Raw genomic sequence first — 47,151 nt, 5'->3', positions numbered from 1 at the left:
AAGATCCTTGTTCTGCATCCCGTTTCCGGTCTGCACCCCAGAACGTTTCGTCCCGGGTGAGCCGCCCATTCTACATCGCTTTTCTAGACCGTCAACACCCGTAGCTAACAAATTTTTCAGCGTGGAGTGTTGCGGAAACCTTCGCGAAAGGGCGCTTCGTCGAAGGGGCGAGAATCATAGCGCCGAGCCGCGCGTCTGGGAAGGGGGCGCATGCACTTTTCTCGCGGAAGCGCAGTTGGCCGCAGCGCTACACTGCCCATCGCGTCTTTCCGCCCGCGACGAGTGCCTGCGATGAAACGATGGATTGCCCCGATGCTCTTCCTGCTGGCCGGCTGTTCCGGCAACGCTCCCGCGCAACTCGCAAAGCCGGCGGTCGAGTTGCATGGGCAGCGTTTCTCGGTGGAGCTCGCCACCGACGACGCCAGTCGACAACACGGCCTGATGATGCGCACCACGCTGGCGCCCGACCACGGCATGCTGTTCGTGTTTTCCCACATCGGGCCGCAGGCGTTCTGGATGAAGAACACGCTGATCCCGCTGGACATCCTGTATTTCGATGCGGAACGCCGACTGGTCTCGATGCAGCTGGACGTGCCGCCATGCAAGGCCGATCCCTGCCCGACCTATCCCAGCGCCGCGCCGGCGATCTACGTGCTGGAGCTGTCTGCCGGTACGGCGCAGCGCATCGGGGCGAAACTGGGCGACGCGTTGAAGATCGACGGCGACATCGGACCGGTGCGCTGAGCGGCTGCACGCGGCGCGTCGAGCATGCCGACACGATAGGGAATCAGGTCTTCGGGACGCAGGTTTTCCAGTGCGTCCCAGTCGTCTTCGAACGGAATGAACTGTTGCATGGGATGTTCCCCGTATGGCGCGCCGCGTGACCGGGCGCAGGAACATCAGAGCAGGCGGCCCGGTCAACGCACTGACGGGATCGGGCCGTTTGCGGGCAGGAATCGGCGCTCAGTCGAGCTCGATCATCTCGAAGTCGTCCTTGGTGGTGCCGCAATCCGGGCAGGTCCAGGTGTCGGGCACGTCTTCCCAGCGAGTACCGGCGGGAATTCCTTCGTCGGGCACGCCCACGGCTTCGTCGTAGATGTAGCCGCAGACGACGCACATCCATTTGCGCAAGGCGGTTTCGGTGGAACTCTGGCTCATGATCGGGCTTCTTCGGATCTCTGGGGAATGGAGCATTCTCGCAACTCGCCCGACAATACGAAAGCGCGACGACGTCGCCGCCCTTTCCACCACGCTCGCGAGGCCATGATTTGAAGATGCCCACACCCCAACCGGGCCGCGGCCTGTACGCCATCACCGATGGGCCGCGCGCCGATCTTCTGGAGGTCGTCACACAGGCACTGGCCGGCGGCACCAGGCTGCTGCAATACCGCGACCTGAGCGCGGATACGGTGCGGCGCCACGCCGAAGCGACGGCGCTCGTACAGTTGTGTCACGCCCATGGCGTGCCGCTGATCATCGACCACGACATCGCGCTGGCCCTGGCCGTTGGCGCCGACGGCGTGCATCTGGGCCGCGACGATGACGATCCGCGAGCCGTGCGTGCGGTGCTGGGCGAGAATGCGATCGTCGGCGTGTCGTGCTACGGCTCGTTGCCGCGTGCGCAGGCCGCGGTGCGCGCCGGTGCCAGCTACGTGTCGTTCGGCGCGTTCTTTCCCTCGCCCACCAAGCCGCTGGCGGCGCGCGTCCCGATCGACTTGCTGAGGCAAAGCGCCGCGCTCGGCGTACCGCGGGTGGCGATCGGCGGGATCACGCCGGACAATGGCGCTACGCTGATCGAAGCCGGCGTCGAATACCTGGCGGCGATCACCGCCGTCTTCGCCGCTGCCGACGTGCGCGCCGCCGCGCAACGTTTCGCCGACCTGTATTCATCCGATCGAGAATCCGCACGATGACCAACCACGAACTCTTCCAGCGCGCCCTGAAGCTGATGCCCGGCGGCGTGAACTCGCCGGTGCGCGCGTTCAAGTCGGTCGGCGGCGAGCCGTTCTTCACCGCGCGGGCGGACGCTGCCTACCTGTGGGACGTCGAAGGCACGCGCTACATCGACTACGTCGGCTCGTGGGGGCCGATGATCGTCGGCCACAATCACCCCGCCGTGCGCGAGGCGGTCGAACGCGCGGTGAAGCATGGCCTGTCGTTCGGCACGCCCTGTCCGGCCGAAGTGACCATGGCCGAAACGATCACCCGGCTGATTCCCTCGGTCGAGATGGTGCGAATGGTCAACTCCGGCACCGAGGCCACGATGTCGGCGATCCGCCTCGCCCGCGGCGCCACCGGCCGCGCGAAGCTCGTGAAATTCGAGGGCTGCTACCACGGCCATGGCGACAGCTTCCTGGTCAAGGCCGGCTCCGGTGCGCTGACCTTCGGCGTACCGACCTCGCCGGGCGTGCCGAAGGCGAACGCCGACCTCACCCTGACCCTGCCGTACAACGACTTGGATGCCGCGAAAGCCTTGTTCGCCGAACAGGGCCACGAGATCGCCGGCCTGATCATCGAGCCGGTCGCCGGCAACATGAACTGCATCCCGCCGATGGACGGCTATCTGCAGGGCCTGCGCGAACTGTGCACGCAGCACGGCGTGCTGCTGATCTTCGACGAGGTGATGACCGGTTTCCGCGTAGCGCTCGGCGGCGCGCAGGCGTACTACGGCGTGACGCCGGACCTCACCACGTTCGGCAAGATCATCGGCGGCGGCATGCCGGTGGGCGCTTACGGCGGCCGCCGCGAGCTGATGGAACAGATCGCCCCGAGCGGGCCGATCTACCAGGCCGGTACGCTGAGCGGCAATCCGGTGGCGATGGCTGCGGGTCTGGCGATGCTGGAGCTGATCCAGGCGCCCGGCTTCCACGACAAGCTGGCCGCCCGCACGCGCCTGCTCACCGACGGCCTGCAGTCGGTGGCCGATGGCGAAGGCATCGCGTTCAGCACCAACCGCGTCGGCGGCATGTTCGGCTTGTTCTTCAGCGCCGAAAAGGTGCGGAGCTACGCGCAGGCGACGGCAGCGGACGTGGCGCTGTTCAACCGCTTCTTCCACGGCATGCTGAAGCGCGGCGTGTACCTGGCGCCATCGGCCTTCGAAGCCGGCTTCATGTCCGGCGCGCACACCGAGCAGGACATCGCCGACACGCTGGAAGCTGCGCGCGGCGCCCTGCGCGACGCGAGGGGCTGATTCACCAGCTGCCAGTATTCGGCATCGACGCCCACGGCTCGCGCGGCGGCAGATAGCCTTCCTGCAGCAGCTCGATCGAGATCAGGTCGGGCGAGCGCACGAAGGCCATGTGCCCGTCACGCGGCGGGCGATGGATGGTGCAGCCCAGCGCCTGCAGGCGCGCGCAGGTGGCGTAGATGTCCTCGACACGAAACGCCAGATGGCCGAAGTTGCGCGCCGAACCGTAGTCCTCCTGCGAGCCCCAGTTCCAAGTCAGCTCGATCTCGGCCTCAGGGCTGCCCGGCGCCGACAGGAACACCAGCGTGTACTTGCCTTCGGGCACCTCCGTGCGACGTACCTCGCGCAAGCCGAGGCCCTCGCAATAGAAACGCAGCGAGGCGTCGAGATCGCGCACGCGCACCATGCTGTGCAGGTATTTCATGGAATGCTCCTGATCGGCCGGCTGTGGCGAGAATCTCGGCTCAACCTGCCACAAAATCGTTCAAGGCCGCGTGCAGGCGCGTGAGGCCTTCGGCCAGTTCTTCATCGCTGATGGTCAACGGCGGCACGAAGCGCAGCACGTCGGGCCCAGCCTGCAACAACAGCAGGCCATGCGCCGCGGCGCAGTCGAGAATCGTTCCCGCCTCGCCCTTGTAGGCATCGGCCAGCACCGCGCCGATCATCAGGCCGCGACCACGCACCTCGGCGAATACCGGCAACTCGCGATTGATCCGGGCCAGTCCGGCGCGCAGGTCGTTCGCCTGCCGCTCCACGTTCATCAGTACCGCTGGCGAGGCCAGCTTGGCCAGCGCGACGCGGGCCACCGCAGCGGCCATCGGGTTGCCGCCGAAGGTGGTGCCGTGCGCACCGTACTGCATCACCTCGGCCACCTTCGGGCCGGCCAGCATCGCACCGATCGGAAAACCGCAGCCGAGCGCCTTGGCCAGGGTCACGATGTCCGGCGTGACGTCGTCGTGCGCGTGTGCGAACAGCGTTCCGGTGCGGCCCATGCCGCACTGGATTTCGTCCAGCACCAGCAGCGCGTCATGCTGATCGCACAGTTCGCGGACGCGCTTGAGGAACCCCGGCGCGGCCGGCAGCACGCCGCCTTCGCCCTGTACCGGTTCCAGCATCACGGCGGCGATGTCGCCCGCGGCGAACGCCGCCTCCAGTGCGGCGACATTGTTGAAATCCGCGTAGCCGAAACCCGCCGGCAACGGCTCGTAGCCCGCCTGGTACTTCGGCTGCGCGGTGGCGGTGACCGTGGCCAGCGTGCGGCCGTGGAACGATCCCCTGAACGTGAGGATGTTGCGCTGCTCCGGCGGGCGCCCCTTCGATGCCGCCCACTTGCGCACCAGCTTGATCGCCGCCTCGTTCGCCTCGGCGCCGGAGTTGCACAGGAACACGCGTTCGGCAAAACCCGAAGCGCGCACCAGCTCCTCGGCCAGCCGCAGCGGCGGCTCGGTGTAGAACACGTTGCTGCTGTGCCAGAGCTTGTGCGCCTGCGCGACCAGCGCGGCGAGCAGATCCGGATCCTGGTGGCCGAGCGCGTTCACCGCGATACCGGCGCCGAAGTCCACATAGTCGCGCCCTTCGGTATCCCACACCCGCGCGCCCTTGCCATGGTCGAGCACCAGCTCGCGCGGCTTGTATACCGGCAGCCAGTAGCGCTTGCCGAGTTCGATCAGAGCGGAGGGTTGTTCGTGCATGGGGGTTCTCGAGGTGGCGGCGCGGGCCGCTGGATGGACGACGGGTGTTGCGTGGCGCGCATCGTAGAGCCGTGCCGCGACCACGCACAATCACGCCTGCTGTTGTAACACCTGCCAATGGGCTGTATCGCCCGCGTTACAGCCCGTCGCAACGCAGTTGCGGCGCGCATCGCCACGCGTACGCCGCTACCCGACGCGGGTGACCGCTGTATACGCGACGACACGACAACGCCATGGCACGAACCGACCCGATCGCTGCAAACCGCACTGTGGCGGGCTTTGTCGCGGATGGCACGCGGATTGCTCATCCGACATGGGAACCCATGCAGAGGAAGCATCCATGTATCCGTGCCATCGTCGTCGGCTCATCGACCGCACCCTGCTGATGCTGGCCGCGCTGCTGCTGCCGGCCAGCGTGCTGGCCGCCGACGCCTACCAGGCCGCAAAAGCCAGGCCCGGGGATATCGTGCTTCTGCGCAACGTCTCCGCGTGCCCGGCGCCGCCGGGCATGGCGTTGATGGTCGACCCGTCGCCCCGGCACGAGATGGCTCGCGCGCTCGGCACCGAAGAACTCAGCGACATCGATTATGCCAACCTGCGCGCCTCCGCCAACGATGGCGCGCAGTAGTCACGCAAGAGCCGCGCAAGCGGCGAACGAGGGCGGTAACCCGGCGACCCTGTAGCCGGGCACCAAAGGAACCCCCCCGACCCGTCCCCTGCGGGCCGGGGGGACTTCCTTCGCCAGGGAACGAATACACGAAAATCGACGATGCGGGCCGCTTTTGCCATGCTTCTGCTTGTGGGCCTGTGCGCCGCCGCAGGCGGAAAAACACGGCCGTCGATGTGAGCTGGCGGCGCACTGCCGAACGACGCCCATTGCAGCGGCCGAGTGACGAGCACTCAGGAAGCCGTACCGCAACACGGTGCGCCAGCACACCGACTACAGCTGCGGCGCCGCCGCACTGGCCACGATCCGCGCTACACCTACCGCCTGGACGTCGACGAGACCCATGTCGTCGGCGATCAAGGCGATGGATCCGGTGATCGTGTTCGCGAACCCGGGCTGCACCCATTCGCTCCCGCGCAACCTCGGCGTGACCTGCGCGATGCGCCGGCACACCACGCTGATGACGATGCCGGGCATCGGCTTGACGCCGGATGCACCGGACTACGGCGTCACCTTCAAGATTCCCTACATGTTCTGAGTCACCGGCGGCCTGGGGGCGTTCACGCCTGCGGCGGGTCGTCCAGCGCGAAAGGGAAGGCCATTGCCCCGCAGCCCATCCAGTTCCAGCCGGTGCTTCTTGCACAGGCGATACACGGTGACCCGCGACACGTTGAGTCGCCGCGCGCATTCGCTGATGTTGTAGCGGCTTTCGCGCAGGCAGTTCAGCACCGCCTCGCGCTCGGCCGAAACACGCGTCAGGCCGAGGCTGGAACGGGGCGTGGCAGAGGGCTGCGCATCCTGCAGGTCGAGGTCGCTCGCGCTGATCAGCGTGCCTTCGGCAACCACCGCGGCACGTTGTACGCGATTGATCAACTCGCGTACGTTGCCGGGCCAGCTGAATCCGCGCATGGCCTGCCGCGCACTGCTGCTGAATGTGCGGGCGCGGCCGGGGTGGCGCAGACGGAACGCATCCAGGAAATTCTGCGCGAGCAATTCGACGTCGCCACCGCGTTCGCGCAGCGCGGGCATGCGCAGGCGCAGCACGTTGAGCCGGTAGTACAGATCCTCGCGGAAGCGGCCCTGCGCCACGGCCAGCTCCAGGTCCACATGGGTGGCAGCCAGCACGCGCACGTCCAACCGGATCAGCTGACTCGAACCCACGCGCTCCAGCGTGCCCTCCTGCAGCAGGCGCAGCAAGCTGGTCTGGGCGTCGAACGGCAGGTCGCCGATCTCGTCGAGGAACACCGTGCCGCCGGAAGCGGCCTCGAAATGCCCGATGCGCCGCGCATTCGCGCCGGTGAAAGCGCCACGCTCGTGACCGAACAGCTCGGACTGCACCAGGTTCGGCGGCAACGCACCGCAATTGATGGCGACGAACGGCCGCTCGCGACGCGCCGACAGGCCGTGCAGCGCGCGCGCCGCCACTTCCTTGCCGCTGCCGGTCTCGCCGGTGATCAACACCGGCAATTCCACCGGCGCATATTTGCGCAAGCTGGCCACCGCGGCGCACATCGCCGGACTTTGCGCGCCCACGATGCCCGGGATATCCGTCTTTTCCGTGGCCGGCGTCCAGTCGTTGCCGAACTTCATCAAGACATCGGTCAGGCGTTTCATGTCGACCGGTGCGGTGAAGAAGTCCACGCTGGCCCGCAGGATGCGTTCCACCTCCGGCGTATCGGCGGCGGTCTCCTGGGAAACCAGGGCCAGCCAGGGCAGCCATGGGTGATCGGCCATCAACTGGTCCATCGCCTGTACCGTATCCGCATCGCTGTGACGCAGATCGGCCATGGCCACCACGATATCGCCGCGCCGCATGCCCACGCCGCCCTGCAATTGCGCATCGCCGATCCGGGTACGCCAGCCCTCTCGTGCCAGACAGGCGCATTCCTCATCCGTCGGTTGGCCAAACCAGACCACGCAACGCCTGGATATCTGATTGCCCGTCATGGCACTGACCCCCCTGTCCCCAAGGTCGCAGTTGCGGTTCGGGATGATGCGCCTGGGCAGGCGATCGATCCCGCTGACTTTTGCAGCCGCATCCTGCGCCCTTTTGCTGCAAAAGTGCGATGTACTTCACACAATTTACTCCCAAGTAAGCGAGCAATATGTGAAGAAACAAGGCCTTCCGGGTGATCCACCGGCAAGGAACCGACGCCTGTGAGCGTAGGTGGGCCACCCTGGCCGAGGTCGGGGCCCATCCCATCGCGAGGGGCCCGGTTTTCAGCCCAGGAACAGGTCCGGCAGCAACGGCGCGCCCGGCTGCACGGCATAGCCATCGAAATCGGTGACCCCCGCTTCGCGCAGGATCGCTTCGTCGATCGCGAAATGGCCGGTGTAGTCACGTGCCGGGCGGGTCAGGATGGCGTGGGCGGCGTCGGCCACGATCTCCGGCTTGCGGCAATGCCCGGCCTTCACACCATCGATCATGCCGATCGCCGCGGTGGCGATCACCGTGCGCGGCCATAGCGCATTCACCGCGATGCCCAGCGGCGCGAACTCCGGGCTCATGCCCAGCACGCACAGGCTCATGCCGTACTTGGCGATGGTGTAGGCGGTGTGCGGCGCGAACCATTTCGGATCGAGGTTGAGCGGCGGCGACAGCATCAGCACGTGCGGATTGGCCGCCTGCTGCAGGTACGGCAGGCAGCTGCGGGTGACCAGGAAAGTGCCGCGGGTATTGACCTGCTGCATCAGGTCGTAGCGCTTCATCGGCGTCTCGGCGGTGCCGGCCAGCCAGATGGCGCTGGCGTTGTTGACGACGATGTCGATGCCGCCGAAATGCTCGGCCGCCTGCGCGGCGGCGGCCACGACCTGAGCCTCCTCGCGGATGTCCACCTGCAGTGCCAGCGCCTTGCCGCCGGCCGCCTCGACCGCCGCCGCCGCGGTGTGAATGGTGCCGGGCAGTTTCGGATTCGGCACGCCGCTCTTGGCCGCGATCACGATGTTCGCGCCGTCGCGGGCCGCGCGCAGCGCAATCGCCAGGCCGATGCCGCGCGAGGCGCCGCTGATGAACAAGGTCTTGCCGGCGAGGTCGGCCATGCGCGTCACCCTATCGAAAAAGGTCAGTGTAAGGCTTGCCGGTTCACGGCTTCTGGAAACGCGGCAGGATGTCGCGCAACTCGGCCAGCCGCTGCACCGGATCGCTCAGTTCGAGCATGCGCTGCTGCTCGCCAGTATCCAGCGGCAACAGCTCGGCCAGCCGGAAGCCCAGCCAGCTGGCGTCGTCGTAGGCGCTGCGCGGTGCATGCCGCCAGTGCGGCGCCATCGTCTCGATCAGCCTCTCGAGGATGGTCTGCAGCAACGCAAACTCCACCGGCACCTGCAGCTCCGGCTCGTCCGGCCAGACCTCCACGTCGCCACGCAGCAGGCCATCGGAACGCACCCGGCTACGTGCGACGCGGAAACGCGCGCCGCCTTCGGCGACGATGCCGAGCAGGCCGTCGTCGTCGCGATGGAAATCGCTGATCCGCGCGATCGTGCCGATCGCCGCCGGCACCGCCGGCTCGCCCACTTCCTGTCCCTGCAGGATCAGGCACACGCCGAAGCCGGTGCCATGACGCGTGCATTCCCGCACCAGGTCGAGATAGCGCGGCTCGAAGATGCGCAACTGCAACTGGCCGCCGGGAAACAGCACGGAGGCCAGCGGAAACAGGGGCATCTCGACGAGCGGCGACTGGGACTGGGCAACCATGCGGCGAGTGTAACCAGAGCAGATGCCGCGGTCAGCCGCGACCCGGCTCAGGCCTGGCGCAGGCTTTCCACGAAGCGGCGCGGCGCCGCTTCGAAACCGCCGTTGGACATGAAGATCACCTGGTCGCCGGGCCGTGCCTGCGCACGCAGGGCGGCGATCAGCGCGTCGACCGTCGGCGCCGTCGTGCCGCGCCCGCCCAGCGCCGCGGTGACGCGGCCGGCATCCCACGACAGCTCGGGGCGATGCAGGAACACCACCGCATCGGCGTCGGCCAGCGACGGCGCCAGCGCCGCGGCGTGCGCACCCTGGCGCATCGAATTGGAACGCGGCTCCAGCGCCACCAGGATGCGCGCGTCGCCGACCTTCGCGCGCAGCCCAGCCAGGGTGGTGGCGATCGCGGTGGGGTGATGGGCGAAGTCGTCGTAGACGCGTACGCCGTTCACTTCGCCGACCAGCTCCATCCGCCGCTTCACGCTCTCGAAGCTGGCGAACGCCGGCAGCAGTGCACGCGGATCGGCACCGGCCGCCGCGGCCGCGGCGAGCGCGGCGAGCGCGTTCATCACACTGTGATGGCCCAGCAGCGACCAGCGCACCTCGCCGAGCCGCTCGCCGGCATGATGCACGGCGAACGCCGAGCCGTCCGCCTCGACCAGCGTGGCCTGCCAGTCGCCGCGGCCGATACCGAAGGTTTCCACCGGCGTCCAGCAGCCCATCGCCAGCACCTCGGCGAGCCGCTCGTCGTGCGCGTTGACGATCAGCCGGCCATTGCCCGGCACGGTGCGCACCAGGTGATGGAACTGGCGCTGGATCGCGGCCACGTCGGGGAAGATGTCCGCGTGGTCGTATTCGAGGTTGTTGAGGATCGCGATGCGCGGGCGGTAGTGCACGAACTTCGAGCGCTTGTCGAAGAACGCGGTGTCGTACTCGTCCGCTTCAATGACAAAAGGCTTGCCCTGCCCGAGCCGCGCTGACACACCGAAATTGCCCGGCACGCCGCCGACCAGAAAGCCCGGCGCCATGCCAGTGCTTTCCAGCAGATGCGCCAGCAGACTGGTTGTGGTGGTCTTGCCGTGAGTGCCGGCCACCGCCAGCACGTCGCGCTCGGCCAGCACCGTCTCGCCCAGCCACTGCGGGCCGGAGATGTAGCGCAGGCGCGCATCGAGCATGTACTCGACCGCCGGGTTGCCACGGGTCATCGCGTTGCCGACCACCACCAGATCGGGCTGGACGTGATCAGGCCCGGGCTGCAGGTGCTCGGCGGTGTAGCCGCTCATCAGGCCGATGCCGAGCGCCTCCAGCTGGGTGCTCATCGGCGGATAGACGTTCGCGTCGGAACCTTCGACCGTGTGGCCCAGCTCGCGCGCGAGCGCGGCGACCCCGCCCATGAAGGTGCCGCAGATACCGAGGATGTGCAGACGCATGGTGAGCGGTTCCTTGGAGCCCGCTCTACAGGGAGCGGGACGTGTGCTCAGCCGTTCGCCGCGGCGGCTTCGTTCTGCAGCGCGCGCTCGATCCGCGCGGTGACCTCGGCCAGTTCGCCGACGCCGTCCACCGCCTGCAGCTTGCCGCGGCTGGCGTAGAAGTCCGCCACTGGCGCGGTCTGCTCGGCATAGATGCCCAGGCGCTTGCGCACGGTGTCCGGGTTGTCGTCGGCACGGCCTTCCGCCTTGAAGCGGATCTCGCAGCGCCCGATGATCGCCTCGTTCGGCACGTCCAGCTTCACCACCGCATCCAGCGGCTGGCCAAGCTTGGCCAGCAGGTGGTCGAGCGCACCGGCCTGGGCCAGGTTGCGCGGATAACCGTCGAGGATGAAGCCGGCTTTCGCGTCGGCTTGGGCGAGGCGTTCTTCCAGCATGCCGAGCAGGATGTCGTCGGAAACCAGCTGGCCGGCGTCCATCACCGCCTTGGCCTTGAGCCCCATCGCGGTGCCGGCGGCGACGGCGGCGCGCAGCATGTCGCCGGTCGAGATATGCGGAACACCCAGCGCCGCCTTCAGCCGGGCCGCCTGCGTACCTTTGCCCGAGCCGGGCGCACCAAGTAGGACGAGTCGCATAATGCTCCACAAGTTCGGCGGGCCGCCGCACACTGCGACAGCCCGCCCGACGCACAGAATTGTCCGTCAAATTAGCCGCTGCACCGGGTGCCGTCAAACAGAGACCTTCGTCGCATCCAGCCAAGTGTTTGTTGCAGAAAAAGATTTGCCGACAACCATCGCCACCCTTCCACCGCCTGATCGAGGATCCCATGAGCCCGAGCCGCCGTTCGCCCGCCGTCACCGGCAACCTGCTGTACGCCCAGTCCGGCGGCGTCACCGCCGTGATCAACGCCACCGCCGCCGGCGTGATCGAGACCGCGCGTGCGAAAGGCATGAAGGTGTACGCCGCGCGCAACGGGATTCTCGGCGCGCTGCGCGAAGAATTGATCGACACCTCGAAGGAACCGGCCGCCGCGATCGCCGCGCTGCGCCACACGCCCGGCGGCGCGTTCGGCTCGTGCCGCTACAAGCTGAAATCGCTGGAGGACAACCGCAGCGAATACGAGCGGCTGATCGAGGTGTTCCGCGCGCACGACATCCGCTGGTTCCTCTACAACGGCGGCAACGATTCGGCCGATACCGCGCTGAAGATCTCGCAGCTGGGCAAGACGATGGGCTACGACATCCGCTGCATCGGCGTGCCGAAGACGGTGGACAACGACCTCGCCGTTACCGACTGCTGCCCCGGCTTCGGCTCGGTGGCGAAATACACCGCGATCTCCACCTTGGAGGCGAGTCTCGACGTGGCCTCGATGGCCGAGACCTCGACCAAGGTGTTCATCCTCGAGGTGATGGGCCGCCACGCCGGCTGGATCGCCGCCGCCGCCGGCCTGGCCGGCGAAGGCGCTGACGCGCCGCCGCACATCATCCTGTTCCCCGAAAACGCGTTCGACGAAGCGGCGTTCCTGGCGAAGGTGAAAGCCACCGTCGAGCGCGTGGGCTGGTGCACCGTGGTCGCCTCCGAAGGCGTGCGCAACGCGGCCGGCCAGTTCCTCGCCGAAGCGGGTACGCGCGATGCATTCGGCCACAGCCAGCTCGGCGGCGTGGCGCCGGTGCTGGCGGCGCTGGTGAAGGAAAAGCTCGGCTACAAGTACCACTGGGCGCTGCCCGACTACCTGCAGCGCTCGGCGCGGCATGCCGCTTCGAAGGTCGACGCGGAGCAGGCTTACGCGGTCGGCCAGGCCGCGGTCGACTACGCGCTGGCCGGCATGAACGCGGTGATGCCGGTGATCGTGCGCACGGCCGACGCACCCTATCGTTGGAAGATCGCACCGGCGCCGCTGGCGAAGATCGCCAACCGCGAAAAGAAGATGCCGAAGAACTTCATCAGCCGCGACGGTTTCGGCATCACCGCGGCGGCGCGGCGTTACCTCGCGCCGCTGATCCGCGGCGAGGCGCCACTGCCGTACGGCAAGGACGGCCTGCCGCGCTACGTGCGGCTGAAGAACGTGGCGGTGGCGAAGAAGCTGGCGGCGTTCCAGCGCTGAACCGGCCGGGTTCCGTGACCGGTTTCGCAAAGCTGAGCGCCACCTGAAACCGCTTCGCCGATATCGGACTACGTTCAGCCGCAGCTTCCTACGATCCATCCTGCCCGGGTCGATCGCCGCGCTGTTGCGGCCACGACACCCAAGGAGGAGCCCTGAAATGAAACTCTTCAGCCGCCTGCTCATTGCACTTGCCCTGTTCACCACCGGCAGCCTCGCGCTGGCCGACCAGGGCGGTCACGATCGCGACCGCCGCGGCCAGGGCCACGGCTACGCCGATTATCGCCACGACGGCCGCCACGGCGACTACCGCCGGCACGACGATCGCCGCCATGACTATCGGCGCTACGACACCCGCCGTTACGACGACCGCCGCTACGGCTACCGCGACGGCTACCGGCGCTACGGCCACCATCCGCGCTGGGAGCGTGGCCATCACTACTACGGCCCGACCTATGTCGTGCGCGACTACGGCTATTACCGCCTGCGTCCGCCACCGCGCGGCTACCACTGGGTACGCGCGAACAATGACTACCTGCTGGTCGCGATCGCCACCGGCATCATCTTGGACATCGCGCTGCAATAAGTCCGCGCCGACGTGAGTGAATCGGGGCCATGCATTCGTGCATGGCCCTTTTCTTTGCTGGGCGGCGCTGCGCCGCACAACGGCCTGCGCCGCAACGTCTGCCTATACTCCCCGGGACCGCCCGTTCCGGACGGCCACTTACAACCCATGGGGAGGCTCCGATGCTGCAGCAGTATGGCTGGTGGATCGTCGTTGCGTGTGCGGTGGTGGCGGTTTTGTATGGCGCGTTCTCCGCGCGCTGGATCCTGGCGCAATCGCCAGGCAACGAACGGATGCAGGAAATTGCGGCAGCCATCCAGGAAGGCGCACGCGCCTACCTCAACCGCCAGTACACCACCATCGGCATGGTCGGCATGGTATTGCTGCTGTTGATCGGATTCTTCCTGAGCTGGCCGACCGCGATCGGCTTCCTGCTCGGCGCCGTGCTGTCAGGGGCAGCCGGTTACATCGGCATGAATGTCTCGGTGCGCGCCAACGTGCGTACGGCCGAAGCGGCGCGACGCGGCCTGAGCGCGGCGATGGACGTGGCATTTCGCGGTGGCGCGATCACCGGCATGCTGGTGGTCGGACTGGCCCTGCTCGGCGTCGCCGGCTACTGGCTGGTGCTCGGCCACTTCGGCGTCACCGGCGAGCCGGCGCTGCACGCGCTGGTCGGCTTCGCGTTCGGCAGCTCGCTGATCTCGATCTTCGCGCGGCTGGGCGGCGGCATCTTCACCAAGGGCGCCGACGTCGGCGCGGACCTGGTCGGCAAGGTCGAGGCCGGCATTCCCGAGGACGACCCGCGTAACCCCGCGGTGATCGCCGACAACGTCGGCGACAACGTCGGCGACTGCGCCGGCATGGCGGCCGACCTGTTCGAAACCTACGCGGTGACGGTGATCGCCACCATGCTGCTGGGCGGGCTGATGTTCGCCGGCAACCCGCACGCACTGCTGTATCCGCTGGCGCTCGGCGGGGTGTCCATCATCGCCTCGATCATCGGCACGCTGTTCGTCAAAGTGAAGGACGGCGGCTCGATCATGGGTGCGTTGTACAAGGGCGTGATCGCCTCGGCCGTGCTCTCGGCGATCGCGTTCTGGTTCGTCACCGGCACGCTGCTGCCGCAGGGCCTGACCACGGCCGACGGCCAGCTGATTTCGGCCAGCCAGCTGTTCTGCTGCTCGCTGATCGGACTGGTCCTGACCGGCGTGATCGTGTGGGTCACCGAGTACTACACCGGCACCCAGTTCAAGCCGGTGCGGCACATCGCCGAGGCATCCACCACCGGTCACGGCACCAACATCATCGCCGGCCTCGGCGTGTCGATGAAATCGACCGCGCTGCCGGTGATCGCGGTCTGTGCCGCGATCTGGGGCGCCTACCATTTCGGGCAGCTGTACGGCATCGCGATCGCCGCCACCGCCATGCTGTCGATGGCCGGCATGATCGTGGCGCTGGACGCCTACGGCCCGATCACCGACAACGCCGGCGGCATCGCCGAGATGGCCGACCTGCCGCCGGAAGTGCGCGGCGTCACCGATCCGCTGGATGCGGTCGGCAACACCACCAAGGCGGTGACCAAGGGTTATGCGATCGGTTCGGCGGCACTCGCCGCGCTGGTGCTGTTCGCCGACTACACGCACAACCTCGACGCGATGGGCGCGGCCAAGGCGCTGGCCGCCGGGGTGCCGTACACGACGCTTACCTTTGACCTGTCCGATCACATGGTGATCATCGGCCTGCTGATCGGCGGCCTGATCCCGTACCTGTTCGGCGCGATGGCGATGGAAGCGGTCGGTCGTGCCGCGGGCGCGGTGGTGGTCGAGGTACGCCGGCAGTTCCGCGACATCCCGGGCATCATGGCCGGCACCGCCAAGCCGGAATATTCGCGCGCGGTGGACATGCTGACCAAGTCGGCGATCCGCGAAATGATCGTGCCGTCGCTGCTGCCGGTGGCGGTGCCGATCGTGGTCGGCCTGCTGCTGGGGCCGAAGGCGCTGGGCGGCGTGCTGATCGGCACCATCGTCACCGGCCTGTTCGTGGCGATCTCGATGACCACCGGTGGCGGCGCCTGGGACAACGCCAAGAAGTACATCGAGGACGGCCACCACGGCGGCAAGGGTTCCGAGGCGCACAAGGCCGCGGTTACCGGCGACACCGTCGGCGACCCGTACAAGGACACCGCCGGCCCGGCGGTGAACCCCTTAATCAAAATCATCAATATCGTCGCGCTGCTGCTGATTCCTCTGCTTTAACCGAAGCGACTCCCGCACGGCACCTTCGCCCCTCTCCCGCAAAGCGGGAGAGGGGAACGGGGTGAGGGGCGCCGCAGGCGCGGATCAAGATCATCAACATCGTGGCGCTGCTGCTGATTCCGCTGCTGTAAGCCACGCGTCCGCAATGACAGGAATCCCGCCCGCGTGGCGGGATTTCTGTTTCGGGCCCGCGCTCCTGACTTTAGTCACGGGCGGCCGTATGCCCGGGCGGTTACGCTCGACCGACCACGGGCCGCGCCCGTCATGTCCATTACGTTCATTCGCGCACCTGGGAGCACACGATGAAATCGGTTTGGCTGATGCTGGCACTCGGCGTCACACTGACGGGCATGAATGACATCCACGCCCACGACACGACACCCGCTTCCGCAGCCACTCCGGCCGGCGACGATCCGTTCCTGTGGCTGGAGGACATCCACGGCGCCCGCGCGCTGGACTGGGTGAAACAGCAGAACGCGGCGACCGCGAAACAGTTCGTCGACAACGCCGAATTCGCGCGCACCCGCGACAGCATTCTCGAGGTGCTCGACTCGGAAGCACGCATCCCCTACGTCAACCGCATGGGCGACCACCTGTACAACTTCTGGCGCGACAAGGCGCACCCGCGCGGCGTCTGGCGGCGCACCACGCTGGCCGAGTACCGCAAGGCCGAGCCGGCGTGGGAGGTGCTGCTGGACGTCGACGCGCTGAACAAGGCCGAGAACAAGCGCTGGGTGTTCAAGGACGTGGAATGCCTGAAGCCGGCGTTCGAACGCTGCCTGGTTTCGCTGTCGCCGGACGGCGGCGATGCGACCGTGGTGCGCGAGTTCAGCATTCCGCACAAGGCGTTCGTGAAGGGCGGCTTCGAGTTGCCGGTGGCGAAAAGCCAGGTCGGCTGGATCGACGAAAACACCCTCTACGTCGGCACTGACTTCGGCCCCGGCTCGATGACCGAATCGAGCTACCCGCGCATCGCCAAGGCATGGAAGCGCGGCACGCCGCTGTCGGCGGCCACCACGGTGTACGAGGGCAAGCCGAGCGACCTCGCGGTCAGCGCCTACCACGACCGCACGCCGGGCTACGAACGCGATTTCGTTTCCATCGCCAGGGATTTCTATCACAGCGACCTGTACCAGCGCCTCGGGAACAAGCTGGCCCGCGTCGAAGTGCCGGCCGACGCGGAGGCCGACGCCCATCGCGAATGGCTGCTGGTGCGGACCCGCTCGCCGTGGACCGTCGACGGCACCACCTATCCTGCCGGTGCGCTGCTGGCGACGCAGTTCGACAACTTCATGGCCGGCAAGCGCCACTTCGCTGTGCTGTTCGAACCGGACTCGCACACCTCGCTCGACTCGTACGCGTGGACCAAAAGCCACCTGATCCTCAACCTGATGGACGACGTCAAGAGCCGGCTGGAGGTGCTGACCCCGCCGCCGATGGCAGCGCCCGGCGGCGACTGGAAGCGCGCGGCGATGGCGGGCGCACCGGCGATGAGCACGATCAACGTGATCGACACCGACCCCGACCACAGCGACGAGTACTGGCTCGACGTCACCGGCTTCCTGGCGCCGTCGTCGCTGCAGCGCGGCGTGCTGGACGGCGCGGCGGCCGAGACGATCAAGCAGGCGCCGGCGTTCTTCGATGCCGCGAAGTTCGCGGTTAGCCAGCACTTCGTGAAGTCGAAGGACGGCACCCGCGTGCCGTACTTCGAGATCGCCCCGAAAAACCTCAAGCTGGACGGCGCCAACCGCACCCTGCTGTATGGCTACGGCGGCTTCGAAGTGTCGCTGCAGCCGCAGTACAGCGGCAGCGTCGGCCGTGCCTGGCTCGAGCGCGGCGGCGTCTACGTGATCGCCAACATCCGCGGCGGCGGCGAGTACGGCCCGCAATGGCACCAGGCCGCGCTGAAGGCAAACCGTCCGCGCGCGTACGAAGACTTCGCCGCGGTGGCCAAGGATCTGATCCGGCGCGGCGTCACCTCGGCGAAACACCTCGGCGCCGAAGGCGGCAGCAACGGCGGTCTGTTGATGGGCAACATGCTCACGATGTACCCGCAGCTGTTCGGCGCGATCGCCTGCGAGGTGCCGCTGCTGGACATGAAGCGCTACATCCACCTGTCCGCCGGCGCCTCGTGGATGGCCGAGTACGGCAACCCCGATACCGCCGACTGGAACTTCATCAAGACCTTCTCGCCGTACCAGAACGTGAAGCAGGATGGCCACTACCCGCCGGTGCTGTTCTACACCGCCACCAGCGACGACCGCGTCGGCCCGGTGCAGGCGCGCAAGATGGCCGCGCGGATGCAGGCGCAAGGCCACCCGAACGTGTGGTTCTACGAGAACCTCGAAGGCGGCCATGGCGCTGGCGCAGACAACCAGCAATCCGCCCACATGCACGCGATGGCCTACGATTTTTTGTGGGACCAGCTGAAATAAGGCGACCGATCGCCGTCATGCACACCCGCGAGCCGGCACCTGCCGGCTCGCGTCGTATGGCGGGGTGGCCTGAAGTAAGCTTTCGTGATCCGTCACCTTCCCTCATCGCCATGCACCCACGCACCACCATCAGCCCCGAACTGCGCGAATGGATCCTGGCCACCACCCGGGCCGGGCATGGCGTGCCGGAGGTGCTGCGGCTGTTGAAGGAGAACGGCTACGACCCGCGGCAGAGCCGCAGCATCGTCGCCGAGGTGCTGAAGCTGCCGCTGGCGACGCTGCTTGCCAGCAGCGCCAAAGGATCGCCGCAAGGTCTGCGCCCGAAACACCCCGAGGCGCCGGAAGTCCGCATCGACGGCCATGCCGTCGGCGTCTCGCTCGGCGTGGACGAGCCTGTGCTGCGGGTGCTGGAGAACATCCTCAGCGGGCAGGAATGCGACGAACTGATCGAACTGGCGCGGCCGCGGCTGCAGCGTGCGCTCACCGTCGACAGCGAGGGCCGCCACCAGGTGGATCAACGGCGCACCAGCGAGGGGATGTTCTTCACCTTGAACGAGGTGCCGCTGGTCGGCCGTATCGAGCAGCGTCTGGCCATCCTGCTCGGCGTGCCGGCGAGCCACGGCGAAGGGCTGCAGATCCTGCATTACCTGCCGGGCCAGGAGTACGAGCCGCATTTCGATTGGTTCGATCCGGAACAGCCCGGCTACGGCACGATCACCGCGGTGGGCGGGCAGCGCATCGCCAGCGTGGTGATGTATCTGAACACGCCCGCGCAAGGCGGCGGCACGGCGTTCCCCGAGATCGGCCTCACCGTCACCGCGCGGCGTGGCGCGGCCGTGTATTTCGCCTACGAAGGCGGTGACCGGAGTTCGCTGCACGCCGGCCTGCCGGTGCTGCAGGGCGAGAAGTGGATCGCCACCAAATGGCTGCGCGAGCGGCCTTACAAGAAGCCGAAGAAGGCCTGACCGCCGCCGTGGCGAACCCGTCGTTGCTGCGCCGCAGCAGCGTTTGGCGTATTCTTGCGAACCTTCTTTCCCCCTTTACCGCCAAGGACATTCCATGGGTCTGCACCTCGTCTCCGCCGGCCGCAACGTGCCGGAAGAAATCAACGTCATCATCGAGATCCCCAAGGACGCCGAGCCGGTCAAGTACGAGGTGGAGAAGGAAAGCGGCGCGATCTTCGTCGACCGCATCCTGTCCACGCCGATGCGCTACCCGTGCAACTACGGCTACGTGCCGCGCACGCTGGGCGGCGACGGCGATCCGCTGGACGCGGTGGTGATCCTGCCGCTGCCGCTGGCCGTCGGCTCGGTGATCCGCTGCCACCCGGTCGGCATGCTGAAGATGACCGACGAGGCCGGCAGCGACGAGAAGCTGGTGGTGATCCCGTCGCCCAAGGTGTTCCCGGGCTATGCGCACATCAACGACATGAAGGGCGTCTCGCCGCACTGGCTGGAGCGCATCGGCCACTTCTTCGAGCACTACAAGGATCTGGAGAAGGGCAAGTGGGTGAAGGTCGAGGGCTGGGTCGGCGCCGACGAGGCGAAGGCCGAGATTCTGGCCGGTTTCCAGCGTTACCAGGACGCCATCAGCGGCTGAACCCACCGCCGGCAAGTTGTCCACGCATGAACAAACCCCGCCCCGGCGGGGTTTGTTCGTCTGGATCAACCGCGCCTGAGCAATTCGCGCAGGTCGATCAGCGCCGCGTTCGCGCGCGACACGTAGTTCGCCATCACCAGCGAGTGGTTGGCGAAGAAACCGAACGGCGAGCCGTTCAGCACCATCGGGCTGTGCAGCGGGCGCTGCGCCTCCTCCAGCTCGCGGATCACCTGCTCCAGGCTGACGTCGGCGTGCTTGCTGCGCAGGATCGGGCCGAAATCCTGCTGGAACGCCTTGAGTTGCTCCAGCAGGGTCCAGGTGTAGCCGCGCGCTTCGTAGAAGTTGTCGTCGATCCTGGTCCACGAGGTTTTCACCATCCGGCCGCCGTCGGGCGCGCGCGCCGTGCCGGCCTCGGCCGGCGCGTCGATCGAGGGAACATCGCCGAGACGGATCTGGCCCACGCTGGCCGACAGCCGCTGCGACAGCGAGCCCAGCCGCGCCGAAGCCACCTGCAGGTAATCGGCCAGGTTGTCGGCACGCGCGTAGAAGTGCGCGTTGCTGTCGTCGCGATCGCCGAGCCGGCCGAGATAGCCGTCCAGATGTCTGATCGCCTTGCGGTACTGGCTCTCCGAGCTGGGCAGCAGCCAGCGGTCGTTCGGGCTGTTGAGCAGCGGATCGGCCTCGGCCAGGTCCTTGTCCTCGGTCGACTGCGTCTGCGAGCGGCTGAAGTCGTTGCGCAGCGCGCGCACCAGATCGCGCGAGGCGGTCAGCGAACCGAATTCCCAATTGGGCACGTTGTCCATGAACACGCCCGGCGGCAGCTTGTCGTTGCTGAGGTAGCCGCCGCGCTTGTCCAGCAGGGTGCGCACCGAGCTGATCAGGGTGACTGTGGTGGTCGCGCCGGTGCTGGCCGGCCGCTGCAAGTCCTGCATCTGCGCCTGGGTCACCGCCACCGGATCGAACAGCGCCGGCTCGCTGTCCCACCACCACATCAACGCCGCCACACACAGCACCAGCAACGCAAGCAGGGCCAGAATGGCGCGGCGGATGCCGTGGCGCGGCGGGTTCGAAGTGTCCTGGGTCTGCATTGGGCGGCTCCTGCGTGGGCAACGAACGGGTGACCAAGCTTACAACGCCGCCCGTCGCCCACTGTGAGCAGACAGGCTGCCGCCGTATCCTTGTCGCTCTGCTGGAACGCGCCACCCGCCGCGGGCGCAAGCTTGCCGTTCTGCTGCCGGAGATGCCCCATGAAAGCCGTCGCCCTCACCCGCTACCTGCCGATCGACGACCCGCAGTCGCTGCTCGACGTCGAACTGCCCATGCCCGCACCCGGTGCGCACGATTTGCTGGTGCGCGTCGAGGCGGTGTCGGTGAATCCGGTCGACACCAAGCTCCGCTCGCCCAAGCCGCAGGTCGAGGCGCAACCGAAGGTGCTCGGCTACGACGCGGCCGGCACCGTCGAGGCCGTCGGCGCATCGGTCGATGGTTTCCAGCCGGGCGATCGCGTGTACTACGCCGGCGACGTCACCCGCCCCGGCAGCAACGCGCAGTTCCAACTGGTCGACGCACGCCTGGTCGGGCACGCGCCGCGGTCGCTGGATCTGGCCGAGGCAGCAGCGTTGCCGCTGACCGCGGTCACCGCGTGGGAGCTGCTGTTCCAACGCATGCCGTTCGACAGCGAACACGGCGGCGAGGGCAAGTCGCTGCTGGTGATCGGCGGCGCCGGCGGGGTCGGCTCGATCGCGATCCAGCTGGCGCGACGCGCCGGCTTCACGGTGATCGCCACCGCCTCGCGCGCCGAGACCATCGACTGGTGCCGCGCGATGGGCGCGCAGCACGTGATCAACCATCGCCACGCGCTGGCGCCGCAACTGGAAGCGCTGGGTTTCGGCCAGGTCGACGCGGTACTCAACCTCGCCGATACCGATCACTACTGGGATGCGATCGGCCAGTTGCTGGCACCGCAAGGCCACGTCGGCCTGATCGTGGAGCCGGCCGGCGCGCTGAGGATCGGCGACCCGTACAAGGCCAAATGCATCGGCATCCACTGGGAATTCATGTTCGCCCGCGCGCGCTTCAACACCCCCGACATGGCCGAGCAGGGCCGCATCCTCGAACGGGTCGCCAGCTTGATCGATGCGGGTGAATTGCGCGGCACGCGCACCGAGACGCTGGCACCGATCCATGCGGCGAACCTGCGCGAGGCGCATCGCCGGCTGGAATCGGGCCGCACGATCGGCAAGCTGGTGCTGGCCGGCTGGTGATCAGCGGCGCTTGCCCGCGGCTTTCCGGTTCGGTGACGGCTTGGCCGGCTCGCCCTTCTTGCCGAGCTGTTCCAGCAGCGTGTTCATGTCCTCGGCGTGCTCTTCCTCCATCGCCAGGATGCCTTCCAGCGCGCGGCGGGTGGTGGGATCGCTGACGAATGGCTTGGTCTTGGCCCTGGCTTGCTTCCGGGGACATTGGATGGATATCGACCCGACTGTCGAATCAATCTCGACGATTAACCAATGAGCCTATAAAGCCAGGTGGAAAAGCCAGGTGAGGAACAGCGCAGCAACCGAGTTGTTGCGCGAACACGGTCAGCGAAGTACATCGGTCAGCGCATCGCGAACCGCTCGGCACGATCGACCGTGGCCTGCAGAGCGGGAAGGATCCGCTCGATCACGTCGGCGTGCCGGCGCCACTTGTCTGGTGCTGGCCGGGAGACCGTGTAGCGGGAAAACGGAAGCGCCGCATCGAGCGGCCGATCCCATTCAAGCCCCAACGCACTGCACAGGCGTGTCATCTCCGCAGCTGGGGCGGCCAGAAACTCGTCATACCGGATTTTGTAGCAACGACCCGGCGGAAACACTGACAGGTCGTCCAACAGCATGCGCGTGGTGGTTTCCCACTGCACCGCCACGATCTCCTCCAATGATCGGCCGACAAGCTCGCGCCAACCCGGTATCAGCAGCAGAGACCAGGGTAACCCGGTCCAGCCGGGCAGCTGCGGATAGGTGCGGAACCTTCCGGACTGCCAGGCCTCCATCATGCTGCTCAGGGTCTGCCGCGGATCGCGGTACAGGTAAACGAAGCATGCCTCCGGAAATGCCCGCGCCAGAAGCGGAATGCGTAGCGCGTTCTTCGGGGTCTTTTCCAGCAACCGGTATGGCTGTCGCACCGGTGGCTGCCCGCCGCGATCGCGCATCTGTGAATGGAAGCGCCGGCGCAACTCGTCAACCACGGCGGGCGATGCAGACGATTCGCCGAGTCGATTGGAATCGTAGCCGCGGAATGCCGGATTCAGGCTGGTGATGCCTTCGATCAACCCATGACTTTCCCGGCCGGTGGTGAACAGGCCCGGTGCCTGCGCCAGCGTTTCGAACAGCAGGGTCGAGCCGGAGCGGGGGGGAGAGATGATGAAAATCGGACGATCGAAAATCTTGTCCCGCGGATCATTCCCTGCCACAGCTTCCATCACGATGCCTGCCTCATGCCTTGAGCAGCGGAACGCTTCCTGCGGTCGCTCAGCGCACCCACCAGAATCAGTTCAATCACGCCATTAATGAAGAGCATGCCATTGTTGAATCGCAGCGTCCCTGCAAAACGGCGCATCAATTGCTCGAAGGCATCCAGTCTTTCACGATAGATCGGCCAGGCACCCTGGTCATCGCCATGCTCCGCCCAAATCTCATGCCATGCGGTAATGAATCGGGAGGCGATCTGCTTCACCTGGGAAAGTTGTTCATGCGGCTGAGTGTCGCCCAGCAGGAAAAGCAGATGTTCTCTCAGCTCCCAAGGCGTCATGACATCCGGCAGGTTCGTCGATTCGTAGACAAGACGCGGCAGGGGTGAAGGTGCTGAAGCACCGAAGACTTCCGGATGCCAGTCTTCCGCCGCCCCGGGGATCGGCACGCGTCCACGGTCCACCATGCTCCAGAAACGTTCGCTGCCGATCGTGTCCGCCACCAAGTGGATTCTTTCGGCGGCGCTGGCGTTGATGACCCGGTGCATGCGCCACGTGTCGAAGATCCAGCATTCCCCGGCCTTCATGTTGACTTCTTCATCTCCACAGATGAAGCGCACGGTAGGCTGCGTGATAACGGGGATGTGGACGCGTACCCGTTCGCGCCAGTAATAGTTGAAATCAACATGAGGCTTGACCTCGGCATGGCCACTCAATTTCATCAGGCGACTGCGCCCCCACACGCCGCCGACTTTCTCCAGCACCTGCATCAGGTACGGACAATGTTCGAGGTAAGGGGTCGGTCGCATCGGGCCGGCAAAACCATCGTTTGCCGGATTGCCCTCCACCGAGATCAGCGGCAGTGCAAAATTGCCCGGAAACTTCTGCGGATGGTCGCGCCAGCACGAGGCGTCCAGCGCATTGATTTCGGCAAGCAGGCGTTGGGCATCGAACAACAATGGCAGTTGTATGAAGGACGCTTTGAGCTTCATGAACCGATCTCGGCTTCGGGAATGAGCCTCGCTGTAGACGCGACGGCGTTCCGATACGTCCACCGAACGGTATGCCACTCGCCCTGCGAGGGTTCAAAGTATGCACTGTGAGGCGCTTTCACGGGTAAAGCCGGCGGCCGCGCCGGCTTCGTCGCCGCTGGAGCACCGAATCCGCCTGATCAAGGAAAAGACGAGAACAGATTGCCGCGCGTCAACGCGGCAGATAGGCGCGCAGGAACATCTCGACACCGGCCCGCGCCGTGGTCTCGATTTCCTCGACGTAGCTCTCGGGGCATTCGGTGCAGCCGAACATCTGGCGCATCATCAGGTTGCCCTTGATCAGGGTGAGGAACTGCACGCTGGCGCGCGGCACGTCGTCGATGTCCAACTGGCCGGCGTCAACCGCCTGCTGCAGCAGGCGTTCCATCAAGCCATGCGTACGCGTCGCGCCCTCTTCCCAGATCAGCTTGCCGTAGCGCGGGTTGCCCTGGCGGCAGTCGCTGAGGATGGCGCGGAACGTGCCCACGGTCTCGGCGTTGCAATCGAGGTGGGCATGGGTCAGCGCCACCCGCAGCAAGGTGTCGTGGATGTCGGCGTGCGGATCGAAGAAGTAGGTCTCCTCCGGCAGCAGGTCCTGGATGCGCGAGCGGATCACTTCGCGGAACAGGTTGTCCTTGTCGCCGAAGTGGCTGTACACGGTGAGCTTGGACACGCCGGCATCCGCCGCGATCGCGTCCATGCTGGTACCGGCGAACGCGTTGCGGATGAACAAGGCCTTCGCCGCCACCAGGATGGCCGCCCGCTTCTCCATGTCCTTCGGGCGACCGGGACCCTGGGGCCTGACTGGCGCGCTGGTATTCATGCCTCCACCTTCACAAACGGGAATTCTGGCTTTATTATACGCAGCGGTTCAATTATTTTCCAAGATGGTGCCGGAAGCACGCCCTGGCACCATCCGCGCATGCGCCCGACAACGGGTGACGTCCGTCAACCGCTTGCGATGACTTCCGGCACTTCGTGACCCGCCATGCAACCGGCAGGCTTGTCACCGTCGTGAGCGCGTCATTGTAGGAGCGGGCGCAAGCGCTTATCCTTTTTGACCTTTTTCGATCCGTACGGGACACGAGCAAATGGCGATGAATATCGAGCAGGCGCGGCTGAACATGGTGGAAAACCAAGTGCGCCCGTGGGAAGTACTGGATGGCCGCGTGCTGGACGTGATCAGCCGCGTGCGTCGCGAGGACTTCGTCGCCGCCGAGCACCGCCAGCTGGCGTTCGCCGACCTGTGCCTGCCGCTGGGCCACGGCGAAGTGATGATGAAGCCAGTGGTGGAGGGCCGCGTACTGCAGGCGCTGGAGCTGCTGCCCACCGACCACGTGCTGGAAATCGGCACCGGTTCGGGCTTTCTCACCGCCTGCCTGGCCACCTTGTCCGCCCAGGTCACCAGCATCGACATCCATGCCGATTTCAGCGCGACCGCCGCACGGCGTCTGCAGGCTGCCGGCATCACCAACGCCAGCCTGGTCACCGGCGAAGCGGTCAACGAGTGGCAGCCCGATGGCTTGTTCGATGCGCTGATGGTGACCGGTGCGGTGCACGCGATCCCGCCGCGCTGGCTGAGCTGGCTCAAGCCCGGTGCACGTGCGCTGGTCGTCCGCGGCCAGTCGCCGGTGCAGCAGGCCACCTTGCTTACCCACGAAGGCGCCGGCCGCTATCGCGAAGAAGTACTGTTCGAAACCGACCTGCCCTATCTGACCCACGCCGAACCGCCGCAACGGTTCGTGTTCTGATTTCGCCCCCGAATCGATCCCCACGAGGCACCCCATGCGTTTGAAGCTGCTCACTCTTGCACTGGCCCTGGCCGCCATCTCGCTGCCCAGCCACGGCGAGGATCTGCTCGATGCCTATCGCGAAGCGCGCGCCAACGATCCGGTGCTGTCGCAGGCCGATGCCACCCGACTGGCCATCGGCGAAGGGGTGGACCAGGCACGCGCGTCGCTGCTGCCGCAGATCGGCGCGAGCATGGGCCTGAGCCAGACCAACGGCGGCAACCAGATCGGCCACAGCCGCGCGCGCACGATCAAGGGTACGCTCAGCCAGACCGTGCTCGACTTCAGCAAGTACGCCAACCTCAAGGCCGCCCATTCGGCGGCGGATGCGCAGGACGAGCAGTACCAGGCGGCGGCGCAGGAGCTTTACGGGCGCGTGGCCGCGGCCTACTTCGGCGTGCTGACCAGCGAGGACGAACTGACCTACGCCAAGGCCAACGAGGATGCGTTCCGCCAGCAGTACGAGCAGTCCGACCAGCGCTTCAAGGTCGGCCTCTCGGCGATCACCGACGTGTACCAGGCCAAGGCCTATTACGAGGCGGCCAAGTCGCAGACCATCGCCGCGCAGAATGCGCTCAACGATGCCCGCGAGGCGCTCACCCAGATCACCGGCAAGCCGACCGGCGACCTGAAGAAGCTACGCGACGACCTGCCGATGCAGCCGCCGGCGCCGGCCGATCAGGAAAGCTGGGTCAAGCAGGCGCTGGAAACCAATCCCGACCTGCTCACGCAGAAATACAACGTGGAAACGGCCCAGCACAACATCAGCGCCGCGCGTGCCGGCCATCTGCCGACGATCACTGCCGGCGTCACCTACGGCAAGGGTGCCGGCTGGTCGGAAAGCGACGTCTCCGCCCGTTACCGCGACCCCGCCTCGACCACGATCGGGCTGACCTTGAACGTGCCGATCTTCTCCGGCGGCGCGACCCAGTCGCAGGTGCGCCAGTCGATCTACCAGCGCGATGCCGCCACCGACGCGCTGGAAGCGCAGCGGCGCCAGGTGGTACGCAACACGCTCAACTACTACCGCTCGGTGATCGCCGGCATCGCCCAAGTGGAATCGGCCAAGGCTTCGGTGGATTCCGGCCGCAAGGCGCTCGAAGCGACCCGCGCCGGCTTCGATGTCGGCACCCAGACGATGACCAACGTGCTGCTGGCGATCCAGACCCTGACCTCCTCGGAAAGCAGCTACTCGCAGGCCCGCCACCAGTTCATCCTGAACAAGCTGCTGCTCAAGCAGACCGCGGGCACGGCCGACCTCAAGGACATCGAGGAGATCAACGCGCTGCTGCAGTAAACCGCCGCGCGCGGCATGCGAAGACGGCCGGGCTCACACCCGGCCGTTTCGTTTTGTGCATCGTCATTCCTGCAGCAGCGCATCGACCAGTTGCATGACCCGCTGCACGGCACCGCGTTCGCGCTCGAAGACTTCCTGCGCCGCCTGCCCCATCCGTCCGCGTTCCGCGGCATCGAGCAACAGCTTCAGCACGGCCGGACCCAGCCGCTCGGCATCCGCCACGCGCTCGGCGCCGCCCTGTTCGATCAGGCTGCGGGTGATCTCCTCGAAGTTGAAAGTGTGCGGGCCCACCAGCACCGGCACCGACAAGGCCGCCGGCTCCAGCACGTTGTGGCCACCGATCGGCACCAGACTGCCGCCGACGAAGGCGAGGTCGGACGCCGCGAAGAACGGCATCAGCTGCCCCATCGCGTCGATCACGAAGACCTGGTGCGACGCCGACGGCACGCCTTCGAGGCCGCGCGTGGCGACCGTGAAACCGAGGCTGCGCACCGCGTGCTCGACCAGCTTGAAGCGTTCCGGATGACGCGGCGCGAGCAGCAGCAGCGCGTCGGGCAACCGCTTCAACACCTGCAGGTGCGCCTCCAGCGCCGCCAGTTCCTCACCCTCGTGGGTGCTGGCCGCCATCCATACCGGCCGTCGCGGCCCCCAGTGCTCGCGCATCGTCGCGCCTTCGGCTACCGCGCCGCCCGGTATCGGCATGTCGAACTTCATGTTGCCGGTGACCAGCACTTGTTGCGGGTCGGCCCCGAGCAGGCGATAGCGTGCCGCATCGGTGCGCGACTGCGCGGCGATCAGGTGCACGCAGCGCAGCGCCGAGCGCAGCAACCCGCGCAGCGGCTTGTAGCCGCGCAGCGAGCGTTCCGACAATCGCGCGTTGACGATCATCAGCGGGATGCCGCGCTTGCGGCAGGCGTGGTACAGATTCGGCCAGATCTCGGTTTCCACGATCAGCGCCAACCGCGGCCGGACCTTCTTCAGGAAGCGGCCTACCGCATACGGCAGGTCATACGGCAGATAGACGTGGAACACGCTGTCGCCGAACAGCTGCTGCACGCGCGCGGTGCCGGTCGGCGTGACCGTGGTGACCACCAGCGGGGCATTCGGATAATCCCGCCGCAGCGCCTTGATCAGCGGCTCGGCTGCATTCACCTCGCCCACCGACACCGCATGCACCCACAGGCTGCCGCTGAAGCCGGGCGGATCGAAGAAGCCGAACCGCTCCGGCCAGCGCCGATGGTAGGGCCGCGAACGCACCCCACGCGCCAGCAGCCGCAGCACCAGCAGCGGCGTCACCAGGAACATCGCGAGGGTGTAGAGATAGCGCAACGTCAATGCCCGTCAGTCCAACGCGGCAGTATACGAGAGCGGATGAGCGGGAACGGCACACCGGACTGAAGCATGCGGCACGCTGCCGCTCCCGCTTCCCCGCCTCCACTACAATACGCATGATGCCCGGCATGCCCCGCCCCACCTTCACCCGTTCGCTGCTCGCGCCGCGCCATTGGCCGGCGTGGCTGGGCGTGGGCGCGATCTGGCTGATCGCGCGGCTGCCGCAGCGCGCACTGATGTGGCTGGGCCGCCGGCTCGGCGCGCTGGTGCGGCGGGTTCCCTCCGCGCGACGGCGCATCGCCGCGGCGAACATCGCGCTGTGCTTTCCCGAACTCGATGCCGCAGCGCGCGCCGCGCTGGTCGACGCGAACCTGCGCGACATCGGCCTGATGCTGGTGGAGTTCGCACTGGGCTGGATGGGCAGCGACCGGCGCATGGCCGCCATCCCGACCCGCATCGAGGGGCTGGAACACCTCGAAGCGGCGCGCGCGCAGGGCAAGGGCGTGCTGCTGGTCGGCGGGCACTTCTCGCACCTGGAGCTGAGCGCGCGGCTGGTCTCGCAGCGCATCCGCATCGCCGGCATGTACCGCCGGATGGACTCGGCCGTGTTCGAGTGGGTGGTGCTGCGCGCGCGGCTGGACTACGCCGACGCGATGTTCGAGAAGGACGACATCCGCGGCACCGTGAAGTACCTGCGCGGCGGCGGTACCTTGTGGTACGCGCCGGACCAGGACATGCGCAGCAAGGACACCGTGTTCGTGCCGTTCTTCGGCATACCGGCGGCCACCATCACCGCCACCCATCACCTGGCGCGGATGTCCGGCGCGCTGGTGATCCCGTTCTTCCATCGCCGCCTGCCCGGCGGGCAGGGTTACGCGCTGCGCCTGGGTGCCCCACTGGACGGCTTCCCCGGTACTGACGTGGAAACCGACACCGCCCGCGTCAACGCCTGCATCGAGCAGATGGTGCGCGAGGCGCCCGAGCAATACCTGTGGGTGCACAAGCGCTTCAAGACGCGGCCGCCCGGCACACCCGCGATCTACTGACCCCTCCGACAGCCGGGTGAAAGCCTGGCTCGCCGAAAATTGCGCCACTTTCGAGACCCGGGTCGACCCCGACGACCCGCCTCGCCGCCGAGTGGCGACTTTGCGCAACCACCTCGACCCCCGCAGACCGCCGGGCCTTTTCGGCTTGCGGCACGGCCGGGCCGAAGAAGACGCGATGACTCGCCACTCCCTTGCACCGCACCGGCAAAGGAGTTGGAAAAGTGAGCGACGCCGCTTCGCGGGGAACACCCGCCCTGCCCATCCTCATGTACCACAACATCGCGCGCGCACCGCGCGACCTGCGCGTGTACCGCAGCTTGTTCGTGAGCCCGGCCGCATTCGCGCGGCAGATGTGGCTGCTGCGTCGACTCGGTTACACCGGGTTGTCCATGTCGGCCGCGATGCCGTACCTGCGGGGCGAACGCAGCGGCCGCATCGCCGTCATCACGCTGGATGACGGCTACGTGGACAACTTGGACTCGGCCCTGCCCATCCTGCAGCGGCACGGCTTCAGCGCCACCTGCTACGTGGTCAGCGGCAGCATCGGGCGATACAACCAGTGGGATGCCGAGCGGCTGGGCGTACGCAAGCCGCTGATGTCGGTGGAGCAGCTGCGCCATTGGCACCGCGGCGGCATGGAAATCGGTGCGCACAGCCGCAGCCACCCCCGGCTGACGCAATGCGATGACGCGCAACTGCGCGACGAGATCCACGGCAGCAAGGCGACGCTGGAGGATCGCCTCGGCGTACCGGTCACGCAGTTCTGCTACCCGTATGGCGACGTCGACGAGCGCGTGGCCAGCATGGTGCGCGAAGCCGGCTTCGCCGCTGCAACCACGACCCGGCGCGGGCGGGCCTTCACCGGCATGGACCTGTGGCAACTGCCGCGGGTGCAGGTGGCGCGCCACCACCTGCTGCCGCAGTTCGCCCTACGGGTGCTGTCGCGCTATGAGGATCGCCGCGCGTGAAGCTGCTCTTTGTCGGCACCAACCCCGAGAACACCGGGGCCGCCAGTCACTTTGTCGCGCTGGCGCAAGCCATGGCCGAGGCTGGGCATCAGGTCGGTGCGGCCGTCTACCCTGATGGCCCGATCTGGCAGGGGCTGGCCCGCTCCGATGTCCGTCGCTACGAGGCGAAATTCTGCAATGTGTTTGATCTGCGCGGCTATGTCGCCGTCATCAAGGCAGCGCGACAGCTGAAACCGGACTGGCTGGTGGGAAACTTCGGCAAGGAATACTGGCCGCTGATCCTGATCGGACGGCTGCTGCGCGTGCCGGTGGCACTGTTCCGGCATCGCACGCCGCCGATGAAACGCCTTTCCGCCTACCTGATCCCGCGCCTCGCGCAACGCTTCTTTGCCGTCTCGAAGCACGCCCGCCAGGCCTACCTGGATCGAGGCATTCCCGGCCAGCTGGTACGGGTGCTCTACAACCCGGTCAACATGGAACGGTGCCGGCCCGATCCTTACCGGCGCAGCGAAATCCGGCGCTCGCTTGGTCTGGATGAGGACGCGATCGTGCTCGGCTACAGCGGCCGCATGCACAACGGCAAAGGCATCTTCCCGCTGTTCGAAGCCGCCAGCGCAGCCATGGCAGAACAGCCACGGCTGCATTGCCTATGGCTGGGCGACGGCCCGGATGCACCGGCGCTGCGTGAACGTGCCGCGGCGGATCCGACCGCGAGCCGGCATCACTTCCTGGGCTGGATCTCTGACGTCCACCCCTATTACAGCGCACTCTCCATGCTGGCCTTCCCGTCGATCGCCACGGAAACGTTCGGCCGGGTCTCGGTCGAGGCACAGGCCGCCGGCGTCCCCGTGCTGGGCAGCGACATCGGCGGGATTCCCGAGACACTCGAGGCGGGCGTGACCGGCCTGCTGCTGCCGCCGGGCGACGCGGATGCGTGGCGCGACGCGATCCTGAAGCTGTGCGATCCGGCCCTGCTGGCGTCGATGAGTGCCGCCGCACACGACTACGTGCAACAGCATTTCAGCATGCAGGTGATCGCCGGTCAGTTCCTGCAGATACTGGCCGGAAACTGAGCCTTCGAGCCCGTTCAGTCCCGCGGCCGCCGCCGCTCGTACAACTTGGCGTATTTCAGGAACGCGTAGAACGCGTGGATGCGCGCCGCGATGAAGCCGGCCCAGCCGGAGCGCCAGTGCCCGCGCAGCACGTAGTAGCGCAGGAACGCCACGGTCGGATACGCCACCATGCGCAGCCGCAGCCAGCCGACCTTGCGTCTGACCAGGTCGGGCAGTTGCAGGCTGGAGTAGCGGTTCGCCTTGGCCACGCGTCCGGCGATGTCGGGTTCGCCGTAATGATCGATGACCACGTCGAGCACACCCACCGGGCCATCCACCTGCACTTCCTCGTGCACCTCGTGATCGCTCATGCGCGCGCGTTGCCGGTCGAACAGGCGCACGTAGTGATTCAATCGGCCGCGCCGCGACTGCCAGCGCCAGAACTGCCACTCGCGCCGCCACAACTGGTAACCCGCATGGGCCGGCGCCAACAGCGCCTGCTGCAGGTGCGCGGCGGCGTCCGTGTCCAGCGATTCGTCGGAATCCAGCAGCAGTACCCAGCGATGGCTGGCCAGGTCGATCGCCGCCTGCTTCTGCGCGCTGTAGCCGGCGAACGGCTGTGTGTGGATGCGTGCGCCGTAGTGCGCGGCGATCGCCGCGGTGGCGTCGGTCGAGCCCGAGTCCAGCACCACGATCTCGTCGGCCCAGCCCACTCCGCGCAGGCAGGCGTCGAGCGTATCGGCGCTGTTGAACGTGGTCACCACCACCGACAGCGGCTCACGCGCCATCGCGAGTCTCCAGGGGGCGTGCTTCTTTGAGGAGTCCGGCATGGATGCCGGGCTTTGCTTTGCCGGCAGGGACGCCGGCCACAAATAGACTGGCGCACCACAGCCCGAGCAGCCAGGCGAACAGCAGCCCCCACCACGCCGAATAGAACGCCAGATGGGTGTTCAGCGGGAACAGCATCACGCCCAGTGCCAGGGTGACCGGAAACGCCCGCGCGCGCGCCGCGGCCCCGACCCGGCGCCATGCGCGCCACGCCAGCACCACCGCGGCCAGCCACAGCAGCAGGCCGAGCGTGCCGGTTTCGGCGAGCACCTCCAGCACCAGCTGATGTGCATGGCACGCGCCCTCACCCACGCCGCAGGCTTCCGTGGTCACCACGAAGTGATCGTTCGCCGCGGCGTACTGCGGATACGCATAGCGGAAGCCGCGCACGCCGACGCCGTTGATCGGGTGCGCCATGAACATGTTGACGCCGGTGTGCCAGATCTCGAGCCGGCCGCTGAGCGCGGTGTCGATGGACTGGTCGGTGCCGTGCAACGCGAACAGGGTGCGCTCGATGCGGTCATGAAAGCGCGCGGAAGTCTTCCACGCGATACCGCCGGCCAGCGCCAGCAGCACCGCCGCGACCACACAGAAACCGGCAAAGCGCAGCGGCGAACGGGCCTCGCGCCAGGCAAAGCCCAGCGCCACCAGCGCGTAGCACAGCCACGCCGCACGCGAGCCGGCCAGCAGCACCGGCCCCAGCACCAGCGCGAATGCCAATAGCAGACCCGGCAGGCCCCAACGCCACCGCGCCACCCACAGCGCGAACGGCGACAGCACCGCCAGGGTCGGCCCCAGCTTGAGATTGTCCGCGCCGAAGATGCCGGAGACGCGCTCGGCCTCGGCGTGCCCGCCCAAGCTCCAGCCGGTCAGCGCCTGCAGCCAGGCGTCGGCGCACCACAGCGCCAGCACCCAAGCCACGGCCACGTACAGCGCCTGCAGCTTGTGCTCGCGGCGGATCGCGAAACACGCGTACAGGCCCAGCGGCGCATAACGCAGCAACGCGGCCACGGTGCCCCAGCTCTTGCCCGGCATGATCGCGTCGACGGCGGAGAGCAGCGCAGCGCCCGCGTAGGCGGCCAGCAGCCACAGCAGCAGTCGCGCGCCGGCATGCTGGCGCAGCGCCTGCGGCTCGCGCGCGAACAGCATGATCACGCCGAGCAGGCACAGTGCGGTGCCCAGTTCGGAGCTGCGCCCGAACGGCAGCAGCGCGATCACCAGCCAGAACGGCAGCAGCGGGGAACGCAGCGCGGCCTTGAGTGAGGTGGTGAAGGAATTCATGCGCGAGCCGGAACGGGGAGATCACGCATTGTAGGCGAGTGCGCACACCCGCCAAGCAAGCTCTCAGCCGGCGGTCACTTCGTCGTACAGCGCCAGCGTGGCCTGTTGCATGTCGACCAGGCGGTAGCTCTGCAGCGGCGAGATCGGCGGCGCCACCCGCAGCAGCTCGGCGGCCCGCTCGACCAGCCGCTCGCGGTCGCCCGGCGGCACGCGGCCGGCCGGATACAGTTCGGCCAGCAATTCACCGACGCCGCCGTGCGCGTAGCCCAGCACCGGCCGGCACAGCGACAGCGCCTCGATCACCGTGCGCCCGAACGATTCGGGCTTGTTCGACAGCTGCAGTACCAGCGCCGAGATCGCGTAGATGTCGCGCACGTCGTGGCGCGGCGGCGTCAGTACCACTTGCGAGGTCACTCCGCGCAGGCGGATCAGTTCCCGCAATTCGGCCAGGTAGGCCTCGCGGCCAGGTTCGATCACGCCCAGCAGCAGCAGGCGCGCCTCGATGCCGCGGCGCTTCAGGTCGGCCAGCAGCTCGATCGCATCGTGGTGACCCTTCAGCCGCGTGCCGCGCCCGGGCAGGGTCAGCAGCGGCGCGCCGGCCAGCACCGGAAACTCGGCGAAGAACGCCTTCTGCCAAGCATCGTCGGGGCGGTGCCCATAGGGAAATGCCACCGGGTCGATGCCGCGCGGAATCACCCGCACCTTGCCCGGCTCCAGCCAGCGGTAGTGACTCAGCACGTAGTCGCGCAGGGTCTGCGAAACCGCCACCACGCGCTCGCCGCGCAGCAGGATCGCGCTGTAGCGGCCCGGCGAATTGAGCCCGTGCACGGTGGTGACGAAATGCGGCCGCGGCGTCATCCCCTTCAGCGCCCACCAGCCCATCCAGGCCGGCAGCCGCGAACGGGCATGCACGATATCGGGCTTCAGCTCACGCAGGACCCGCCGCAACGCGCCAAGCCGGGTCAGCGTGCCCAGCGACTTGCGGCCAAGGTCCAGCGTGATGTGTTCGCTGCCTTCGGCCTGCAACTGCTCGGCCAGCCGCCCGCCGGCCGAGATCACCACCGAGCGGTGGCCGGCCTGCACCAGCGCCCGTGCGATCTCCAGCGCCGAACGCTCCGCACCGCCGGAATGCAGCGCGGGGATCAGTTGGACCACGGTCAGCAGCTTGACGGGCACGGCAATGCTGGACATGAGCTCGGGGCTGGAGGCTTTCATTCTCTGGAGGCATGCAAAAATAATGCCGCCAGCGGGTCGGACGGGCCCGGACGATCAGTCGCGCAAGACGTAATGCGCGCCACAGTAGGCGCAGGTTGATTCGCCGCCATCGTCGACGATCGGCAAGTACACCTTCGGATGCGAATCCCACAGTGCCATACCGGGCATCGGGCAGGACAGCGGCAGGTCGGCGCGCGTCACTTCGTAACGATTTTCGGCATTTGCCGGCATCAGCGACGCCGTCGCGGAAAGGGGGGATGGCATCAGTGGACTCCAGACTGGACATCAGGCCGCAAATGGTAGCAGGCTGCAGCCTTCTGTCGGGGGACAGCGCAGGGGAAACCAGGGGAAAACCACCGCCGCGGCGCCCAGCCGTCAGGCCGTCGCGGCGACCGTCATGAAGTGATCACACCACCCTCGACCCGGCGCCTTGCGCCGGGCCAACTGCAACGGGCTCAGGAGCTGACCATGGATTCCGGAAAGATCGTTGAACGCGTCAAGGCCATCCTGACCACACCCAGGACCGAATGGCCCGTGGCCGCCGCCGAGTCGGCCACCGTGCAAGGCCTGTACACCGGCTACATCGCGATCGTCGCCGCTCTGCCGATCATCGCCGGCTTCATCAAGGGCAGCCTGATCGGCACCAACCTGTTCGGCATCACCGTGCACGCCTCGATCGGCAGCGGCATCGCCAGCATGTTTCTGCAGTACGTGCTGTCGCTGGCGATCGTCTACGTGGTGGCGCTGATCATCAACGCGCTGGCACCCACCTTCGGCGGCCAGAAGGACATGCTGCAGGCGCTGAAGACCGTGGCCTACGCCTGGACCGCCAGCTGGATCGCCGGCATCGCGGTGATCGTGCCGTGGCTGGGCTGGCTGGTCGCGATCGCCGGTGCGATCTACGCCATCTACCTGCTGTATCTGGGCCTGCCGCACACCATGAAGTGCCCGCCGGAGAAAGCCGGCGGCTATACCGCGGTCAGCGTGATCATCGCGATCGTGCTGAGCTGGATCGCCGGCGCGATCGTCGTCGGCGCGGTCGGCACCGCCGCGATGACGGGTGCGGCGACGGGCGGCATGCACGTCACCGGCAGCAACGGCGACAGCGTCACCATCGACGGCAACAGTGCGCTCGGCAAGCTGGCCGCGACGAGCCAGCGCGCGGAGCAGGCCGGCAAAGAGGTGGAAGCGGCGCAGAAACCCGGCGACAGCAACGTCGAGGCGCTGGCGCCGGACCAGATCAAAACCTTCCTGCCCGACAGCCTGGGCAACCTCAAGCGCAGCAGCCTGTCGGCCGAGCGCAACAGTGCGATGGGCATGCAGACCTCCCAGGCCAGTGCCAGCTACGCCGCCGACAACGGCCAGCACGTCACACTGGAAGTCTCCGACACCGGCGGCGCCAGGGGCTTCATGTCGCTGGCCGCGGCGATGGCGCCGGAAGAGGAAAAGCAGACCGACCACGGCTACGAGAAGACCTACAGCGTCGACGGCAACCTGGTCCACGAGGAGTGGGACACCCAGTCGAAGTACGGCGAATACAGCATGGTGGTCGGCAAGCGCTTCACGGTGAAAGCCAACGGCAACGTGGACAGCATCGGCCAGCTGAAACAGGCGGTTGCCAGCATCGACCTCGGCAAGCTGGAATCGCTGAAGGATGCGGGCGTGAAATCGAACTGACCCGATCCATCCGCCCACAAAAAAACCGCGCCGGCGATGGCGCGGTTTTTTTGTGGGCCACGGAAATTTACTTGGCCGCGGCCTTCTTCGGCACCGAGCCTTCGGTGGTGATGCGGATGCTGAGTTCGTCGCTGACGTTCGGCACATAGGCGCCGACGCCGAAATCCGAACGCTTGATGCTGGTGGTGGCGTCGAAGCCGATCGACGGCGCCTTGGTCATCGGGTGCGGGCCGACCTTGTTCAGCGTCGCGTCCAGCACTACCGGCTTGGTCACGCCGTGCACGGTGAGGTTGCCGCTGACCTTGAACTTGTTGCCGCCCAGCGGCTGCACTTCGGTGCTCTTGAAGGTCACCACCGGGTACTGCTCGGCATTGAGGAAGTCCGGCTTCTTCAGATGCTCGTCCAGCGCCGGCACGTGCGTGTCGAGGCGGGCCAGCGGCAGGGTCACTTCCACGCTGGAGTTGGCCGGATGCTGCTCGTCGAACACCAGGGTGCCTTCGCCCAGGCCGAAGTCGGCGGTGGGGTTGGAGTAGCCGAAGTGGTTCCAGCTGAACAACACCATCGTGTGGCTGGGGTCGAGCTTGTAGGTGACCGGGGCGGCCTGGACCGAGACGGCGGCGCCGAGCAGGCCGGCGAGAGCGAGATACTTCAATGCACGCATGAAAAGGCTCCTGGAAAGTGGGGCGGGAAAGTGGGGATGCGACGTGGACTTCAGGCGATCGTGCAGGCTTCGCCGAACGCGAGGCGGGGGCTGCGCGCGAACAGGTTGCGGCTGGCGTCGCCGTAGCCGATGCTGATCAGGAAGTTCGACTTGATCGAGGTGCCGGCGAAGAACGCCGCATCCACGCCGGCATTGTCGAAGCCGGACATCGGGCCGCAGTCCAGCCCGACCGCCCGCGCCGCCAGCAGCAGGTAGGCGCCCTGCAGGGTGGCGTTGCGGAACGCGGTGGTGTCGATCAGCGGCTGGTTGCCGACGAACCAGCTGCGCGCGTCGGTGTGCGGGAACAGCCGCGGCAGCTGCTCGTAGAACTCGTGGTCGGTGGCGACGATCGCGGTGACCGGCGCTTCCATGGTCTTGGCGCGGTTGCCGTCGGACAGGAACGGTTCCAGCTTCGCCTTCGCCGCCTTCGACTTCACGAATACCACCCGCATCGGCGAGCAGTTCGCGCTGGTCGGGCCGAACTTGGCCAGGTCGTAGAGCTGGTGCAACTGCCCGTCGCTCACTTCTTTCGGAAGCCACGCGTTGAACGTGCGGGCGTTGCGGAACAACTGGTCCAGACTGGCCTCGGAAAGCAACTCGCTCATCGGTATCCTCTGTGGAAAGACGCGCCGGCAGTGACGCTATCTTGCAAGTGTATAGGTGGTCGCACGAGAACAGTCCACCCATGAGGGGAACGTACAGTGTTCATTTCGGAAACAATGCCGCGACGCCCGCACGCATGCTGAAACTGCACGGCGAATGCTGGGTGATCACCGACAGCGCTGCCGGCAACCAGCGCCAGGCGCTGGCGCTGGCCGAACACCTGCAACTGCCGCTGCGGCATCTGGTGCTGCGGCCGCGGGCGCCGTGGTCGTGGCTGGCGCCACGGCTGGAGCTGGGCGGCCGGCTTGCCCTGCCCGCCCGCCAGCGCCAGCTGTTCGCGCCGCCGTGGCCGGTCGTGGCGATCGGCTGCGGCCGCGCCGCCGCGCTGTTCACCCGCATGCTGCGCCGGCTGTCCGACGGGCAGTGCTACACCGTGCAGATCCTGAACCCGCGCATCGACCCCGCACACTGGGACACGGTGATCGCGCCCCGCCACGACCAGCTCGACGGCCCGAACGTGCTGCGCCCACTCGGCTCGCTGAACTCGGTGGACGACGAGTGGCTGGCCGACGGCCGCGATGCCTGCCCCAGCTTCGCCGATCTGCCGCAGCCGCGCGTGGGCGTGCTGCTCGGCGGCCCGCGCCAGGGCATCGTGCTGGACGCGGACTATGCCCGCCAGCTGGCTGCACACCTGCTTGAACGCCAGCGCCGTGAAGGCGGCAGCCTGCTGGTGCTGGGTTCGCGACGCACCTCACCGGCGCTGATCGAGATCCTCCGCAAGACGCTGCACGACGTACCCGGCCTGGTCTGGGCCGGCCCCGACGACGGCCGCAACCCCTACCCCGGCGTGCTCGGCTGGGCCGATCGCCTGGTGGTCACGCCCGACTCGGTGAACATGCTGAGCGAAGCCTGCGCCGTCGGCTGCCCGGTCGAGACCTTCGTCACGGCGCCGCTGCCAGGAAAGATCGCGCGCTTCCATCAGGCGTTGCGCGCGGCCGGGCGGCTGCATGATCTCGACAGCCAGGCGCCGGCCCCGGCCACCCCGCTGCGCGAGACCGCCAGCATCGCCGCCGAACTGCGCGCACGGATCCAGCGACGGCAGGCGCAGCAAGCGCTGGACTGAGCTGCGGCTCAGTCGAACGCAAAGCCCAGCGCGTTGGTGACCTCGCGCACGCTGCCGCACAGTTGCTCCAGCTCCGTATCGCGCGGCGCGGTACGCGATCGCAGGTCGAGCGTGCAGGCGAGCGCGCGCTGCAGCAGGTCGGCATGGGCCACGGTGAGGATCGCGGACTGGTCGCTGTCGAGCAGGCCGGCGGCGCGGCACGCTTCGATCAGGCCCGCGTTGGCGGTAACGCCGAGCAGGCCCGGCTGCTCGACTGCGTGCGCCAGCACCAATCCCTGCAACGCGAATTCGATATCGAGCAGGCCGCCGTGACCTTGCTTCAGGTCGAACTGGCGCTCGTCGGAGCGGTCGCGCTCGACGCGCCAGCGCGCACGCATGCTGCCGACCTCAGCCAGCACCGTGGCGCGATCGCGCGGCACCGCCAGGATGTCGCGGCGCACCCCGGCCAACTCGGCGTTGAGTGCCGCGTCGCCGGCCACCGGCCGTGCGCGCAGCAGCGCCTGGTGTTCCCACGTCCACGCGCGGCTCTGCTGGTATGCCACGAACGCGTCGAGGCTGCTGACCAGCAGGCCCTTGGAGCCGTCCGGGCGCAAGCGCGTGTCGACTTCGTACAGGCGCCCGCCGCGGGTCAGCACGGTGAGCCAGTTCATCACCCGCTGGGCCAGGCGCTGGTACCAGCGCGAGCCCTCGATCGGTCGCGCGCCGTCGCTCATCGCCTGCGCGCGGCGACTGTCGTAGACGAAGACGAGGTCGAGGTCGGAGGCGAAGCCGAGCTCCTCGCCGCCGAGACTGCCGTAGCCCAGCACGGAAAAGCCCGAACCCTCGCCGGGCAGGCGGCCGTGCTGGGCGACCAGCTCGCGCTCGGCCAGCGCCAGCACCGCGCCGACCACCGACTCGGCCAGCGCGGCCAGCCGGCGCGCGGTGGCGACCGCGTCGGCGCGGCCGTCGTTGAACGCCAGGCCGAGCCGGAACGCGGTGGACGCCTTGAACTCGTTGATCCGGTCGAGCTCCGCCTCGGCCTCGCGTTCTTCCAGCGTGCCCAGAACACGGGCGATCTCGGCAGTGATGTCGGCACGCTTGAACGGCAATTGATCGATGCGCGGGTCGAGCACGTCGTCCAGCAGCAGCGGCTGGGCGATGACGCGCTCGGCCAGGAACGCGCTGTCGGCGAACAGTCGCACCAGCCGACGGCGCGCCGACGGCTGTTCTTCCAGCAGGGCCAGGTAGGACGAGCGCCGCGCCACCGCCTGCATCAGCCGGCACAACCGCAGCAGGCTGGCCACTGGCGCCGCGGTGGCGCGCGCGGCGTCGAACAACTGCGGCATCAGGTGATCGAGCCGTTCGCGCGAGCGCGCCGACATCGCGCGCACCGCCGCGGCCTGCGGCAGTTTCAGCAAGGCATCCGCCAGCTCGTCGCCGGGCGCGAAGCCGGAGGCTTCCAGCGTGGCGGCGTCCAGCGATTCGTCGCAGGCGCGCTGCCACAGCACCAGGTCGGCGGCCGGCACGCGGGCGCCGCGGCCGCCCTGCGGCATCAGCACGGCGGCGAATTCCTCGCTGACGACGGCGCGCTGTTTCGCCAGCGCCGCATGCAGGCTGTCCCAGTCGGGATAGTCCAGGCTCAACGCGATGCGCTCGCGGCTCAGCGCGTCGGCGGGGATGTCGTGGGTCTGCGCGTCGCGCAGCATCTGCACGCGGTTCTCGGCCCGGCGCAACAGCGCGTACGCCTCACGCAGCATGCGCGCCCGCGCCGCGTTGATGTGGCCGCGCGCCTCACACGCGGTCAGCGCGCTCAGCAGGCCGCGCACGCGCAGGGACGGTTCGCGGCCGCCGCGGATCAGCTGGGTCAGCTGCACGATGAACTCGATCTCGCGGATGCCGCCGGGGCCGAGCTTGAGGTTGTCGGCCAGATCCTTGCGCGCCACTTCCGCGTCGATCAATGCCTTCATCTCGCGCAGCCCGGCGAACGCGGTGTAGTCGAGGTACTTGCGGTAGACGAACGGGCGCAGCAGCTCCTGCAGTTGTTTGCCGGCGGCGCGGTCGCCGGCGACCGGGCGCGCCTTGATCCACGCGTAGCGTTCCCAGTCGCGGCCCTCGCTCTGGTAGTACTGCTCCATCGCGGCGAACGACAGCGCGAGGCGACCCGAATTGCCGAACGGGCGCAGGCGCAGGTCGACCCGCGCGCAAATGCCGTCCATGGTCGGCTCGTTGAGCAGCCGCACCAGTTGGCGGCCGAGCCGGATGAAGTATTCGCTGTTGTCGAGCGGGCGCGTGCCGTCGGTCTGGCCGCCGTGCGGATAGGCCAGCACCAGGTCGATGTCGGAGGAGAAGTTCAGCTCGCTGCCACCGAGCTTGCCGAAGCCGATCACCAGCAGCCGCTGCAGCACGCCGTCGTGGTCGCGGCTGTGGCCGTAGCGCACGGCCAACGCGCGTTCGGACCAGCCCAGCGACACACCGAGCAGCACCTCGTACAGCACGCTGGTGGCGGACAGGGTTTCCGGCAGCTCGTCCAGCCCGTTGACGTCGCGAAACACCAGCCGCAGCGCTTCGGCGTGGCGGAAGCGGCGCAGCGCGAGCATGCAGGCGGCCTCGTCGTCGGGCAGTTTCAGCGCTTCGATACGTGCGCTGGCGTCGCTGCCAGAGCGCAATCGCTCTAGTCCGGCCGGCGCCAGCAGCTGCGGTTGGCGGCACCACACGTCGAACGCGAAGTCGCTGGCCAGCAGGGTGCGGCGGATCCGCTCGGCCACGCCGGCGTCGTCGTGCAGCGGCACCCCGGCGGCGCGGCAACGGGCGACCAGGTCGCCGTAGCGGTCGTCGATCAGCGCTCGCAGCGCGGCGGATTCCGGATGGGTCATCCGGCCATTGTGCCGCATGCCGGGCAGTTGCCGGCACCCGGCGGGAGGACGGTGACGGCAGCTTGAACAAGCCGCGGCCAAGCCCGAAACTCGGCGATTGCGCCTACCCACTGTTCATCTGGACGCCATTACATTGGCGTGTCCAGACCATGACAGCAACCGCAGGACTGCCATGCCCCCGAATTTCGCCAACCCGCCCGCACGCTGGCGCGCCATCGTCCCGCGCGTCGTGCTGCTGCTGTTGCTGGCGCTGGCTTTCGTGCTGCTCACCGGCCTGGTGGACGGCGGCGTCGGGGTGACCCCGTTGCGCCTGTTCGATCAGGCGCGCTATCCGCTGGCCAATGCGTGGCCGGGCCTGCTGCTGGCGCTCGTGCTGCTGGCGATCAGCCGGCGCGCGCTGCTGTCGTTCGCGCTGGCGTTCCTGCTGCAGGGGTTGTTGTACGCGGCCAACCTGCTGAAGGTGGCGAACCTCGGCACGCCGCTGCTGCCGGACGATTTCCGCATCGTCGGCCAGTTGCACAAGGGCGGCATGCACCTGCTGTCCGGCTACCTGCCGCACAGCCCGTGGCCGTACCTGGGCCTGCTCGCCGCGGTGGCGCTGCTCGTCGCGGCATGGCGACTGGAGCCGCCGCTGTTCCCGCGCCGCACGCGCGGCGCGCGCCTGCTCGGCGGCGGCGCGCTGGCGCTGGCGCTGGCCAGCATGCTGGTCGGCCTGCCCGCCTGGGCGAAGATCTACAACGCCAAGACACTGTGGCTGGAACCGTGGTCGGCGATCTCCACCACCACCCATTCCGGCCTGGTCAGTTCGCTGATGCTGTTCCATCTCGAATACTCCAAGGGTGACCGCAAGCCGGATCGCGCCGCGGCCGCGAAGCTGATCGAGCAGACCACGCCGGCCCTGCTGCAATCCATGCAGACGCCGACGACCGGCGGCGAACTGCCGGACATCGTGGTGGTGCAGAGCGAGTCGTTCTTCGACCCGACCATCATGCGCGGCTACGAGCACAGCAACTTCGCGCCGAACCTGCGTCGGCTCGCCGCGCACGGCACCAGCGGCAAGCTGCACGTGCCCACCTTCGGCGGCGGCACCATCCGCACCGAGTTCGAGGTGCTCACCGGGCTGTCGCTGCGCTACTTCGACAATCTGCAATTCCCTTATCTGCAGATGAGCCACAAGGCGCTGCCGGGGCTGGTGCGCACGCTCAACCGGCACGGCTACAGCACGCTGGCGCTGCACGGCAACGACCCGGCGTTCTGGAACCGCACCGCCGCGTTCAAGGCGATCGGCTTCGATCGCTTCGTCTCGCAGTCGTCGTTCCCGCCCACGTCGCCGAACGACGGCAAGTACATGGCCGACAGCGCGATGACCGACGAGATCATGGTGCAGCTGAAGAACGACGGCCCGCCGCAGTTCATCTTCGCGATCAGCATCGAGGCGCACGGCCCGTACGACGTCGAGCCCGCCCACGTCGCCGAACGCGACGCGATCCCGGTGCCCGACGGCATCGGTGGCCGCGACAAGCTGGAATTGCAGACCTACCTCTACCACCTCAAGCATGCCGACGCCGAGCTCGGCCGGCTGGTGAAGCTGCTGGCCCAGCGCCAGCGGCCCAGCGTGGTGCTGTTCTATGGCGACCACCTGCCCGCGCTGAGCAACAGCTACCAGACCACCGGCTTCGTCGACGGCGGCGACATGCTGAGCCAGGCCGGCGTGTGGCTGCTGGTCGATCCGAAGCACCCGGGCAAGCGCAGCAAGGCCGACACCGCCTCTTGGCTGCTGCCCGGCAAACTGCTGGCGCACATCGGCATCCACGACGATCCGTACTTCGCGCTGACCCAACTGGTCGGCCCGCAACTGGCCGCGCTCACCGAGGCTCCCGGCGCCCCGCCGCTGGCCGAGGGCGACGACCAGCAGCAACTCGACAAGGCCATGGCCAGCATCGACCAGCTGCGCATGAGCGACAAGCTGGACAGCTTGCTGCCGCAGCCGGCACCGCCGGCGCTCACGCCCGCACCGGGCAAGATCGCCCACAACGATGTGCCGCCGACGCCATTACCGGCATCCACCGCACGGTGATGCGCGCGACTCGAACGCTTGCACCGGGCTTGCCGTTCAGCGAGCTGTCCGGCGACTGAAGACCGCGGCACGACGTTCACACGCTAGTCGGGCAGCGCCGTCTAGCGTCGACGTGTCCGTGATGCGCGTGCAGTGCGCCTTGCGGCGGCATTCCCAAATCTGGAGGTCAATCTCATGCGCAAGACCATGCTTTCCGCCCTCGTCATCGGTGCCAGCGTGTTCACCGTGTCCGCCTTCGCCCAGGCCAACCTCGGTGGCGCCGCCCGGGTCAGTGCCGGCGCCCACGTCGGCGCAACCGCACCGAGCGCCATGCACACCGTTGGCCAGACCACCGCGCAAACGGAGCAGACTCTGCACCGCACCGATTCCCACGTGAAGCACCGGACCCGCAAGGCCGTCGACAAGACCCGCGCGACCGTCAACGACCACGCCAATGCCAACGCCAACGTGAATGCCAATGGCACGATCGGGGTAGGCGCCGGCGACTCGCATGCCGGCGCCAACGCCAACGTCGATACCGGTGCGGGTCTCGATACCGCCGCCACCGCAGGCAAGGCCGGCGACATGGGTCAGGGCGTGGGCGGCGACGTGCGCGACGCCGCACATTCGGCGATCCAGTCCACCGACCGCTCGGCCGGCTCGGTCGGCAACGCAGTGCAGCAGACCGCCACCGGGCAATCGGTCGGTGCTGGCGTGAAGGCGGACGCCAACGCGCACGGGCACTAAGCCACATCACCGGCTCGGCGGGTATCGCCCGGGCTCCAGCGCCGCAAAAGAAAACCCCGCCGTGGCGGGGTTTTCTTTTGTCGTGCGTTGGACGTGGAACTTAGAAGTCCATGCCGCCCATGCCACCCATGCCGCCGCCCATGCCACCGCCGCCATGGCTGTGGCCTTCGTCCTTCTTCGGCAGTTCGGCAATGATCGCCTCGGTGGTGATCGCCAGACCGGCAACCGACGAGGCGTGCTGCAACGCGGTGCGGGTCACCTTGGTCGGATCCAGGATGCCCATCGCCACCATGTCACCGAACTCGCCGGTGGCAGCGTTGTAGCCGTAGTTGCCCTTGCCTTCCTTGACCTTGTTGAGGATCACGGACGGCTCTTCGCCGGCGTTGGAGACGATCGCGCGCAGTGGCGCTTCCAGCGCACGGCGGGTGATCGCGATGCCCAGGTCCTGGTCGGTGTTGTCGCCCTTCAGGCCTTCGACCGCCTTCAGCGCACGGATCAGCGCAACGCCGCCGCCCGGGACCACGCCCTCTTCGACGGCTGCGCGCGTGGCGTGCAGGGCGTCTTCGACACGGGCCTTCTTTTCCTTCATCTCGATCTCGGTGCCGGCACCGACCTTGATCACTGCAACGCCGCCGGCCAGCTTGGCCACGCGCTCCTGCAGCTTCTCCTTGTCGTAGTCCGACGAGGTCTCCTCGATCTGCGCCTTGACCTGCGCGATGCGCGACTGGATCTTCTCCGCTTCGCCGGCACCGTCGATGATCGTGGTGTTTTCCTTGGTGATGACGATGCGCTTGGCGCGACCCAGATCGGCGATCGTGGTCTTCTCAAGCGACAGGCCCACTTCCTCGGACACGACCTGACCGTTGGTCAGGATCGCGATGTCTTCCAGGATCGCCTTGCGACGGTCACCGAAGCCCGGCGCCTTGACGGCGGCGACCTTGACGATGCCGCGGATGGTGTTGACCACCAGCGTGGCCAGCGCCTCGCCCTCGACTTCCTCGGCCACGATCAGCAGCGGCTTGCCGGCCTTGGCGACGGCTTCCAGCACCGGCAGCAGCTCGCGCACGTTCGACACTTTCTTGTCGTGGATCAGGATGTACGGGTCATCCAGCTCGACCTGCTGGCTCTGCTGGTTGTTGATGAAGTACGGCGACAGGTAGCCGCGGTCGAACTGCATGCCCTCGACCACGTCGAGCTCGTTCTCGAGGCCCGAACCTTCCTCGACCGTGATCACGCCTTCCTTGCCGACTTTCTTCATCGCGGTGGCGATGATGTCGCCGATGTTGGCGTCGGAGTTGGCCGAGATCGTGCCGACCTGCGCGATTTCCTTGTCGTTCGCGGTCGGGTTGGACATCTTCTTCAGCTCACCGACGGCGGCCGCGACGGCCTTGTCGATGCCGCGCTTCAGGTCCATCGGGTTGATGCCGGCGGCAACCGCCTTGAGGCCTTCCTGGATGAACGCCTGCGCCAGCACGGTGGCGGTGGTGGTGCCGTCACCGGCGACGTCGGAGGTCTTGGAAGCGGCTTCCTTGACGATCTGCGCGCCGAGGTTCTCGTAGCGGTCGGCCAGTTCGATCTCCTTCGCGACGGACACGCCGTCCTTGGTGATCGTCGGCGCGCCGAAGCTCTTCTCGAGCACGACGTTGCGACCCTTCGGGCCGAGGGTGACCTTGACCGCGTTGGCCAGGGTGTTCACGCCCTTGAGCATGCGGGCGCGGGCGTCTTCGCCGAAACGTACTTCTTTAGCTGCCATCTTTTTGACTCCGGGATTCGAAATTCGGGATTTGGGATTCGTTAAAAGCGGTTGCGTGCGGAATTGGAGCTGGGCGGCGGAACGGAGCGGCTTTGCGCTCTAACGAATCCCGAATCCCAAATTCCAAATCCCGCGAGGGCGTCAGCCCTCGATGACCGCCACGATGTCGTCTTCCTTCAGGAACACGAGGTCTTCGCCGTCGATCTTGATTTCCTGGCCGGCGTACTTGCCGAACAGCACGGTATCGCCGGCCTTCAGCGACATCGGGCGCACCTTGCCGTCGGCCATGATCAGGCCGGTACCGGCGGCGACGACCTTGCCGCGGGTCGGCTTCTCGGTGGCGCTGTCGGGGATGACGATGCCGCCGGCGGAGACGCGCTCTTCTTCGAGACGCTTGACGATGACGCGATCGTGCAACGGACGCAGTGTGCTCATGGATGACTCCAGCTGACTAGATTGTTGATGGACAAGGCTTTCAAGACCCGGGCCTGCGGTCTTGTTAGCACTCAAGGTAAATGAGTGCCAATTTTACGGGTATACGACCCCGCTGCAAGAGATCTTTGAACGGGGGATGCATCAGCTTATTGGGCGAACAAGGCCGCGTTTCAAGGGCGCGCCGCGAAATCACCCGCGGGCGCGCGCAGCCGGCGCGACCCGGGTACGCTTTGGCCATGACTCCGACCGACCCGGCCACCGTCCTGCTTTGCTATTGCAGCTGCCCGGACGCCGCCAGCGCCCAGGCCATC

The 47,151-nt window shown here is 67.4% G+C and carries 44 protein-coding genes and 2 pseudogenes (1 of these 46 only partly in view); 23 read left to right on the top strand and 23 right to left on the bottom strand.

Annotation, left to right across the window (positions count from 1 at the left end):
- The first annotated feature begins 312 nt into the window (after positions 1–312).
- Entirely contained in the window at positions 313–744 is a 432-nt protein-coding gene (locus ASG75_RS15070; protein ID WP_056391346.1) for a DUF192 domain-containing protein, read from the top strand.
- A gap of 219 nt (positions 745–963) precedes the next feature.
- On the opposite strand, the gene ASG75_RS15065 is transcribed toward ASG75_RS15070, so the two are convergent.
- Entirely contained in the window at positions 964–1,158 is a 195-nt protein-coding gene (locus ASG75_RS15065; protein WP_056391343.1) for a rubredoxin, read from the bottom strand.
- A gap of 116 nt (positions 1,159–1,274) precedes the next feature.
- Here ASG75_RS15065 and thiE point away from each other — a divergent pair, with 116 nt between their 5' ends.
- Together thiE and hemL are read left to right on the top strand one after the other, a co-directional pair.
- Positions 1,275–1,913: a thiamine phosphate synthase gene (thiE, locus tag ASG75_RS15060; protein ID WP_056391340.1), complete on the top strand. Its 639-nt coding sequence runs from the start codon at positions 1,275–1,277 to the stop codon at positions 1,911–1,913.
- Entirely contained in the window at positions 1,910–3,190 is a 1,281-nt protein-coding gene (hemL, locus tag ASG75_RS15055) for a glutamate-1-semialdehyde 2,1-aminomutase (RefSeq protein WP_056391337.1), read from the top strand. The genes thiE and hemL overlap by 4 nt, the downstream gene beginning before the upstream one ends.
- A 1-nt stretch (position 3,191) precedes the next feature.
- On the opposite strand, the gene ASG75_RS15050 is transcribed toward hemL, so the two are convergent.
- Complete coding sequence (locus ASG75_RS15050; RefSeq protein WP_056391334.1) at positions 3,192–3,611, bottom strand: VOC family protein; 420 nt, start codon at positions 3,609–3,611, stop codon at positions 3,192–3,194.
- A gap of 40 nt (positions 3,612–3,651) precedes the next feature.
- Positions 3,652–4,878 (bottom strand): acetylornithine/succinylornithine family transaminase, encoded by a 1,227-nt coding sequence (locus tag ASG75_RS15045; RefSeq protein ID WP_056391331.1) that lies wholly within the window; start codon positions 4,876–4,878, stop codon positions 3,652–3,654.
- 340 nt (positions 4,879–5,218) lie between these two features.
- On the opposite strand from ASG75_RS15045, the gene ASG75_RS15040 reads away from it, so the two are divergent.
- From ASG75_RS15040 to ASG75_RS16595, 3 genes and pseudogenes are all read left to right on the top strand, one after another.
- On the top strand, positions 5,219–5,506 hold the full coding sequence (locus ASG75_RS15040) for a hypothetical protein (RefSeq protein WP_056391328.1): 288 nt from the start codon (positions 5,219–5,221) through the stop codon (positions 5,504–5,506).
- 258 nt (positions 5,507–5,764) lie between these two features.
- Positions 5,765–5,896: pseudogene (locus ASG75_RS16720) on the top strand (peptidase); the annotation flags it as partial.
- The gene (locus ASG75_RS16595; protein WP_056391325.1) at positions 5,889–6,083 is read left to right on the top strand and encodes a hypothetical protein; all 195 of its coding nucleotides are present in this window, start codon (positions 5,889–5,891) and stop codon (positions 6,081–6,083) included. The pseudogene ASG75_RS16720 and the gene ASG75_RS16595, both read left to right, overlap by 8 nt.
- On the opposite strand, the gene ASG75_RS15030 is transcribed toward ASG75_RS16595, so the two are convergent.
- The 5 genes from ASG75_RS15030 to ASG75_RS15010 form a co-directional block, all read right to left on the bottom strand.
- Entirely contained in the window at positions 6,071–7,462 is a 1,392-nt protein-coding gene (locus ASG75_RS15030) for a sigma-54 dependent transcriptional regulator (protein WP_327213313.1), read from the bottom strand. The genes ASG75_RS16595 and ASG75_RS15030 overlap by 13 nt on opposite strands.
- A 303-nt stretch (positions 7,463–7,765) precedes the next feature.
- A complete protein-coding gene (locus ASG75_RS15025; protein ID WP_056391318.1) occupies positions 7,766–8,584 on the bottom strand; it encodes an NAD(P)-dependent oxidoreductase in 819 nt (272 codons plus the stop codon).
- A 43-nt stretch (positions 8,585–8,627) separates the two neighbouring features.
- Positions 8,628–9,236 (bottom strand): LON peptidase substrate-binding domain-containing protein, encoded by a 609-nt coding sequence (locus ASG75_RS15020; RefSeq protein WP_056391315.1) that lies wholly within the window; start codon positions 9,234–9,236, stop codon positions 8,628–8,630.
- A gap of 47 nt (positions 9,237–9,283) precedes the next feature.
- Positions 9,284–10,657 carry a UDP-N-acetylmuramate:L-alanyl-gamma-D-glutamyl-meso-diaminopimelate ligase gene (gene mpl / locus ASG75_RS15015; RefSeq protein WP_056391312.1) on the bottom strand — a complete coding sequence of 458 codons (1,374 nt, stop codon included), beginning with the start codon at positions 10,655–10,657 and terminating at the stop codon, positions 9,284–9,286.
- A gap of 47 nt (positions 10,658–10,704) precedes the next feature.
- Positions 10,705–11,289 (bottom strand): adenylate kinase, encoded by a 585-nt coding sequence (locus ASG75_RS15010; protein ID WP_056391309.1) that lies wholly within the window; start codon positions 11,287–11,289, stop codon positions 10,705–10,707.
- A 191-nt stretch (positions 11,290–11,480) separates the two neighbouring features.
- Here ASG75_RS15010 and ASG75_RS15005 point away from each other — a divergent pair, with 191 nt between their 5' ends.
- From ASG75_RS15005 to ppa, 6 genes are all read left to right on the top strand, one after another.
- Positions 11,481–12,758, top strand: a complete 1,278-nt coding sequence (locus ASG75_RS15005; protein ID WP_056391306.1) for a 6-phosphofructokinase — start codon at positions 11,481–11,483, stop codon at positions 12,756–12,758.
- A gap of 157 nt (positions 12,759–12,915) precedes the next feature.
- The gene (locus ASG75_RS15000; protein ID WP_056391302.1) at positions 12,916–13,341 is read left to right on the top strand and encodes an RcnB family protein; all 426 of its coding nucleotides are present in this window, start codon (positions 12,916–12,918) and stop codon (positions 13,339–13,341) included.
- Positions 13,342–13,502: 161 nt separating this feature from the next.
- Positions 13,503–15,575: a sodium-translocating pyrophosphatase gene (locus tag ASG75_RS14995; RefSeq protein WP_056391299.1), complete on the top strand. Its 2,073-nt coding sequence runs from the start codon at positions 13,503–13,505 to the stop codon at positions 15,573–15,575.
- Positions 15,576–15,925: 350 nt separating this feature from the next.
- Positions 15,926–18,010, top strand: coding sequence for a prolyl oligopeptidase family serine peptidase (locus ASG75_RS14990; RefSeq protein ID WP_235580251.1), 2,085 nt, complete (start codon positions 15,926–15,928; stop codon positions 18,008–18,010).
- A gap of 110 nt (positions 18,011–18,120) precedes the next feature.
- The gene (locus ASG75_RS14985; RefSeq protein WP_056391295.1) at positions 18,121–18,975 is read left to right on the top strand and encodes a 2OG-Fe(II) oxygenase; all 855 of its coding nucleotides are present in this window, start codon (positions 18,121–18,123) and stop codon (positions 18,973–18,975) included.
- A gap of 94 nt (positions 18,976–19,069) precedes the next feature.
- Complete coding sequence (ppa, locus tag ASG75_RS14980) at positions 19,070–19,609, top strand: inorganic diphosphatase (RefSeq protein ID WP_027484893.1); 540 nt, start codon at positions 19,070–19,072, stop codon at positions 19,607–19,609.
- A 65-nt stretch (positions 19,610–19,674) separates the two neighbouring features.
- Here the strand turns inward: ppa and ASG75_RS14975 are convergent, their stop codons facing one another.
- Positions 19,675–20,697 (bottom strand): DUF2333 family protein, encoded by a 1,023-nt coding sequence (locus ASG75_RS14975; protein ID WP_056391294.1) that lies wholly within the window; start codon positions 20,695–20,697, stop codon positions 19,675–19,677.
- A 159-nt stretch (positions 20,698–20,856) separates the two neighbouring features.
- Between ASG75_RS14975 and ASG75_RS14970 the strand changes: the two genes are divergently transcribed.
- A complete protein-coding gene (locus tag ASG75_RS14970) occupies positions 20,857–21,873 on the top strand; it encodes a zinc-binding alcohol dehydrogenase family protein (protein WP_056391292.1) in 1,017 nt (338 codons plus the stop codon).
- On the opposite strand, the pseudogene ASG75_RS16070 reads toward ASG75_RS14970, so the two are convergent.
- The 4 genes and pseudogenes from ASG75_RS16070 to ASG75_RS14955 form a co-directional block, all read right to left on the bottom strand.
- Positions 21,874–22,023: pseudogene (locus ASG75_RS16070) on the bottom strand (bacterioferritin); the annotation flags it as partial.
- A 182-nt stretch (positions 22,024–22,205) separates the two neighbouring features.
- A complete protein-coding gene (locus ASG75_RS14965) occupies positions 22,206–23,066 on the bottom strand; it encodes a sulfotransferase (protein WP_056391289.1) in 861 nt (286 codons plus the stop codon).
- The gene (locus ASG75_RS14960) at positions 23,066–24,046 is read right to left on the bottom strand and encodes an aspartyl/asparaginyl beta-hydroxylase domain-containing protein (protein WP_056391286.1); all 981 of its coding nucleotides are present in this window, start codon (positions 24,044–24,046) and stop codon (positions 23,066–23,068) included. Before ASG75_RS14960 ends, ASG75_RS14965 begins: the two co-directional genes overlap by 1 nt.
- Positions 24,047–24,257: 211 nt before the next feature.
- Positions 24,258–24,908 carry a TetR/AcrR family transcriptional regulator gene (locus tag ASG75_RS14955; protein ID WP_056391284.1) on the bottom strand — a complete coding sequence of 217 codons (651 nt, stop codon included), beginning with the start codon at positions 24,906–24,908 and terminating at the stop codon, positions 24,258–24,260.
- Between the two features lie 268 nt (positions 24,909–25,176).
- Between ASG75_RS14955 and ASG75_RS14950 the strand changes: the two genes are divergently transcribed.
- Complete coding sequence (locus ASG75_RS14950; RefSeq protein ID WP_056391281.1) at positions 25,177–25,836, top strand: protein-L-isoaspartate O-methyltransferase; 660 nt, start codon at positions 25,177–25,179, stop codon at positions 25,834–25,836.
- Positions 25,837–25,870: 34 nt separating this feature from the next.
- Complete coding sequence (locus ASG75_RS14945) at positions 25,871–27,172, top strand: TolC family outer membrane protein (RefSeq protein ID WP_056391279.1); 1,302 nt, start codon at positions 25,871–25,873, stop codon at positions 27,170–27,172.
- Positions 27,173–27,235: 63 nt separating this feature from the next.
- Here ASG75_RS14945 and waaA read toward each other — a convergent pair whose 3' ends face one another.
- Positions 27,236–28,501, bottom strand: coding sequence for a lipid IV(A) 3-deoxy-D-manno-octulosonic acid transferase (gene waaA / locus ASG75_RS14940; RefSeq protein WP_056391411.1), 1,266 nt, complete (start codon positions 28,499–28,501; stop codon positions 27,236–27,238).
- 131 nt (positions 28,502–28,632) lie between these two features.
- Between waaA and lpxL the strand changes: the two genes are divergently transcribed.
- The 3 genes from lpxL to ASG75_RS14925 all read left to right on the top strand — a co-directional run bounded on the left by lpxL (position 28,633) and on the right by ASG75_RS14925 (position 31,591).
- Positions 28,633–29,550, top strand: coding sequence for an LpxL/LpxP family Kdo(2)-lipid IV(A) lauroyl/palmitoleoyl acyltransferase (gene lpxL / locus ASG75_RS14935; protein WP_082547641.1), 918 nt, complete (start codon positions 28,633–28,635; stop codon positions 29,548–29,550).
- A gap of 266 nt (positions 29,551–29,816) precedes the next feature.
- Complete coding sequence (locus tag ASG75_RS14930) at positions 29,817–30,518, top strand: polysaccharide deacetylase family protein (RefSeq protein WP_056391276.1); 702 nt, start codon at positions 29,817–29,819, stop codon at positions 30,516–30,518.
- Entirely contained in the window at positions 30,515–31,591 is a 1,077-nt protein-coding gene (locus tag ASG75_RS14925; protein WP_056391273.1) for a glycosyltransferase family 4 protein, read from the top strand. The genes ASG75_RS14930 and ASG75_RS14925 overlap by 4 nt, the downstream gene beginning before the upstream one ends.
- Positions 31,592–31,605: 14 nt before the next feature.
- Here the strand turns inward: ASG75_RS14925 and ASG75_RS14920 are convergent, their stop codons facing one another.
- The 4 genes from ASG75_RS14920 to ASG75_RS14905 all read right to left on the bottom strand — a co-directional run bounded on the left by ASG75_RS14920 (position 31,606) and on the right by ASG75_RS14905 (position 35,158).
- Positions 31,606–32,358: a glycosyltransferase family 2 protein gene (locus tag ASG75_RS14920; RefSeq protein ID WP_056391270.1), complete on the bottom strand. Its 753-nt coding sequence runs from the start codon at positions 32,356–32,358 to the stop codon at positions 31,606–31,608.
- Positions 32,348–33,679 carry an O-antigen ligase family protein gene (locus ASG75_RS14915; RefSeq protein ID WP_056391267.1) on the bottom strand — a complete coding sequence of 444 codons (1,332 nt, stop codon included), beginning with the start codon at positions 33,677–33,679 and terminating at the stop codon, positions 32,348–32,350. Before ASG75_RS14915 ends, ASG75_RS14920 begins: the two co-directional genes overlap by 11 nt.
- A gap of 63 nt (positions 33,680–33,742) precedes the next feature.
- Positions 33,743–34,870, bottom strand: coding sequence for a glycosyltransferase (locus ASG75_RS14910; protein WP_056391264.1), 1,128 nt, complete (start codon positions 34,868–34,870; stop codon positions 33,743–33,745).
- A 78-nt stretch (positions 34,871–34,948) separates the two neighbouring features.
- The gene (locus ASG75_RS14905; RefSeq protein WP_056391261.1) at positions 34,949–35,158 is read right to left on the bottom strand and encodes a zinc-finger domain-containing protein; all 210 of its coding nucleotides are present in this window, start codon (positions 35,156–35,158) and stop codon (positions 34,949–34,951) included.
- Positions 35,159–35,362: 204 nt separating this feature from the next.
- Here ASG75_RS14905 and ASG75_RS14900 point away from each other — a divergent pair, with 204 nt between their 5' ends.
- Positions 35,363–36,571 (top strand): Yip1 family protein, encoded by a 1,209-nt coding sequence (locus tag ASG75_RS14900; RefSeq protein WP_056391258.1) that lies wholly within the window; start codon positions 35,363–35,365, stop codon positions 36,569–36,571.
- A gap of 67 nt (positions 36,572–36,638) precedes the next feature.
- Here the strand turns inward: ASG75_RS14900 and ASG75_RS14895 are convergent, their stop codons facing one another.
- Both ASG75_RS14895 and ASG75_RS14890 read right to left on the bottom strand, forming a co-directional pair.
- Positions 36,639–37,232 (bottom strand): YceI family protein, encoded by a 594-nt coding sequence (locus tag ASG75_RS14895; protein ID WP_056391256.1) that lies wholly within the window; start codon positions 37,230–37,232, stop codon positions 36,639–36,641.
- Between the two features lie 50 nt (positions 37,233–37,282).
- Positions 37,283–37,876 (bottom strand): malonic semialdehyde reductase, encoded by a 594-nt coding sequence (locus ASG75_RS14890; protein WP_056391253.1) that lies wholly within the window; start codon positions 37,874–37,876, stop codon positions 37,283–37,285.
- A 134-nt stretch (positions 37,877–38,010) separates the two neighbouring features.
- Between ASG75_RS14890 and ASG75_RS14885 the strand changes: the two genes are divergently transcribed.
- A complete protein-coding gene (locus ASG75_RS14885; RefSeq protein ID WP_056391250.1) occupies positions 38,011–38,997 on the top strand; it encodes a mitochondrial fission ELM1 family protein in 987 nt (328 codons plus the stop codon).
- Positions 38,998–39,005: 8 nt separating this feature from the next.
- Here the strand turns inward: ASG75_RS14885 and glnE are convergent, their stop codons facing one another.
- Complete coding sequence (gene glnE / locus ASG75_RS14880) at positions 39,006–41,849, bottom strand: bifunctional [glutamate--ammonia ligase]-adenylyl-L-tyrosine phosphorylase/[glutamate--ammonia-ligase] adenylyltransferase (RefSeq protein WP_056391248.1); 2,844 nt, start codon at positions 41,847–41,849, stop codon at positions 39,006–39,008.
- Between the two features lie 172 nt (positions 41,850–42,021).
- On the opposite strand from glnE, the gene ASG75_RS14875 reads away from it, so the two are divergent.
- Positions 42,022–43,926, top strand: coding sequence for an LTA synthase family protein (locus ASG75_RS14875; protein ID WP_056391245.1), 1,905 nt, complete (start codon positions 42,022–42,024; stop codon positions 43,924–43,926).
- A 174-nt stretch (positions 43,927–44,100) separates the two neighbouring features.
- Positions 44,101–44,652, top strand: coding sequence for a hypothetical protein (locus ASG75_RS14870; protein ID WP_056391242.1), 552 nt, complete (start codon positions 44,101–44,103; stop codon positions 44,650–44,652).
- 100 nt (positions 44,653–44,752) lie between these two features.
- Here ASG75_RS14870 and groL read toward each other — a convergent pair whose 3' ends face one another.
- Together groL and ASG75_RS14860 are read right to left on the bottom strand one after the other, a co-directional pair.
- Positions 44,753–46,405, bottom strand: a complete 1,653-nt coding sequence (gene groL / locus ASG75_RS14865; RefSeq protein ID WP_056391239.1) for a chaperonin GroEL — start codon at positions 46,403–46,405, stop codon at positions 44,753–44,755.
- Positions 46,406–46,546: 141 nt separating this feature from the next.
- The gene (locus ASG75_RS14860) at positions 46,547–46,840 is read right to left on the bottom strand and encodes a co-chaperone GroES (RefSeq protein WP_007081521.1); all 294 of its coding nucleotides are present in this window, start codon (positions 46,838–46,840) and stop codon (positions 46,547–46,549) included.
- A 236-nt stretch (positions 46,841–47,076) separates the two neighbouring features.
- On the opposite strand from ASG75_RS14860, the gene cutA reads away from it, so the two are divergent.
- Positions 47,077–47,151: the beginning of a divalent-cation tolerance protein CutA gene (cutA, locus tag ASG75_RS14855; protein ID WP_056391236.1), read on the top strand. 261 nt of this gene lie beyond the right edge of the window; 75 of the gene's 336 nt are visible here — the first part of the coding sequence; the start codon lies at positions 47,077–47,079; its stop codon lies off the right edge, out of view.

Origin of the sequence: Rhodanobacter sp. Soil772, from assembly GCF_001428385.1 — a bacterium.
GTDB lineage: Bacteria > Pseudomonadota > Gammaproteobacteria > Xanthomonadales > Rhodanobacteraceae > Rhodanobacter.
Note: the sequence above shows the minus strand (reverse complement) of the source record. Positions and strands in the feature narration are given on the sequence as shown.

Bases quoted from the DNA above. Each gene is read 5' to 3' on its own strand.
- ASG75_RS14915 (WP_056391267.1), bottom strand. From the start codon at position 33,679: ATGAATTCCTTCACCACCTCACTCAAGGCCGCGCTGCGTTCCCCGCTG.
- ASG75_RS15050 (WP_056391334.1), bottom strand. From the start codon at position 3,611: ATGAAATACCTGCACAGCATGGTGCGCGTGCGCGATCTCGACGCCTCG.
- ASG75_RS14860 (WP_007081521.1), bottom strand. From the start codon at position 46,840: ATGAGCACACTGCGTCCGTTGCACGATCGCGTCATCGTCAAGCGTCTC.
- ASG75_RS15020 (WP_056391315.1), bottom strand. From the start codon at position 9,236: ATGGTTGCCCAGTCCCAGTCGCCGCTCGTCGAGATGCCCCTGTTTCCG.
- ASG75_RS14890 (WP_056391253.1), bottom strand. From the start codon at position 37,876: ATGAGCGAGTTGCTTTCCGAGGCCAGTCTGGACCAGTTGTTCCGCAAC.
- ASG75_RS15010 (WP_056391309.1), bottom strand. From the start codon at position 11,289: ATGCGACTCGTCCTACTTGGTGCGCCCGGCTCGGGCAAAGGTACGCAG.
- ASG75_RS14920 (WP_056391270.1), bottom strand. From the start codon at position 32,358: ATGGCGCGTGAGCCGCTGTCGGTGGTGGTGACCACGTTCAACAGCGCC.
- ASG75_RS14910 (WP_056391264.1), bottom strand. From the start codon at position 34,870: ATGTCCAGCATTGCCGTGCCCGTCAAGCTGCTGACCGTGGTCCAACTG.
- ASG75_RS15025 (WP_056391318.1), bottom strand. From the start codon at position 8,584: ATGGCCGACCTCGCCGGCAAGACCTTGTTCATCAGCGGCGCCTCGCGC.
- mpl (WP_056391312.1), bottom strand. From the start codon at position 10,657: ATGCGTCTGCACATCCTCGGTATCTGCGGCACCTTCATGGGCGGGGTC.
- ASG75_RS14945 (WP_056391279.1), top strand. From the start codon at position 25,871: ATGCGTTTGAAGCTGCTCACTCTTGCACTGGCCCTGGCCGCCATCTCG.
- ASG75_RS14895 (WP_056391256.1), bottom strand. From the start codon at position 37,232: ATGCGTGCATTGAAGTATCTCGCTCTCGCCGGCCTGCTCGGCGCCGCC.
- ASG75_RS14900 (WP_056391258.1), top strand. From the start codon at position 35,363: ATGGATTCCGGAAAGATCGTTGAACGCGTCAAGGCCATCCTGACCACA.
- ASG75_RS14995 (WP_056391299.1), top strand. From the start codon at position 13,503: ATGCTGCAGCAGTATGGCTGGTGGATCGTCGTTGCGTGTGCGGTGGTG.
- ASG75_RS15005 (WP_056391306.1), top strand. From the start codon at position 11,481: ATGAGCCCGAGCCGCCGTTCGCCCGCCGTCACCGGCAACCTGCTGTAC.
- ASG75_RS14970 (WP_056391292.1), top strand. From the start codon at position 20,857: ATGAAAGCCGTCGCCCTCACCCGCTACCTGCCGATCGACGACCCGCAG.
- ASG75_RS14875 (WP_056391245.1), top strand. From the start codon at position 42,022: ATGCCCCCGAATTTCGCCAACCCGCCCGCACGCTGGCGCGCCATCGTC.
- ASG75_RS16595 (WP_056391325.1), top strand. From the start codon at position 5,889: ATGTCGTCGGCGATCAAGGCGATGGATCCGGTGATCGTGTTCGCGAAC.
- ppa (WP_027484893.1), top strand. From the start codon at position 19,070: ATGGGTCTGCACCTCGTCTCCGCCGGCCGCAACGTGCCGGAAGAAATC.
- ASG75_RS14885 (WP_056391250.1), top strand. From the start codon at position 38,011: ATGCTGAAACTGCACGGCGAATGCTGGGTGATCACCGACAGCGCTGCC.
- ASG75_RS14960 (WP_056391286.1), bottom strand. From the start codon at position 24,046: ATGAAGCTCAAAGCGTCCTTCATACAACTGCCATTGTTGTTCGATGCC.
- ASG75_RS14905 (WP_056391261.1), bottom strand. From the start codon at position 35,158: ATGCCATCCCCCCTTTCCGCGACGGCGTCGCTGATGCCGGCAAATGCC.
- ASG75_RS15000 (WP_056391302.1), top strand. From the start codon at position 12,916: ATGAAACTCTTCAGCCGCCTGCTCATTGCACTTGCCCTGTTCACCACC.
- ASG75_RS14965 (WP_056391289.1), bottom strand. From the start codon at position 23,066: ATGGAAGCTGTGGCAGGGAATGATCCGCGGGACAAGATTTTCGATCGT.
- ASG75_RS15045 (WP_056391331.1), bottom strand. From the start codon at position 4,878: ATGCACGAACAACCCTCCGCTCTGATCGAACTCGGCAAGCGCTACTGG.
- ASG75_RS15065 (WP_056391343.1), bottom strand. From the start codon at position 1,158: ATGAGCCAGAGTTCCACCGAAACCGCCTTGCGCAAATGGATGTGCGTC.
- glnE (WP_056391248.1), bottom strand. From the start codon at position 41,849: ATGACCCATCCGGAATCCGCCGCGCTGCGAGCGCTGATCGACGACCGC.
- groL (WP_056391239.1), bottom strand. From the start codon at position 46,405: ATGGCAGCTAAAGAAGTACGTTTCGGCGAAGACGCCCGCGCCCGCATG.
- ASG75_RS15040 (WP_056391328.1), top strand. From the start codon at position 5,219: ATGTATCCGTGCCATCGTCGTCGGCTCATCGACCGCACCCTGCTGATG.
- ASG75_RS14930 (WP_056391276.1), top strand. From the start codon at position 29,817: ATGTACCACAACATCGCGCGCGCACCGCGCGACCTGCGCGTGTACCGC.
- ASG75_RS14955 (WP_056391284.1), bottom strand. From the start codon at position 24,908: ATGAATACCAGCGCGCCAGTCAGGCCCCAGGGTCCCGGTCGCCCGAAG.
- ASG75_RS14990 (WP_235580251.1), top strand. From the start codon at position 15,926: ATGAATGACATCCACGCCCACGACACGACACCCGCTTCCGCAGCCACT.
- thiE (WP_056391340.1), top strand. From the start codon at position 1,275: ATGCCCACACCCCAACCGGGCCGCGGCCTGTACGCCATCACCGATGGG.
- ASG75_RS15070 (WP_056391346.1), top strand. From the start codon at position 313: ATGCTCTTCCTGCTGGCCGGCTGTTCCGGCAACGCTCCCGCGCAACTC.
- ASG75_RS14950 (WP_056391281.1), top strand. From the start codon at position 25,177: ATGGCGATGAATATCGAGCAGGCGCGGCTGAACATGGTGGAAAACCAA.
- ASG75_RS14975 (WP_056391294.1), bottom strand. From the start codon at position 20,697: ATGCAGACCCAGGACACTTCGAACCCGCCGCGCCACGGCATCCGCCGC.
- lpxL (WP_082547641.1), top strand. From the start codon at position 28,633: ATGCCCCGCCCCACCTTCACCCGTTCGCTGCTCGCGCCGCGCCATTGG.
- hemL (WP_056391337.1), top strand. From the start codon at position 1,910: ATGACCAACCACGAACTCTTCCAGCGCGCCCTGAAGCTGATGCCCGGC.
- ASG75_RS14870 (WP_056391242.1), top strand. From the start codon at position 44,101: ATGCGCAAGACCATGCTTTCCGCCCTCGTCATCGGTGCCAGCGTGTTC.
- ASG75_RS14985 (WP_056391295.1), top strand. From the start codon at position 18,121: ATGCACCCACGCACCACCATCAGCCCCGAACTGCGCGAATGGATCCTG.